This window comes from Clostridia bacterium (assembly GCA_017554615.1).
Lineage (GTDB): Bacteria > Bacillota > Clostridia > UMGS1840 > HGM11507 > SIG450.
The window spans coordinates 1-57,671 of sequence record JAFZHY010000018.1; the positions used below are offsets into that span (position 1 = coordinate 1).

At 32.0% G+C, this 57,671-nt stretch carries 53 protein-coding genes, 1 tRNA gene, 1 rRNA gene and 1 other RNA gene (1 of these 56 running past the window's edge); 14 read left to right on the forward strand and 42 right to left on the reverse strand.

The window, feature by feature from the left end; genetic code table 11:
• Positions 1–266, reverse strand: a 16S ribosomal RNA gene (locus IKZ35_04350); the annotation flags it as partial.
• Positions 267–572: 306 nt separating this feature from the next.
• Here IKZ35_04350 and dpsA point away from each other — a divergent pair.
• Both dpsA and IKZ35_04360 read left to right on the forward strand, forming a co-directional pair.
• Positions 573–1,457 (forward strand): dipicolinate synthase subunit DpsA, encoded by an 885-nt coding sequence (gene dpsA / locus IKZ35_04355; protein MBR4893194.1) that lies wholly within the window; start codon positions 573–575, stop codon positions 1,455–1,457.
• Positions 1,445–2,023, forward strand: a complete 579-nt coding sequence (locus IKZ35_04360; GenBank protein ID MBR4893195.1) for a dipicolinate synthase subunit B — start codon at positions 1,445–1,447, stop codon at positions 2,021–2,023. The genes dpsA and IKZ35_04360 overlap by 13 nt, the downstream gene beginning before the upstream one ends.
• A gap of 51 nt (positions 2,024–2,074) precedes the next feature.
• On the opposite strand, the gene IKZ35_04365 is transcribed toward IKZ35_04360, so the two are convergent.
• The 4 genes from IKZ35_04365 to IKZ35_04380 are packed head-to-tail and all read right to left on the reverse strand — an operon-like array spanning position 2,075 to position 6,145.
• Complete coding sequence (locus tag IKZ35_04365) at positions 2,075–3,886, reverse strand: polysaccharide biosynthesis protein (GenBank protein MBR4893196.1); 1,812 nt, start codon at positions 3,884–3,886, stop codon at positions 2,075–2,077.
• Positions 3,887–3,927: 41 nt separating this feature from the next.
• Positions 3,928–4,629 carry a hypothetical protein gene (locus tag IKZ35_04370; protein ID MBR4893197.1) on the reverse strand — a complete coding sequence of 234 codons (702 nt, stop codon included), beginning with the start codon at positions 4,627–4,629 and terminating at the stop codon, positions 3,928–3,930.
• A 21-nt stretch (positions 4,630–4,650) separates the two neighbouring features.
• Entirely contained in the window at positions 4,651–5,433 is a 783-nt protein-coding gene (locus IKZ35_04375; protein ID MBR4893198.1) for a CpsD/CapB family tyrosine-protein kinase, read from the reverse strand.
• A 1-nt stretch (position 5,434) separates the two neighbouring features.
• Positions 5,435–6,145 carry a hypothetical protein gene (locus tag IKZ35_04380; GenBank protein ID MBR4893199.1) on the reverse strand — a complete coding sequence of 237 codons (711 nt, stop codon included), beginning with the start codon at positions 6,143–6,145 and terminating at the stop codon, positions 5,435–5,437.
• A 216-nt stretch (positions 6,146–6,361) separates the two neighbouring features.
• Between IKZ35_04380 and IKZ35_04385 the strand changes: the two genes are divergently transcribed.
• The 4 genes from IKZ35_04385 (at position 6,362) to rnpB (ending at position 7,778) form a co-directional block, all read left to right on the forward strand.
• Positions 6,362–6,658 carry a 30S ribosomal protein S6 gene (locus IKZ35_04385; protein ID MBR4893200.1) on the forward strand — a complete coding sequence of 99 codons (297 nt, stop codon included), beginning with the start codon at positions 6,362–6,364 and terminating at the stop codon, positions 6,656–6,658.
• Positions 6,659–6,687: 29 nt separating this feature from the next.
• The gene (locus tag IKZ35_04390; protein MBR4893201.1) at positions 6,688–7,110 is read left to right on the forward strand and encodes a single-stranded DNA-binding protein; all 423 of its coding nucleotides are present in this window, start codon (positions 6,688–6,690) and stop codon (positions 7,108–7,110) included.
• A 34-nt stretch (positions 7,111–7,144) separates the two neighbouring features.
• Entirely contained in the window at positions 7,145–7,387 is a 243-nt protein-coding gene (locus IKZ35_04395; GenBank protein MBR4893202.1) for a 30S ribosomal protein S18, read from the forward strand.
• A 51-nt stretch (positions 7,388–7,438) separates the two neighbouring features.
• An RNA gene (gene rnpB / locus IKZ35_04400) (RNase P RNA component class A) lies at positions 7,439–7,778 on the forward strand.
• A gap of 49 nt (positions 7,779–7,827) precedes the next feature.
• On the opposite strand, the gene rpoZ is transcribed toward rnpB, so the two are convergent.
• The 17 genes from rpoZ to IKZ35_04485 all read right to left on the reverse strand — a co-directional run bounded on the left by rpoZ (position 7,828) and on the right by IKZ35_04485 (position 24,682).
• Positions 7,828–8,031 (reverse strand): DNA-directed RNA polymerase subunit omega, encoded by a 204-nt coding sequence (gene rpoZ, locus IKZ35_04405; protein MBR4893203.1) that lies wholly within the window; start codon positions 8,029–8,031, stop codon positions 7,828–7,830.
• Complete coding sequence (gene gmk, locus IKZ35_04410; GenBank protein ID MBR4893204.1) at positions 8,028–8,621, reverse strand: guanylate kinase; 594 nt, start codon at positions 8,619–8,621, stop codon at positions 8,028–8,030. The genes rpoZ and gmk overlap by 4 nt, the downstream gene beginning before the upstream one ends.
• Complete coding sequence (locus tag IKZ35_04415; protein MBR4893205.1) at positions 8,611–8,874, reverse strand: DUF370 domain-containing protein; 264 nt, start codon at positions 8,872–8,874, stop codon at positions 8,611–8,613. The genes gmk and IKZ35_04415 overlap by 11 nt, the downstream gene beginning before the upstream one ends.
• A gap of 9 nt (positions 8,875–8,883) precedes the next feature.
• Entirely contained in the window at positions 8,884–9,756 is an 873-nt protein-coding gene (locus IKZ35_04420) for a YicC family protein (protein MBR4893206.1), read from the reverse strand.
• Between the two features lie 48 nt (positions 9,757–9,804).
• The gene (locus IKZ35_04425) at positions 9,805–10,263 is read right to left on the reverse strand and encodes a DUF1273 family protein (GenBank protein ID MBR4893207.1); all 459 of its coding nucleotides are present in this window, start codon (positions 10,261–10,263) and stop codon (positions 9,805–9,807) included.
• 7 nt (positions 10,264–10,270) lie between these two features.
• Positions 10,271–11,479, reverse strand: a complete 1,209-nt coding sequence (locus IKZ35_04430; GenBank protein MBR4893208.1) for a nucleotidyltransferase family protein — start codon at positions 11,477–11,479, stop codon at positions 10,271–10,273.
• A 1-nt stretch (position 11,480) separates the two neighbouring features.
• A complete protein-coding gene (locus IKZ35_04435) occupies positions 11,481–12,560 on the reverse strand; it encodes a polysaccharide pyruvyl transferase family protein (GenBank protein MBR4893209.1) in 1,080 nt (359 codons plus the stop codon).
• Positions 12,561–12,571: 11 nt separating this feature from the next.
• The gene (locus tag IKZ35_04440; protein ID MBR4893210.1) at positions 12,572–13,789 is read right to left on the reverse strand and encodes an O-antigen ligase family protein; all 1,218 of its coding nucleotides are present in this window, start codon (positions 13,787–13,789) and stop codon (positions 12,572–12,574) included.
• Positions 13,790–13,857: 68 nt separating this feature from the next.
• Positions 13,858–14,385 (reverse strand): GerMN domain-containing protein, encoded by a 528-nt coding sequence (locus tag IKZ35_04445; protein ID MBR4893211.1) that lies wholly within the window; start codon positions 14,383–14,385, stop codon positions 13,858–13,860.
• 277 nt (positions 14,386–14,662) lie between these two features.
• On the reverse strand, positions 14,663–15,559 hold the full coding sequence (gene prmA / locus IKZ35_04450; GenBank protein MBR4893212.1) for a 50S ribosomal protein L11 methyltransferase: 897 nt from the start codon (positions 15,557–15,559) through the stop codon (positions 14,663–14,665).
• Entirely contained in the window at positions 15,559–16,698 is a 1,140-nt protein-coding gene (gene dnaJ / locus IKZ35_04455) for a molecular chaperone DnaJ (protein ID MBR4893213.1), read from the reverse strand. Before dnaJ ends, prmA begins: the two co-directional genes overlap by 1 nt.
• Positions 16,699–16,748: 50 nt before the next feature.
• On the reverse strand, positions 16,749–18,578 hold the full coding sequence (gene dnaK, locus IKZ35_04460) for a molecular chaperone DnaK (GenBank protein MBR4893214.1): 1,830 nt from the start codon (positions 18,576–18,578) through the stop codon (positions 16,749–16,751).
• A gap of 12 nt (positions 18,579–18,590) precedes the next feature.
• Entirely contained in the window at positions 18,591–19,094 is a 504-nt protein-coding gene (gene grpE, locus IKZ35_04465) for a nucleotide exchange factor GrpE (GenBank protein MBR4893215.1), read from the reverse strand.
• The gene (gene hrcA, locus IKZ35_04470) at positions 19,087–20,133 is read right to left on the reverse strand and encodes a heat-inducible transcription repressor HrcA (protein ID MBR4893216.1); all 1,047 of its coding nucleotides are present in this window, start codon (positions 20,131–20,133) and stop codon (positions 19,087–19,089) included. Before hrcA ends, grpE begins: the two co-directional genes overlap by 8 nt.
• Positions 20,134–20,265: 132 nt before the next feature.
• Positions 20,266–22,854 carry a TetM/TetW/TetO/TetS family tetracycline resistance ribosomal protection protein gene (locus tag IKZ35_04475; protein ID MBR4893217.1) on the reverse strand — a complete coding sequence of 863 codons (2,589 nt, stop codon included), beginning with the start codon at positions 22,852–22,854 and terminating at the stop codon, positions 20,266–20,268.
• 14 nt (positions 22,855–22,868) lie between these two features.
• Positions 22,869–23,792: a Coenzyme F420 hydrogenase/dehydrogenase, beta subunit C-terminal domain gene (locus IKZ35_04480; protein ID MBR4893218.1), complete on the reverse strand. Its 924-nt coding sequence runs from the start codon at positions 23,790–23,792 to the stop codon at positions 22,869–22,871.
• Positions 23,793–23,812: 20 nt separating this feature from the next.
• Positions 23,813–24,682, reverse strand: coding sequence for an EamA family transporter (locus tag IKZ35_04485; GenBank protein ID MBR4893219.1), 870 nt, complete (start codon positions 24,680–24,682; stop codon positions 23,813–23,815).
• 158 nt (positions 24,683–24,840) lie between these two features.
• Between IKZ35_04485 and IKZ35_04490 the strand changes: the two genes are divergently transcribed.
• Positions 24,841–24,914 (forward strand) — tRNA-Gln (locus IKZ35_04490).
• A 937-nt stretch (positions 24,915–25,851) separates the two neighbouring features.
• Positions 25,852–26,715 carry a class II fructose-1,6-bisphosphate aldolase gene (gene fba, locus IKZ35_04495; GenBank protein ID MBR4893220.1) on the forward strand — a complete coding sequence of 288 codons (864 nt, stop codon included), beginning with the start codon at positions 25,852–25,854 and terminating at the stop codon, positions 26,713–26,715.
• Between the two features lie 124 nt (positions 26,716–26,839).
• Here the strand turns inward: fba and sigG are convergent, their stop codons facing one another.
• On the reverse strand, positions 26,840–27,610 hold the full coding sequence (sigG, locus tag IKZ35_04500) for an RNA polymerase sporulation sigma factor SigG (GenBank protein MBR4893221.1): 771 nt from the start codon (positions 27,608–27,610) through the stop codon (positions 26,840–26,842).
• 132 nt (positions 27,611–27,742) lie between these two features.
• Positions 27,743–28,852, reverse strand: coding sequence for a sn-glycerol-3-phosphate ABC transporter ATP-binding protein UgpC (gene ugpC / locus IKZ35_04505; GenBank protein MBR4893222.1), 1,110 nt, complete (start codon positions 28,850–28,852; stop codon positions 27,743–27,745).
• Between the two features lie 259 nt (positions 28,853–29,111).
• Between ugpC and rlmD the strand changes: the two genes are divergently transcribed.
• The 3 genes from rlmD to IKZ35_04520 all read left to right on the forward strand — a co-directional run bounded on the left by rlmD (position 29,112) and on the right by IKZ35_04520 (position 31,591).
• Positions 29,112–30,464: a 23S rRNA (uracil(1939)-C(5))-methyltransferase RlmD gene (gene rlmD / locus IKZ35_04510; GenBank protein ID MBR4893223.1), complete on the forward strand. Its 1,353-nt coding sequence runs from the start codon at positions 29,112–29,114 to the stop codon at positions 30,462–30,464.
• Between the two features lie 190 nt (positions 30,465–30,654).
• The gene (locus tag IKZ35_04515; protein MBR4893224.1) at positions 30,655–31,014 is read left to right on the forward strand and encodes a four helix bundle protein; all 360 of its coding nucleotides are present in this window, start codon (positions 30,655–30,657) and stop codon (positions 31,012–31,014) included.
• Between the two features lie 4 nt (positions 31,015–31,018).
• On the forward strand, positions 31,019–31,591 hold the full coding sequence (locus IKZ35_04520) for an HNH endonuclease (protein MBR4893225.1): 573 nt from the start codon (positions 31,019–31,021) through the stop codon (positions 31,589–31,591).
• 163 nt (positions 31,592–31,754) lie between these two features.
• Here IKZ35_04520 and IKZ35_04525 read toward each other — a convergent pair whose 3' ends face one another.
• The 3 genes from IKZ35_04525 to IKZ35_04535 are packed head-to-tail and all read right to left on the reverse strand — an operon-like array spanning position 31,755 to position 35,689.
• On the reverse strand, positions 31,755–33,179 hold the full coding sequence (locus tag IKZ35_04525; protein MBR4893226.1) for a Zn-dependent hydrolase: 1,425 nt from the start codon (positions 33,177–33,179) through the stop codon (positions 31,755–31,757).
• 4 nt (positions 33,180–33,183) lie between these two features.
• Positions 33,184–34,557: a sodium-dependent transporter gene (locus IKZ35_04530; GenBank protein ID MBR4893227.1), complete on the reverse strand. Its 1,374-nt coding sequence runs from the start codon at positions 34,555–34,557 to the stop codon at positions 33,184–33,186.
• Positions 34,558–34,573: 16 nt separating this feature from the next.
• Entirely contained in the window at positions 34,574–35,689 is a 1,116-nt protein-coding gene (locus IKZ35_04535; protein ID MBR4893228.1) for an iron-containing alcohol dehydrogenase, read from the reverse strand.
• A 61-nt stretch (positions 35,690–35,750) separates the two neighbouring features.
• On the opposite strand from IKZ35_04535, the gene IKZ35_04540 reads away from it, so the two are divergent.
• On the forward strand, positions 35,751–36,188 hold the full coding sequence (locus IKZ35_04540; GenBank protein MBR4893229.1) for a GNAT family N-acetyltransferase: 438 nt from the start codon (positions 35,751–35,753) through the stop codon (positions 36,186–36,188).
• A gap of 10 nt (positions 36,189–36,198) precedes the next feature.
• Positions 36,199–36,792 (forward strand): DUF2953 domain-containing protein, encoded by a 594-nt coding sequence (locus IKZ35_04545; GenBank protein MBR4893230.1) that lies wholly within the window; start codon positions 36,199–36,201, stop codon positions 36,790–36,792.
• Positions 36,793–36,868: 76 nt separating this feature from the next.
• On the opposite strand, the gene IKZ35_04550 is transcribed toward IKZ35_04545, so the two are convergent.
• From IKZ35_04550 to IKZ35_04620, 15 genes are read right to left on the reverse strand one after another with little or no spacing between them, the layout of a single operon-like run.
• Positions 36,869–37,675: a hypothetical protein gene (locus tag IKZ35_04550; protein ID MBR4893231.1), complete on the reverse strand. Its 807-nt coding sequence runs from the start codon at positions 37,673–37,675 to the stop codon at positions 36,869–36,871.
• Entirely contained in the window at positions 37,672–38,103 is a 432-nt protein-coding gene (locus IKZ35_04555) for an RDD family protein (protein MBR4893232.1), read from the reverse strand. The genes IKZ35_04550 and IKZ35_04555 overlap by 4 nt, the downstream gene beginning before the upstream one ends.
• Positions 38,104–38,115: 12 nt before the next feature.
• Entirely contained in the window at positions 38,116–40,473 is a 2,358-nt protein-coding gene (locus tag IKZ35_04560) for an endonuclease MutS2 (protein MBR4893233.1), read from the reverse strand.
• Positions 40,474–40,482: 9 nt separating this feature from the next.
• A complete protein-coding gene (locus tag IKZ35_04565; protein ID MBR4893234.1) occupies positions 40,483–41,841 on the reverse strand; it encodes a PFL family protein in 1,359 nt (452 codons plus the stop codon).
• Positions 41,842–41,852: 11 nt separating this feature from the next.
• Positions 41,853–42,125: an ACT domain-containing protein gene (locus tag IKZ35_04570; GenBank protein ID MBR4893235.1), complete on the reverse strand. Its 273-nt coding sequence runs from the start codon at positions 42,123–42,125 to the stop codon at positions 41,853–41,855.
• A 13-nt stretch (positions 42,126–42,138) separates the two neighbouring features.
• On the reverse strand, positions 42,139–43,269 hold the full coding sequence (locus tag IKZ35_04575) for a class I SAM-dependent RNA methyltransferase (protein MBR4893236.1): 1,131 nt from the start codon (positions 43,267–43,269) through the stop codon (positions 42,139–42,141).
• The gene (locus tag IKZ35_04580; GenBank protein ID MBR4893237.1) at positions 43,256–45,127 is read right to left on the reverse strand and encodes a sulfatase-like hydrolase/transferase; all 1,872 of its coding nucleotides are present in this window, start codon (positions 45,125–45,127) and stop codon (positions 43,256–43,258) included. The genes IKZ35_04575 and IKZ35_04580 overlap by 14 nt, the downstream gene beginning before the upstream one ends.
• Positions 45,124–46,341 carry a 6-phosphofructokinase gene (locus tag IKZ35_04585; protein ID MBR4893238.1) on the reverse strand — a complete coding sequence of 406 codons (1,218 nt, stop codon included), beginning with the start codon at positions 46,339–46,341 and terminating at the stop codon, positions 45,124–45,126. The genes IKZ35_04580 and IKZ35_04585 overlap by 4 nt, the downstream gene beginning before the upstream one ends.
• A 1-nt stretch (position 46,342) precedes the next feature.
• Positions 46,343–47,509 carry an amidohydrolase gene (locus IKZ35_04590; GenBank protein MBR4893239.1) on the reverse strand — a complete coding sequence of 389 codons (1,167 nt, stop codon included), beginning with the start codon at positions 47,507–47,509 and terminating at the stop codon, positions 46,343–46,345.
• 48 nt (positions 47,510–47,557) lie between these two features.
• A complete protein-coding gene (locus IKZ35_04595) occupies positions 47,558–48,013 on the reverse strand; it encodes a hypothetical protein (GenBank protein MBR4893240.1) in 456 nt (151 codons plus the stop codon).
• A 17-nt stretch (positions 48,014–48,030) separates the two neighbouring features.
• Positions 48,031–51,534 (reverse strand): helicase-exonuclease AddAB subunit AddA, encoded by a 3,504-nt coding sequence (gene addA, locus IKZ35_04600; protein ID MBR4893241.1) that lies wholly within the window; start codon positions 51,532–51,534, stop codon positions 48,031–48,033.
• A 9-nt stretch (positions 51,535–51,543) separates the two neighbouring features.
• A complete protein-coding gene (locus IKZ35_04605; protein MBR4893242.1) occupies positions 51,544–54,867 on the reverse strand; it encodes a PD-(D/E)XK nuclease family protein in 3,324 nt (1,107 codons plus the stop codon).
• Between the two features lie 5 nt (positions 54,868–54,872).
• A complete protein-coding gene (locus IKZ35_04610) occupies positions 54,873–55,370 on the reverse strand; it encodes a hypothetical protein (protein ID MBR4893243.1) in 498 nt (165 codons plus the stop codon).
• Positions 55,361–55,954 (reverse strand): DnaJ domain-containing protein, encoded by a 594-nt coding sequence (locus IKZ35_04615; protein MBR4893244.1) that lies wholly within the window; start codon positions 55,952–55,954, stop codon positions 55,361–55,363. Before IKZ35_04615 ends, IKZ35_04610 begins: the two co-directional genes overlap by 10 nt.
• Position 55,955: 1 nt before the next feature.
• Positions 55,956–56,819 (reverse strand): hypothetical protein, encoded by an 864-nt coding sequence (locus tag IKZ35_04620; protein ID MBR4893245.1) that lies wholly within the window; start codon positions 56,817–56,819, stop codon positions 55,956–55,958.
• Positions 56,820–56,985: 166 nt separating this feature from the next.
• On the opposite strand from IKZ35_04620, the gene nagB reads away from it, so the two are divergent.
• A protein-coding gene (gene nagB, locus IKZ35_04625) for a glucosamine-6-phosphate deaminase (GenBank protein ID MBR4893246.1) crosses the window boundary here: on the forward strand, positions 56,986–57,671 show its 5' portion. The gene runs 37 nt beyond the window's last position; the window shows 686 of its 723 coding nt (coding positions 1–686); it begins with the start codon at positions 56,986–56,988; its stop codon lies beyond the right edge, outside the window.

A 57,671-nucleotide genomic window follows, 5' to 3' on the forward strand; every position in this document is an offset into this window, starting at 1 on the left:
AACTAGTTAATCGGACGCGAGCTCATCTTAAGGCACCTCAGTTTTGATATCTCTCTCATGCGGGAGAAATATGTTATGCGGTATTAGCACAGATTTCTCTGTGTTATCCCCCTCCTTAAGGCAGATTACTCACGCGTTACTCACCCGTCCGCCGCTTTCCACTTAATCATTCACCCGAAGGATCATTCTTAAGTTTCTCGCTCGACTTGCATGTGTTAGGCACGCCGCCAGCGTTCGTCCTGAGCCAGGATCAAACTCTTAATAAAAAATTTATTAATCGTTCAAATTAATTCTGACTTAGTTTTGCTAGCTTTTTCTTTGCTTGCATTTCCTTTATTACCTTGGTTCATTTTTAAACTCAGTTTAAAACTCATTTTTAAAAAATTTCAAGGACCATCATATTGTTTAATTTTCAAAGACCGATGCCAGATTTGTTCCAGCAACTTTCTTAATATACCATACTATTTTTTATATGTCAAGCAAATTTTTAAAATTTTTTTATATTTTTTTAAATCACAAGAAATACTTAAAAATCATAAATTATAATAGATTATCTGCGGAGGTGCTTTATTATGAACAGGAAGATTCTTATACTTGGAGGAGACTTAAGACAACTTACTGTTGCAAAGGAATTTAAAAATGATGGATTTGATGTTTCCTTTTACGGATTTGATAACTCTACCGAGTCTATTCCTTATTATATATACAGTGATTTAGAAAAAGGAATTTTGGAAAATGATATACTCATAATGGGCATACCCTTATCCAGAGATAACCTGTATTTAAATGCACCTTTTTCCAAGAAAAATATAAAATTATCTGAAATAACAGAATATTCTGATTCTAAAAAACTTCTTTTTGGGGGTATTTTAAATTCTTCATTCAAAAGCGAATTAAAAGCGAAAAACATTTTAAGTTTTGATTACGGATTAAGGGAGGAACTTAGTGTATACAATGTTATTCCAACAGTTGAAGGGGCAATCTCCATTGCGATAAATGAAACTCCTTTTACTCTGCACGGGTCAAACATACTTATTTGCGGGTTTGGAAGAATAGGAAAAATACTTGCAAAAAGTTTATCTTCTCTTGGAGTTAACGTTACGGTAAGCGCCAGAAAATTAGAAGATTTATCATGGATTGATTGCTATGGATATAAAAAAATTAAGACAAAGAATATTTATGATAATATAAACAAATTTGATATTATATTTAACACCATACCATCTTTGGTAATTGATGAGGAATGTTTAAAGAGAGTTAAGAAAAATTCAGTTATAATAGATCTTGCATCGGGAAGCGGAGGCATAGATTTCAAATATGCAAAACTTCTTGACATAAAAGTTATACGCGCTCTTTCTTTACCTGGGAAAATTGCACCCCAGACCGCAGGAATAATAATCAAAAATACAATCAGTAATATCTTAACTGAGTTGGGGGTTAAAATATGGGGAATGTGAATGTGGGCTTTGCCCTCACCGGTTCCTATTGCACATTTAATAAAGTTATACCCCAAATTGAAAAAATCAAAAATATGGGGTATAATGTTATACCTATTGTATCAGATAATGTATTTAAGACAGATACAAGATTCACTGATGCAAAAACTCTTATTGAAAAATTAGAAGATATATGTAAAAACAAGGTTATTTCAACCATTAAAGATGCTGAGCCGATTGGTCCTAAAAATCTTATTGATGCGCTTATTATTGCACCTTGCACCGGCAATACATTGGCAAAGTTATCAAACGGTATTACCGATACATCTGTTACAATGGCAACTAAGGCAACATTAAGGAATTTAAAGCCTATTATAATAGCAGTATCGACAAATGACGGACTTGGAAATTCGCTTAAGAATATAGGATTTCTTTTAAATTATAAGGGAATATTCTTTGTTCCTTTCAATCAGGATGCGCCTTTTGATAAGCCACGCTCATTAGTTGCAAATATGGATGAAATAGATAAAACTCTTCTTTTTGCAATAGAGGGAAAACAGATTCAGCCTATTATATACGAAAAATGACCATTCAAAAATATTAAAAAAGTTCAGGAACTTTCCTGAACTTTTTATGTATTAACAATTTGTTTCTTCTTTAAATGATGGAACGAGGTTTTTTAATTTATCTCTTATGCTGGAAGAATCTTCTTCATTTGCATATTTCAAAAGCACATCAATATCTTCTTTTAATTTTTCAAAGTCGATATTATTAGGTTTTGCAACAAAGATTTTTTTATTCTTGGTTGAAGACAGACCTTCTTCATCCATAAGCAGTTCCTCATATAATTTTTCGCCCGGTCTTAGACCCGTAACAACGATATCTATATCTCTGCCCACAGTCAAACCGGATAGTTTTATCATTTTTTCTGCCAAATCATATATTTTTACCGGCTCACCCATATCAAGCACAAATATTTCTCCGCCATTAGCAAAGACTCCTGCTTCCATAACAAGTTGAGCGGCTTCAGGAATAGTCATAAAATACCTTGTAATATCCTTATGTGTAATAGTAACCGGGCCACCGTTTGTTATTTGTTTTTTAAACAGAGGAACAACCGACCCGTTACTTCCCAACACATTACCAAATCTTACTGCAACAAATTTGGTATTACTTATTTTATTTATTCCCTGAATAATCATTTCGCACACACGCTTGGTAGCACCCATAATATTAGTAGGGTTAACTGCTTTGTCTGTTGATATTAAAATAAACTTTTTAACATTGTGTTTATCAGATACAAGACATGCATTAAGAGTTCCTACAATATTATTCTTTACTGCTTCGCAGGATGAATCTTCCATAAGTGGAACGTGTTTATGCGCTGCTGCATGAAATACAACTTCGGGTTTTATTTTTTCAAATATCTTATCTAATCTGTTTTTATCTCTTACACTTGCAATTAAAACTTCAATATCAAGTTCAGGTGCAATGTCTTTTAATTCATTCTGAATATCGTACGCATTGTTTTCATAGATATCAACGATGACAAGTTTTTTCGGTTTGAACGCTGCAATTTGTCTGCAGAGTTCTGAGCCGATAGACCCACCTCCGCCTGTTACTAAAATTACCTTATCGCTTAAATCTTCGGATATATCATCAATATCAAGTTCGATAACATCACGAGGAAGTAAGTCTTCTATCTGAATATCTCTTGCATCTTTGTTAACTTTAACATCGCCTGAAATTCCCATTGTTTTAGGAAGAATTTTAATTTTACAAGAGGTGTTTGCGCAAATATTAAGAATTTCATATTTATCTTTTTCAGAGATGGACGGAATAGCAAGAAGAATTTCTTTAACATTTTTTTCTTCACAAATGTCCAGGATATCATCTCTTGTACCAATTATCTTGATACCGTATACCAATGACCCGCTTTTTCTTAAATTGTCATCTACAAGCCCGACTATGTTATAGTTAGAATATTTATCTCTTCTTATACCTCTTATAGCCAATGCTGCAGAGTCCCCTGCTCCAATAATAAGTAAATTTGTTTTCACATTATTGGTTTGTGCAAAATACTCTTCTAAGAAAGCATAAACAACCTTTATTCCTACTCGGTATCCAAGACACATAATAATAGACACTATTCCGGATGCAATAACATATTTATAAGGCAAGAAATAGTTGCCAAAAAATCCTGTTGCAAGGCCAACTATTGCAACTGCTCCTATACTCGCTAAGAAACCTGAGAAATATTCCTTCGTTCCTGTATAAACCCAAAGCGAGGAGTAAAAATCTATTACATTAAGAGCAATTACAATTGCAACTCCTGTTACTATAACAGAATATGTTGCCTGAGGAGTTTTTAAAAAACTTATAAAATCATTTCTTATTAACATTACAACAAGAAAATATGCAATAGCAACCATGCAAAAGTCTATAAACATTAAAAATAATTTTCGTAAATTTCTTCTCATGGGTAAAATACCTACTTACTCAATATTTTTTCCGAATTTTCTTCTATTTTCTTAATCAACTGTTCTCCGTATTTTTTCTCTATGTATTTATATGCTTTATCCATATTTGGACTTCTCTTTTTTAAGTTATGACAATCTGTGCCTAAAAGATCAATTCTTTTTTCCTTAATCATTTTACGCATAGTCTTTTTCATTCTTCTGTCTATAAAACTTTCTGCATTAACCTGTATATACATATCAAGATCAAAGAAAGGCTCAATCATAGAAAAATCATCTCTGACTCCCACATATCTTTCAACATGAGCAAGAATTATATCTATTTTATATTCCATAGATATTCTGTAAAGTTCATTATATATCCAGCCATTTAAAAAGACAAACGGAAGTTCAATTAAAACTGCATCTGTATTTTCTATACACAGTTTTCTTATATCTAATGCAATAACCTCTTTGCAAAATGCTACTTCCGCACCTAAAACAATCTTCGGAACATCAAGACCGTTTTCTTCAACATATGCCATTAACTCTTTGAAACATTTGTCTCTTCTTTTAAGAAAACTTTCCAAGGATTCCATAGAGGCATTAAAATGTGGCGTCGCAACAATGGTATCTACACCTTGAGTTTTAGACAATAAAAGCATTTTTGCCGCAACTTCTACATCTTGTGCCCCGTCATCCATGTCGGGGAGGATGTGAGTGTGAAAATCAACCATATTAACACCTTTCTACTATTATCAATAATAGTAACTGCTATACTGATAGTAGTTTTTGTATTTATAGTTTCCGTATCCTACTTTTGATGTAAATGAATATGACGATAAGTCAACATCATTTAAGATAAATCCTAAAACTTTAGCATTTGCAAATTCCATTGAACTTATTGCTTTATAAACCATATCCTGAGTAGTAAATTTATGACGAACAACAAACAGAATTCCGTCTACAAATTTTGCTATTGCAGAAGTATCTGCAACTACATTAACAGGAGGGGTATCAAGGAATATATAATCATATTTCTCGGACATTTCATCAAGAAGTTTTGACATATTTTCACTTGATAAAAGTTCAATCGGGTTAGGAGGAGTATGCCCTGCTGTTATAAAGTCGATATTTAAATCTTTATTTCTTTTAAGGCAGTCTTCCAAACTGTCAAACCCACCTAAAACATTTGATAAACCTTTTTTATTATCTACACCAAGATATCTGTGAAGTTTTGGTTTTCTTAAGTCACAGTCGATTATAAGAACTTTTGTATTCGCCATAGCAAAAGTGATCGCTGTGTTTACGGATGTTAAAGATTTACCTTCACCAGGAATTGAAGAGGTAACAATTATTCTTTTACATCCTTTGTTTGAATTCAGTGAAAAGATAACATTAGTTCTTGTTGTTTTATACGCTTCTTTAATATTAAATTTGGTATCGTCGTTAATGATATTTGCCATATCATCTTCATATGAAAGAGGTTTTTTCTTACTGAAGAATCCACCTAATTTTACTTTCTTATTTGATGCACTCATTTTACTTACCTCCTTTTGTTAAAGATGATTCTAAATCAGGGATAACCCCAAGTATTGGTAAATCAAATTTAGAAACTAAATCGTCTTCTGTTTTGATTCTTGTATCAAACAGTTCTATTATAAATATAATAAGAACGCCTAAAATCATACCAAGTAACACACCTATAATTGTGTTAAGAGTTTTGTTAGGGCTTGAAGGAGTAACAGGAGTAGATGCTTCATCAATTATTGCAACAGAACCTCCGCTTCCTATATCATTAACTGCTCTTTGAGCATTTGTTAAAATAAGTTCACAGATAAGTCTTGCATCTGCCTTGTCGGTACACACAACTTCTACTTCCAGAACTTCAGTTTCGTTAAGTGATGAATATTGCACCATACCTTTTAACTGGCTTTCTGTATATGTTGTTCCGCTTTCTAAGGCAACCTGTTTTAAAAAGGTATTGGTTTTAAAAATTTCTGTGTATGTATTAAGTAGTCTTGCAGAAGCATTTAGTGTATTGATACTTTCTGCCGGTCTTTCTCCGTCCGGATTTGCAGATGGATTTGAACTGCTTACTAAAAGCTTACCTGTTGATGTATACATCTCTGGTATTAAAAACTCGGTAACTGCTAAAAATATACCGCCAAGTAAAATCGTAGTAACAACGAGAATCCACCAACGCTTCATCACCATTGATACAACGCTCATTAAATTAATCTGATCATTCATGTTTAATCCTCCGTAACATAAAATACGCATTATACTGCATATAACAGTATATCACACATAAATAAATATTGCAACCATAAAAGAAATATTTTTTATTTCAAAAAGTTCTTGACTTTTTTTTACACTTAATATATAATTTAATGGCTGTATTATGGAATACAGGTTCCTTGCCCTTTGGAGTTAAGAGGGCCAAATGTCCAGAAGGAGGTGTAAGAAATGGTTGAAATTAAAAACAAGTATGAAACTATATTCATTGTTAACCCTACAATTGAAGAAGAAAAAATCAATGAATTAGTTGAAAAATTCAAAAACTTAATTTCTGCTAATGGTGAACTTACAAATGTTGATATTTGGGGTAAAAAAAGATTAGCGTATGAAATTAACGATTTGACAGAAGGATACTATGTGTTTATGGAATTCACATCTGTTCCTTCATTCCCACAAGAACTTGAAAGAATTTACAAAATCACAGACGGTATCATTCGTGATATAGTTGTTAAGCAGGAAGACTAATATTTTAAAAAATTAGCGAGGTATTTATTATGTTTAACAAAGTAATTTTAATGGGTCGCCTAACAAGAGATCCTGAGCAGTCAACTTCACCAAGCGGTGTTGTGGTTACTCGTTTCACTCTTGCTGTTGACAGAAGATTTCAAAGGCAGGGGGAAGAAAGACAGACAGACTTTTTAAACATTGTTACTTTTAACAGAACTGCTGAGTTTGTTAAAAAATATTTTGTTAAAGGTCAGTTGGCTCTTGTATCAGGCTCAATTCAAACAAGATCATGGGACGGTCAGGATGGGCAGAAGCGTTATGCTACTGACATTATTGCCGAAGAAGTTAATTTTGTAGGAAGTAAGAAAGACAATCCTCAGGGCGGAAGCGTAAATGACTTTAGTGAAGAAGCAAAACCTTCTAATAATGAATTTATGCCACTTGATGATGACGATTCTCTTCCGTTTTAATCGAAAAAATATCAATAAATAGGAGGTGCGCCAGATGGCTGAAATGGAAAAATCATTCAAACCAAGAAGAATGAAAAGAAAAGTTTGTAATTTCTGTGTTGAAAAAGCAACTTCAATTGACTATAAAGATGTTCCAAAACTAAGAAAGTATCTTTCTGAAAGATCTAAAATTCTTCCAAGAAGAATTACAGGTACTTGTGCTAAACATCAAAGACAGTTGACAACTGCTATTAAAAAGGCAAGACATATTGCTCTTGTTCCTTTCACAACAGACTAATAAATACAAAAATAGCAGAGGATGTTATCCCCTGCTATTTAAATTTAAATAAGAGAAAATTGGGTAGTTGCGCTCATATTTTTTTGAGTGAGGAAAGTCCGGGCTTCGCAGGGCAGGATGCCGGATAACGTCCGGTGGAGGCGACTCTAAGGAAAGTGCAACAGAAAATTACCGCCTGTATTTTACAGGTAAGGATGAAAAAGTGAGGTAAGAGCTCACTAAATATGCGGGAGACCGTGTATTTGTGTAAACCCCATCCGAAGCAACACTAACTGAAAAATTAAGTTTGCCCGACATTTTTCGAATTGTGGCTTGATGCCCGAAGCAATTCGGGTACCAGATAGATGACTACCTTAAATGACAGAACCCGGCTTACAGATTTTCTCTTTTATTAAGTTAAAAAATACAGGCGAAATGATTAAAATCATTTCGCCTGTTTTTTATACATCTTTTGTTTCTTTAGTAATACTTACTTTGCCTTCTGCAAACTCTTTAGTAGCCACTGAAACGGTTTTTTCATAATCAGACACAGTTAACGGATCACTTCCGTCTTTAATGTCTCTCGCTCTCTTGGTTACAGAAATAATAAGCCCGTATCTTGAACCTGCTTTGTTAACCAAATCCTGAAATTCTTTAAAAATCATCTTAATACCTCCATTTGTTCAATGACTCTTTCTTTTTTGCATTTTTCTGCTTTTATTATAGATAATACATCAGAAACTGCTTCTTCTATATTATCATTTACAACTATATAGTCATAATTTTTAGCAACCTTTACTTCTTCTTTTGCAGTTGCAATTCTTAAGTCTATTACCTCTTTTGTTTCTGTGCCTCTTCCTTTAAGCCTTTTTTCAAGTTCGTCAAAGGATGGTGGTGCAATAAAAATCATAACACACTCGGGCATATTTTTCTTAACCTGCATAGCGCCCTGAATTTCAATCTCCAATATTACATCTATTCCATCATTAAGTTTATCTTTAACAGGCTTTACGGGAGTTCCGTACGAGTTTTCGCAAAATCTTGCCCATTCTAAAAACTCATTATTTTTTATCATATCTTCAAATTCATTATGAGTTTTAAAATAGTAATTTATTCCTTCCACTTCCCCTTCTCTTTTACTTCTTGTAGTAGCGGAAACCGATAAAAATAAATTATTGTTCTTCATAATCTTACTGACAACTGTACCTTTGCCGACTCCTGAAGGTCCTGAAATAACATATAACTTACCTGTCATTTTTAAAAACCTCCTCGGAATTTTCGTCAAGACGGTTGGCTATTGTTTCAGGCTGAATTGAGGATAGAATTATATGGTCGCTATCTGTTACAATAACTGACCTTGTTCTTCTTCCATAACTTGCGTCTACTAAATTCCCCTTTTCTCTCGCTTCCTGAATTATTCTTTTTATCGGCGCAGAATCAGGGCTTACCACTGCAACAATTTTATCAGCAAGAACAACATTACCATAACCTATATTAATTAATTTCATACAAAACCCCTACTCTATGTTCTGAATCTGTTCTCTTATATTTTCTATTTCACTCTTTAATTCAACAACAACCTTTGAAGTTTCAAAGTCATTACATTTTGAGCCGATTGTGTTAACTTCCCTGTTCATTTCCTGAACTATAAAGTCTAACTTTTTACCGACTGCTTCGCCCCTTTCAAGCAAAGAATTAAATTCTTTGATATGGCTTGAAAGTCTTACAGTTTCTTCAGCAGTAGTTATTTTATCAGCATATATGGCTGCTTCCTGAATAACTCTTTGCTCATCAAAACTGCCTAAAATTTCTTTAAGTTTTGCATATAGTTTTTCTCTGTATTCACTAACTATCTGCGGTGCTCTTTCTTCAACTATTTTGCCTAATTTTTCTACTTTTGTAAGTCTTATCTGAAGGTCATCTCTTATTCTCTGACCTTCTCTTTCTCTCATTAAAATAAAATCATCAAGACATGCTCCTAAGACTTCCATTACGCTGTTTGCAACCTTTAATTCGTCCGCTTCCTTATATTCGAGTTCAAAGATGTCATTAAATCTTGACATAAGCCTTATGTCAATTTTATCATCTGTCCCAAGTTTGTTCTTTAAAGCAGTTAGTACTGATATGTAATTTTCGCACAAAGGCTCATTTAGTACTATCTCTTTTTCATCACTTCCCACAAGTTTTATGTATACAGATACTTCAATTTTACCCCTTGTGATTACTGATGAAACCTTTTCTCTTATTTTTTCTTCCAAAAATGCATAGTATTTAGGAAGTTTGATATTAAGGTCAAGATATCTGTGGTTTACAGACTTAATATCAATGTTTATATCATATTCATTGACAGACATTTTACATCTGCCAAATCCTGTCATACTTCTTACCATAATCTTCTCCTTTTATTGTTATATTTTATCAGTTTTAAATTAGTTTTGTCAAGTAATATTGATAAGGCGTTTACCTGTTTTTTTAGCATATTCTACTGTATAATATGTGCCTCCGTAATTCCTTTTTAAATATGCTACCAAAAGGTCGCACCTCTCACATAGCGCTCTGTTTCTTTGATGCATACAAAAGTTATTATACTCTTCGGATATATACTCCAAACTATCACAGTTATCAATAATATAACGGTAAATTTTTTTATTGTAGTTATTCCATTTTAAATCCTGATTTTTGCACGGAAGGATAAGGTTTAGTTTTATATCATATTCTTTTTTAAGTTCAATTACTGTAATTGCACTTAAAAAATCAAAACCTATTGCTCCACCGTTATAAAACTCTAAATATCCATCTTCTATAAGTTCTATAATTAATTTTTTTAGTTTTTCTTTAACTTCATAAGTATTTTCTATTATTCTGTGCCCTGTAAAAGAGCATACTTTTTTATTCATTATACCTCTAAATCATATCTAATTCTTTGAAAAAATCAAGGCGTTCATTATTATTTTCGCCTGCCAAAATTTCCTTTTTCGGCTTAATTGAATCTATCATCCTGTGAACCCATGCAATAGGCATAAGAAGAATGTTTTTTTCAACATAAGGATAGTTTATACTCATAAACTTCCTGTTTGGAAATAATCTTGCAAGTTTTCTTTTATTGTAGTATTCAGAAATATCTTTATTCTTTATACTTTTATATCTTTCGGCTAAATATAAATCATAAAAACCTTTCCTGTCTGAATCTTTACCGAATACTCCCCCGCACTCCATATCAAAAAGAATTTTTTCAAGGAGTTTTTCATCAATTAAAGAAGTATCTACTAAATCTTTCGGAAAATCAAAATATCTTTTTCCAATTTCTATTATATATGAAAACACAGTATCAAACTTAAGGTTTTTAAGATGTGTGTTCACTCTGTCAAAGTCAATTTTTGAAAAATTATTTTCTATATATAAAAGTGTATCTGCAAGTTGCCTTACTCCTACACCTTCTGAAATAAAGTGTTTTAGAAAATGCATAAGTAAAAACAGTGCATTATCGGTATATCCTAATGTTTTAAGTTCACATTTATCAAAACCTAAAAAAGTTACATGATCTTCATCATATTTAATTTCATTATTAAAGGTAACATCTTCTGTCTTTACTCCGTACATTCTGTTATGAATCTCAATAAGCCCTGAGGTGGGATGTTCACATCTTATCTGGTGTGATTCATACAGTTGTTCTTCTATAATAAATCCTTCTTCTTTTAGTATTTCAAGACACCTGTCAGTTTCTTCTTTATCTATTAAAATATCGGTATCAGATGAAATTCTTGCTAAAGGGGTGTTATAATATAAAGAAACACTTTCCCCTTTTAATATACAGCAGTTTATACCGTTATCCTCTAATTTTTTTATAATGTTATGCACAAAAACAAGTCTTTTGGAATTAAGTGTGCATTTTATTAAAAACTCATTATTAAGTTTATTAAAGATATCAGCCTCTATAATAGTTTTATCTTTATCATATAATTTTTTTAAAGACAAAAAGACTGTATCCCATATCCCTTGTTTTTTGGATATGATATACACGTCTTTAATATTTATATCAGATTTAATTTCAGGTTCTTTGCCTCTTATTGCACAATTATAAAGATAAATTGTATCAAGAAAATTTTTAGTCATTTTACTTTCCTAAACCCTTTATAAGAAAATCTATTGATTCTCTTCTCTTTTCGTTAAGTAATTGTTCTATCTTTTCATAGTCTATTTTTTCATTTATACTAAGTTCTTTATTTTCTTTCATTTCTCTTTCTGTAAGAGATAGAGAAGATGCTAAAGTTGTAAGCCTTGAATTATGATTATTCGGACTTACCGACAAATCATAAAAGAACTCTTTGTTTAAAACAATAGATAGCGCCATTCCGTGGAATGATGATGTTAATACATATTTAGCGTTATTTAAAAGTGTAAGAAATTCTATACAGGATGGATTCTTTAAATTCAAAACTCCCTTTTTATTCATAAAATTCATATGAGCCCATATCACAGGATACCCTGTTTTTTCAGACAGTTCCAATGCTTTTTTATAAATATTAGGAGTATTTGCAACTGTATATACAAATATGTAATCACCGTTTTTATTATGATTAACAAATTTATAATAATCTTCTTTTTTAAGAAGAAGAGTCGGGTCAAGCACTAATTCTGAGTTATGCCCTAATTCCTTAAGAGATTCCAAGCCCTCTTCTTCACGCACGGATATAGCATTAAATGTTGTTAAATTTTCTTTAAATATGTGAGTATAATTTTTAGGAATAGTTTTATAACCTAAACTTGCTGCATATGATAATTTTATCTTATCTTCTTTTGCAAAATTTAATATGTAATTTTCGTCGGCACCGTTTAAATTAAAGTTCCAGACCTGATCACTGCCCGTTATAAATGCATCAAATTCTTTATTTGCATCAGTAATATTATCTTTATTATAAACTCTACTAATTTTAAGATTCTCTTTTGTAAATTTATCAAATTCTTTCTGAGATTTTTTTTGAGTATGTACCAAGAGACCCCATTTTATAAATTCTTTTATACTTCTTAACTCATATATTTTTTTAATTTTGTATGCTTTTTCTATATTCTCGCATTTATAGTCTATTATTTCGCATTTATAGCCTAAGTCAGAAACAACTTTATTTAAGGCATATGACTGAAGCACTGCCCCGCAATTTCTTGTACTGTGATAAGTTATAATACCAACTCTCATAAAAAGACTCCTTAGCCATTTTTATTTTGCATATATGATTTAATACAGGCAATAAAGAATGCATTTAAAAGCATAAAAGATATACCATATAGTGGATTACCGGCAAAATTATATGTTAAAAATACAACCTGCATATATATACATGTTAAGAATGTTGTTTTTTCCTTTATTGTAACAGCTTTTTCATTTTTCTCAGCATCTTGTATTTGTTTGAAAACTTTACAACTCTTTACAAGTGATGAAATAAGAATAACAACATAAGTTATTAAACCAAATATTCCTGCTTCTGCAAGAATCTGAAGATATGAATTATGAGTTGATATTCCATAATATACAGGAAGAACTGCTAAGCCACAGCCAAAAATCGGATTTTCTTTCCATAATAATAAAGTTTCTCTCCATAATTCCATTCGTCCGTTGGTAATATCCCCTGATTCTAAAAGCTCATTCATCTTTTCTATAACATTAAGCATCGCAGAATTTGACCTGAAGATATAATAGGCTACCGTAACCACTATAATTGACAAAATAATATTCTTAGTTGTTTTTTTAGTTCCTTTATTATAAACAAAAAATACAAATATTGTGGCAATCAGATTGGAAAGAATATAACTTCTTTTAACAGTAAGAAGTATGGCAAATATGCCCAACATAACAAAAAATAAATTTCTTCCTTTCTTCTCTCCCGTCATAAGACCGCAAATCGAGTACCCTAAGAAAATGGATATAAAATATGCCGCAAACCCTGTCTGCCCTGCAATGCCCGAATATGCACCAGCCTCGAAAAGGCCCATATATTTATCAACTGCATCCCCTGTATACAAGGTATTTACAATCGCTTTTATCTGGTCAGGAATAAACAAAGAAAGAATAACAGCCATAGTATGAATAAAAGCAAAGAAATAAAAAATCTTTGACATCTTCATATGCCAACCGTATACACTTTCAAAAACAAGTTTTGCCGCAAATGTAACAAGTACAACCAGCATAAATTTATAACTTTCAGTCTGATATACCGAAACCAATGCTGATATCCACATAAATATAACGAAAACAAGCCATGCTCTGTTATCCTTATCCATAGTCATAACCGAACTGAAAATATATAAACTTATAGGAACTATGGATACACCAAGTAAAACATAACCATTACCTATTAAAAAATAGAAAAAGCCTGTTATTGCAAAAAGCAAAATGGAAAGATCTATTAAAAATATATTTTTTTTCATTTTTATTCCTCAAATAATATTTAATAATCTATGTAACACGATTTTTAAATATTTATATCTTTCTTGTTTTATTTAGTATAGGATAAATCTTCTTCGTAAAGGCCTGACATATCAAGTTCTCCGAAACTTTCTATCTTACTGCCGTTTACCATAAAAGAAACTTTATTTATCTCTTCAAACTGACAAAGCGTATTTACAACCGAATATACACATAAAAGTTCTCTTAACGAACCACCTGTGTTATATTCTGTAAAAGACTCAGAAAAATCAACTGTGCATATATCGTTATTAAGTGTAACACTGTTAATAACCGTTCTTTTATCAATTGTCGAATGAAGATTTGTATAAGACGGTCCTTCGATAAGTTTTTCTAAAACCTTTTTGTATTTATTTTCAGATTCTTTTAATATAATTTCGGTATCTGTTTTTTGAAGTTTTATCCCTGAAGAGTCAAGATAATAAACTAAAGCAGTTATCTTAGTTGTATTTTCATATGGCTTTTCATACGGTTTATTTGTAATTTCTGATATAATAAATATTCCTGCAATTAAAATTATAATAACTGCTAAGACTAATGCTATGACTTTTTTATTCATATAATCACCTTTTTTATAAAACATATAATCACATTTTATCAATTTTATTTTATAACATATCACAAATATTGTCAACTAAATTTACGCATATAGACTATCTTTTTACATATGCTAACGAGGGTGATTTTATGGAAAAAAACAAATTGTGGAAAGAATTTGAAAAAACAGGAAATATTAAAGATTATTTAAAGTATAAACAGGCTTAGTACAGAGTAGTAGTACTACACTAAATCAGGCATACTGTTTTTTACAGTATGCCTGATTTAAATTTACTTTTTTAAGATAAAACCATTGCGCTCCATCCGCCCTGGGAATTTATAAGGTCAATATTAAAACCGTTTTCTTTAGCAAAATTTAAAACTTCTTCTTCTCTTTCTTTTATTATTCCAGATATTATAAACTTACCCTTTTCGTTTAAATATTCTTTTATATGAGGGATAAGTTCTTTTATTATATCTGCAACGATATTTGCAATAATAAGGTCGTATTTACCTGATATATTTTTAAGCAAATCACCCTCAAAAACATTAATAACATCACTTTTATCATTAATCATAACATTTTCTTTAGCGATTTTAACTGCAAGAGGGTCAATGTCTATGGCTGTTATATCATCTGCACCGTAAAGAGAGGCTGCAATAGAAAGGATGCCTGACCCTGTTCCAATATCAAGAACTTTTTTTGTGTCTTTTGAAACTATATCTTTAATAAAGGTTACACACATCTTTGTTGTTTCATGAGTGCCAGTGCCAAATGCCATACCACTGTCTAAAATTATTACCTTTTCATCTTCTTTTTTCTCATAATCTTCCCATGCGGGAACAATTACAAGGTCATCTGTTATATTAAATGTCTGATAATATTTTTTCCAGCCATTTTCCCAGTCTTCTGCTTTTAACTTCTTACTTGTTATATCAAAGCCCTGTTCTTTCCCCTTAATTAAAATTTCTTCTGCTTCCAAATCATCTTCTACATAAACTTTAACAAAGGCTTTTTTCATATCCTTATTTAAAATTTCTTCGTCGATATAGTCCCATCTTACTTCGCTCTGATGTTCTATTATATCATTAGGGTCTTCAATACTTTGAGATAAAATACCAAGGTTACAGAAGAAGATATTTGCTTCTTCTATTTTTTCAGGCTCTGTTGTTATGCATATTTCGTTCCAGTACATCAGTTAAACAACTCCTTTATGCTGTCAAAGAATTTTTTTCTTTTTGAATGATTCTGAGGCTCAAAAGTTTCCTGAAAGTCTTTTAATATTTCCTTTTGCTTTTGGCTTAATTTTTTTGGAACTTCCACGCTTACAGTAACATACTGGTTACCTTTACCGTTTCCTCTTAAGTTAGGAATACCTTTGCCTTTTAAAATAAAACGGTCATCATTCTGAGTTCCTTCAGGAATAGTCATTTCTACTTTTCCGTGAATAGTAGGAACGATTATTTTACCACCTAACGCTGCTTCGGAAAATGTTATAGGAATCTCAACAAAAACATCATAGTCTTCCCTTACAAAAACAGGATGTTTCTTTATAGCAACTGTTATATATAAATCTCCTGACGGACCACCAAATTTTCCTGCTTCCCCTTCGCCTCTTAAAGATATTCTCTGACCGTGGTCAATACCAGCAGGAATATTAACTTTAATAGTTCTTGATTTTCTTACATTGCCTGAGCCTCTGCACTCGGAACAAGGGTTTTCTACTATTTTACCTCTTCCATTGCAACGCGAACATGTACGCATATTTACAAACTGACCCAGCACAGTTCTTTGGACAACTCTTTCCTGACCAGAACCGTTACATACAGGGCAGGTTTTAACATCATCTTTTGTTTTACCGCCTGTGCCATCGCATTTTTCACATTTTTCGTTTCTTGAAATTGTTACTTCTTTTTCTACGCCGAATGCTGCTTCAAGAAAATCAATTTCAATAACTTTTTCCACATGTCTTCCTCTTTGAGGGCCAGTTCTCTGAGTAGTTCCACCACCGAAACCACCAAAGCCTGAGAACATATTTTCAAATATATCCGAAAAGCCTCCGAAGCCTGAAAAACCACCATCAAATCCCCCGAACCCTCCGTTAGGGTCAAAAGCACTATGACCGTATGTATCATACTTGCTTCTTTTATCAGGGTCGGATAACACTTCGTATGCTTCGTTAACTTCAACAAACTTATCCTGAGCCTCTTTATTATCAGGGTTAACATCAGGATGATATTTTTTTGCCATCTGACGATATGCTTTTTTTATTTCTTCAGGTGTTGCCCCTTTTGAAATGCCAAGCACCTCATAGTAATCTCTTTTTTCTGCCATATATACACCACCACAAATTGCAGGCTCTTAATTTGAGCCTGCAACTTAAATTATTTATTTTCGTCTTCGTCTACCACTTTATAGTCTGCTTCATATGCACCGTTATCTGCTGTATTTCCTTCCTGTGCGCCCATATCCTGATTAGGTGCAGCCTGCTGATAAAGTTTCTGAGCAAACTCGTAGATTTTCTGGTTAAGTTCTTCTGTGCCTTTTTTAATAAGTTCTGTATCTGTGCCTTTTAATGCTTCTTTTAGAGCATCAATTTTTTCAGTGATTGCTTTTTTGTCGTCTTCTGTTAATTTATCTCCTGCTTCGTTTATTGTTTTTTCTGTCTGATAAATTAAAGAGTCAGCATTGTTTCTTGCTTCGATTTCTTCTTTTTTCTGTTTATCTTCATTTGCGAATGCTTCTGCTTCCTTAACTGCCTTGTCAATTTCTTCATCGCTTAAGTTTGTGCTTGAAGTAATTGTAATTTTCTGTTCATTACCTGTGCCTAAGTCTTTTGCGGAAACATTAACAATACCATTGGCATCAATATCAAATGTTACTTCTATCTGAGGAACTCCTCTTGGTGCAGGAGGAATATCTGTTAACTGGAATCTTCCTAATGTTTTGTTACCTGCAGCCATTTCTCTTTCCCCTTGAAGAATATGAATATCAACACTTGTCTGGGAATCTGCAGCAGTTGAGAACACCTGACTTTTCTTTGTAGGAATAGTAGAGTTTCTTTCAATAAGTTTTGTGCAAACTCCGCCTAATGTTTCAATACCAAGTGAAAGTGGTGTAACATCAAGTAAAAGTAAATCTTTTACATCACCTGCTAAAACTCCACCCTGAATTGCTGCACCGATAGCAACACATTCGTCAGGGTTTATGCCTTTAAATGGCTCTTTACCTGTGAATTTTTTAACTGCTTCCTGAACTGCAGGAATTCTTGTTGAACCACCAACTAAAAGCACTTTATCAATTTCTGATGCGCTAAGACCTGCATCCTGTAATGCCTGACGGGTAGGAATCATAGTTTTTTCAACAAGGTCTGATGTTAATTCATCAAATTTTGCTCTTGTTAAAGTGATGTCCATATGTTTAGGGCCGGTAGCATCTGCTGTAATAAACGGTAAGTTTATGTTTGCAGTTGTAACCCCCGATAAGTCAATTTTCGCTTTTTCTGCTGCTTCTTTAAGTCTTTGAAGAGCCATTTTATCCTGTCTTAAATCTATTCCGTTTTCCTTTTTGAATTCTTCTGCAAGGAAGTCGATTATTTTCTGGTCAAAATCGTCTCCTCCAAGACGGTTGTTACCACTTGTTGCAAGTACTTTAAATACTCCGTCTCCGATTTCTAAGATAGATACGTCGAATGTACCTCCACCCAAGTCATAAACCATAATTTTCTGCTCGTTATCTTTGTCAAGCCCGTAAGCAAGAGCAGCAGCAGTAGGTTCGTTAATAATTCTTAATACTTCAAGCCCTGCTATTTTACCTGCGTCTTTTGTAGCCTGTCTTTGAGAATCACTAAAATATGCAGGAACAGTTATAACTGCCTGAGAAACTTTTTCTCCAAGATAACTTTCTGCATCCGCTTTTAATTTCTGTAAAATCATAGCAGAAATTTCCTGTGGAGAATATTCTTTATCGTCTATTTTAACCTTTTTATCAGACCCCATATCTCTTTTAATTGAGATAATTGTTTTATCAGGGTTTGTAATTGCCTGTCTTTTAGCAACAGGGCCTACCAATCTTTCGTTTTCTTTTGCGAAAGCAACAACTGATGCTGTTGTTCTTGCGCCTTCAGCGTTAGGAATAACGGTTGCTTCTCCGCCTTCCATAACTGCTACACATGAATTTGTTGTACCTAAATCAATACCTATAACTTTTGCCATTTTAATTTCCTCCTAATTAGCAACTTTTACCATACTGTAACGTATTATTTTGTCATTTAATCTGTATCCTGTCTGGAATACTTCTACAATTTCTTTTTCTTTATAATTTTCATCATCAATATGCATTACTGCATTATGACAGTTAGGGTCAAATGTCTGCCCCAGCGCCTCAATCTCAACAACATTTAAATCATTAAGAACCTTTTCAAACTGCTTTATAGTAAGTTCTACTCCTGTTTTTAACGCTTCGTCTTTCGTTTCGTGAGTTAACGCTAATTTAAGTGTATCAAACACGGGAAGCATTTTAGATATAAGTTCGCAAAGGGTATATTCATATAATTCCCCTTTTTCCTTCTGAGTTCTTTTTTTGTAATTATCAAACTCTGCAAGAATTCTTATATATTTATCCTTAAAATCTTCTTCCTCTTTTGATTCTTCATTTTCAACCGTAGTTTCTACTTCTTCTTTTACTTCTTCTTCGTTTTTAATTTTTTCCTTTTGTTCCAATCTATTCATCTCCTTCCTCTTTATCAGGATTAAACCCCTCGTTAAGAGAATTTCTTATATATTCTAAAGACGAAATTGCTTTTCCATAGTCCATTCTTGTCGGACCGATAATTCCTATTGCCCCGTACACAGAGTCGGTAATCTTATATGTCGAAAGCACCATACTAAGACCTTTGGTTTCATCGATATTACTTTCATCACCGATAACAACATTTAAAATATCGTCTTTAATATTTGATACAAGAATATTTTTCATTTTTGATTTGTCATGTACAAGTTCAAGAAAATCTTTTGCCTTTTTAATATCCTTAAATTCAGGAAGGGCAAGCATATTTGTTTCTCCGCTTAAATAAATGTCATTTTCATTTATTTCGCTGATAGTTGAATATACAAATTCAAGTATTTCTACAACTGCTCTGTGGTCGCCCCTTAATTTTAAAGTAAGTTCTTCAAAACTTGTCTGGCTGATTTCTTCAATAGTATGCCCTGCTATATACTCATTGAGTTGCTCTTTAAGTCCGCTTATAAAATCAAGGTCTACTTCCATCTTAAGATGAATATGCTTACTTTTTACCACATTTGTATCTGTAACAAGAATAAGCATTATATTTGACTTATCAAGCATTATAAACTCAATATTTTTGATATAACCTTTAGTGTAGTCAGGAGTAAGGGCTACTGCTGTTAAATTAGTGTGGCTTGATGCTATATCAAGAACCTTTTTTATGTAAAAATCAAGGTCTCTCATCTTCTGTTGCATCTGAAGTTTTAAATTACCTATTTCCTGCATTTGCACAAGGTAAGTCTGGATAAGGTTATCAACATATGTTCTGTACCCTAAATCAGACGGAACTCTTCCTGAAGATGTATGAGTTTTAACAAGATAGCCTAAATCTTCAAGGTCAGCAAGTTCATTCCTTATTGTTGCAGATGATAAAGATATATCGTGATTTTTTGCAATATGCCTTGAACCGATAGGCTCGGCAGAATTGATATAATCTTCTATTACTGCTTTTAAAATCTTTTTCTTTCTGTCTGTTAAACTCACTTGCCTCCCCCTTTCTTACTTTTCCATTGTTAGCACTCCTCTTTAGTGAGTGCTAACAAATAATAATCTACCATTATTTTATTCGTTTGTCAATAGATTTATTCCTTTTTTTAACAAAAAAACTTACAGTTATTATTCTGTAAGTTTTTCGTTAAATAAATTTATTTTGAAAAAGTCGCTTTTCTTTACATCAAGGTTATAATCGTCTATTAATTTTCTTACCCTTTCTTCTACTATTTCAATATCTTCCCTTAGAGTTCTTGCACTCATACGAAGTGCACCGCTTCCGAAAATTATCATCTGCTCCAAGGCATCTGATGTGGCAACGCTCACTTTATAGTTTTTTGAAAGTTCGTGGGCAGTTTTTTCAATATATGAGTCGGCAGTCTGAGCCTCTTTTGTATATACAATATTTATACCGTTTATTTTTTCTTTTTCTCCGGGGTTACCCTTAACCTTATACGCATCAAAAACAACTATTATTTCAATATTTTTAAATGTTTTATAAGTTACCAGTCTGTCTGTAAGAAGAGTTCTTGCACTCTCTAAACTGTCTTTTGCAACTTTTTTTAAATCATCCCATGCAAATATAATATTATATCCGTCAATTAAAAGATATTCTTTTTCATATTTTTTCTCTTTAAGTTTAACATCTTTTACTGTTACAGCATCTTTTTTTGTATACATAGCGTCATGAGGTAACTTTACTTTAACTTTTCCGTATGTGTTTTCAAATATTTTTAAAAGTTCCTCATCGGTTGAAAAAAACTTTTCTCTTTTTTCCTTTTTCTCTTCTTTTATCTCAGGTTTTAAGATACTTTCAAGATGCATATAATTTGTAACATCCGTCCATTTAACATTAAAACCTGCTCCGTGAGAACAAAAAATAGAATCGGCAGTATTTTCTATATCCGAATCAGCATCATACGCTATATCTTCTATAACTTTTTCCTGGTCTTTACACGGTTTATAGTTTGAAAATTTAGTGTTAAGTTTTCCCATTCCGCGGGTAAAGGAAATAAGTTCATATTTATAATCACTTATTTTCTTAGCAGGGCATTCCCCTGATATTTTAGTTATATTCCCCTTTGAATAAGGAGCGTCAAATTCTGCGCCCATATAATTTAAGTCGGTCATAACTTTGCCGATATTTTCCGAAGGCACTTCGATAGTAAAAGTGCAATATGGCTCAAGCACCACACTCTTTGCACTTCTTAACCCATGACGGACTGCCCTGTATGTTGCCTGACGAAAATCTCCGCCCTCGGTATGTTTTAGATGGGCTTTTCCTGATTTTAATGTTATTTTTATATCTGTAACAGGAGAGCCTGTTAAAACTCCTAAATGTGTTTTTTCCATTAGGTGATTAAGAATAAGGCGTTGCCAGTTTTTATTGAGGCTGTCTTCATCAGCATCCGTTTCAAACTGCATTCCACTTCCTACAGGCAATGGCTCTAAAAGAAGATGAACTTCTGCATAATGGCGAAGCGGCTCATAATGCCCTACTCCCTCAACCGTATTTAAAATAGTTTCTTTATATATAATGCCACCCTGCGAAAAAGTTACATCAACACCATATCTTTTAAATATCAGTTCCTTTAACACTTCAAGCTGAACTTCTCCCATAACGCTTAAGCGAATTTCTTTAAGCCTTTCGTTCCATGAAATATTAAGTTTTGTTTCTTCTTCCTCTAATTTTTTTAAATCTCTTAAAAATGATGTAACTTCAGTTTCTTTAGGATAGTTAACCTTATAACTGAATATCGGCTCGGCAGTAAGAGTTTCTGCATTTTCCAAAAAACCAAGACCCTGCCCTGCATATGTTGTTTTTGGGCCGACTAAAGCGCAAACCATTCCTTTGGACAAAGTATCGCATGTTTCATACTTATCCCCTGAATATATCCTTATTTCGTTTATTTTTTCTTTGTTTATTATAGATTTTACGCCCAAACTCCCGCCTGTTACCTTTATAAATGTAAGACGGTTTCCCTTTTCATCTTCGGATATTTTAAACACCCTTGCCCCAAATTCTTTATATAAAAAAGGCTCACAGGTTAAATCACAGAATGAATGTAAAAATTCTTCCACTCCGATATGTTTAAGTGCTGCTCCCATATAGCAGGGAAATATTTTTCTTCTTTTTATAAGTTCTTTTATATTATCTTTTAAAATTTTTCCTGTTTTAAAATATTCGCTCATCGCCTTTTCATCACATAAGGCTATATTTTCGTAAAATTCGTCTGTACCATATAATGAAAAGTCAACAAAATTACCTTTAAATTCATCTTTTAAGTCGTTTAATGTATTCTCATAAGAAAAGCCATTAAGGTCAGACTTATTTACAAATATAAAAACAGGGATGTTTTTTTCACAAAGTAAGTTCCAGAGCGTTATAGTATGGCTTTGAACCGAGTCAGTTCCGCTTACCACCAAAACTGCATAATCAAATACGCTTACCGTTCTTTCAGTTTCTGCGAAAAAGTCCATATGCCCAGGAGTGTCAAGAAGGGTTATTTCAGTTTCGTCTATCTTTAATACTGCGTGTTTTGAAAATATGGTGATGCCTCTTTTTCTTTCCTGCTCATCAGTGTCAAGAAAACTGTCGCCATTATCAACTCTGCCCATTTTTCTTATTTTACCTGATGCGTATAAAAGCCCCTCGGACAGAGTGGTTTTTCCTGCATCAACATGGGCTAATATTCCCGCAGTTATTCTCTTCATTCTTTCCCTCCTTTTTATATTTTAAGTATTCTTGCTAACCTTAATAAAAAACTATTCCGTCTCTTTACTGCTTTTAAAAGACCGTGTTTTTCAAAGTCTTTTTTAAACTTATTCATTTGTTTAACCCTGTAAGAATCAGTAGAGTATAGCGGAAGATTTGTTTCTTCGCTTACATCATCAAAAAGGTTAAGATAAGGGATACTCTTTAAAAAGTCTTCTCCTTTTTTTGTATAAACATACGCATAGGATGTGCCATAATAATTAAAACCGGGGTCTGTAATTTTTATTCCCCAATAGTTACTTATGGTCATATCCGATTTATGATTATCCCCTTTATATTTACAATAGTAGCATTTTTCATCCTTTAAAAAGTCAAACGCTACTCCTAAATCTGTTTTTGCAAGTTCTTCTATGTATTCACTGTTATCCTCAAAAACTACCTTTATACACACAGGATACCAACTTGGGTTTTTATACGGTGTTATAATATTTTTAACTTTTTGGTTGTATTTTTCTTCCAGATGTTCTACATAACTTTTAAACCCGCAAGGCAACGTCGGGCCATTGCATTTTAAATCACAAGTTATAAGATTATCGGTTGGAAGTTTTAAATTATTTATCTTTTTTATAATATAATATACATCACAAGGAAGACCGATAAAAATAACTTTTTTCCCACACTTAATATCCTCTGTTAAAGATGATACTATACTCTCATCCAATGCTGCTTTTACATATTTTGAAGTTATAAGTTTATTTAACTTATCTCTGTCAGTAACCCTTATATAACTCGCGCCTTTAAAATCATCAGTATAAGACGCACCGTAACACACCCCACCTTTATCTAAAACCTTAGTATACATAGCATAGGCAAAGCCTCCCGATGCTGTTTTTTTTAACATTTTTTCATCTTGTATCTGTCCATAATAACATTTCATAATAAAACTCCTAAAATATTTTATTTATGTCTGCTAAGTAAAAATGCTGCTAAAAGAATAAGGATAATACCCAAAAAAGAATAACCGTTAAGCGATTCTTTAAGAAAGATAATGCTCATTAGCGTTGCAGCCATTGGCTCTATAACTCCAAGAGAAGAAACTAACCCTGCATCTGTTTCTTTTAAACCTAATGTATATAATATGTATGGGAAGACACAGGTTACAATCCCCATTCCTATACATAATAAACTTAACGAATAAGGCGATTTATTTATTATGGGAATAACGCCTAAGGGGTTTGAACTAAAAAGGCCGATTAAGGTTGCAAAAAGAAAGCAATAAAAAGTTGCAGTTAAAGGATGAAATTTATTCTTCATCTGAATTTTAGTTGTAATATTATAAGCACTAAAAGCAATTCCAGAAGATAAACCGATTAAAATACCTGAAAGGTTAAACTTAAGATTCCCTATTATCCCTGACACCAATACGCAACCTGTTATCATTAAAAAAAGAGAGATGCCTTTTATTTTTGTAAACTTTTCTGAAAGAAAAGTTACCGAATAAATCATTACAAATATCGGTGCAGTATACATTAGAACAACTGCTGTGGAAACTGATGTAAGTTGCATGGATAAAAAATAGCAACCTGCGGTAAGATAAAAAGAGACACCACTTAAAAAATATAAAAAGGCTTGTTTAAAATCAATTTTAAATAATTCTTTTTCTTTTATAAAAATGTAAATTCCCATACAAAGAAAAAACACAAAACTTCTTATAAAAGTCATCTGAAAAGATGAAATGCCAAAGGGGGATATGTAATGAACAAATACGCCAGATGTTCCCCAGAATATACATGCTAATATTATATAAATAAACGACTGTTTTTTCATCAGGATTCTCCTTAATTTAAAACTTATAAAATTATATATTATTTTCTTACTTTAGTCAAGAAATCAGTTTTTTAATATAAATTATGAGATAATTTCTTTTAAAAAAGTATTGACAATTTATAATTTAAGTAATATAATACATAAGGTCAGAGAAATGTTGCGGGATGGTGTAAAGGTAGCACCGATGACTCTGACTCATCTTGTGAGGGTTCGAATCCTTCTCCCGCAGCCATAAAAAAAGCACCGACTTTTGTCGGTGTTTTTTTTATTGTTATGTGAGGATTCGAACCCGAACTGAGGGAACCGAGTGCGACCGCTGCCTTAATGGCAGATGCAGGGAGCACGCAAGGGTTGTGCTGTAACACAGTGAAAACAAGCTCACTTTATGTGTGCGAAGTTTGAACTGATGTTACGAACGGCTCGAAGAGGAATCCTTCTCCCGCAGCCAGAAAAAGCGGCTTGTTTCGACAAGTCGCTTTTTCAATGAAATTTGCCTGCGGCAAGTGAAATAACTTCGCAATGAAATACACTCCGTGTATGAAATATGCCTTACGGCATATGAAAAGGGCAAATTTTATTTCACATTTTTCTGTAAGAAAAATATTTCATAATCCGCTAGGATTATTTCACATCAACGAAGTTGATATTTCATTAAAAACATCTGCATCTATTATGTATGTGAAAGCAACAAAAAAACACCTGCATCTTGCAAGTGTTTTTTCTATTATTAATTTAATTTTTGGGATTATATATATCTTAAACTTAAAAGTTATATTTATTTTTAAAACTCAAATTTATAACTTACACTACTCTTTAAATAAAGAGCAATAACTCAATCTACTTCATTGAGACTTTTATATCTTAATCTTCATCATTAAGATATTAAAACCAACTATTAAATTTTAATTTTCCTTTCTAAAGATACATACATATCCCCTTTTAAAAATGGCTCTTTTTCTTCAGGGTACATTGGTATCACCTCATTTAAAAATTAAAATCTTGTAAATTTATTTAATAGGGGGGTATCCCCTTTCACTTATACATTTCTACATTTTTTTAAAAAATCCTTTTTTTATTTTAAAAAATGTTTAAATTTTCTAAAAAAGATTGATTTTTCAGGGAAAAAAAGGTATACTTATAGTAGTAATTTATTTAGGAGGATTTAATTTATGTTAGTCTCAGCAAAAGAAATGATGAAAAAAGCCAAAGAAGGACATTATGCAGTTGGCCAGTTCAATATCAATAACCTTGAATGGACAAAAGCTATTCTTCTTACTGCAAAGGAACAGAAATCTCCTGTTATCCTTGGCGTTTCTGAAGGTGCAGGTAAATATATGGGCGGTTATAAAACTGTTGTCGGTATGGTAAAAGGTATGATGGAAGAACTTGATATCGATGTTCCTGTTGCTATCCACCTTGACCACGGATCATATGAAGGCGCTCTTAAAGCAATAGATGCAGGGTTTACTTCTGTTATGTTTGACGGTTCTCACTATGAAATAGATGAAAACATTGAAAAAACAAAAGAAATAATAAGCATTGCAAATTCAAAAGGTATTTCTGTTGAAGCTGAAGTTGGTTCTATCGGCGGAGAAGAAGACGGAGTTGTTGGTGCAGGTGAAGTTGCAGACCCTAACGAATGTAAATTAATCGCTGATTTAGGCGTAGATATTTTAGCTGCAGGTATCGGTAATATTCACGGTAAATACCCTGAAAACTGGCAGGGCTTAAACTTTGATGTTCTTGCAGAAATCGAAGAAAAAACTAACCCAATGCCATTAGTATTACACGGTGGTACAGGTATTCCTGAAGATATGATTAAAAAAGCAATATCTCTTGGCGTTTCAAAAATCAATGTTAACACAGAATGTCAGCTTTCTTTCGCTGCTGCTACAAGAAAATACATTGAAGAAGGCAAAGATTTAGCAGGAAAAGGCTTTGACCCAAGAAAATTATTAGCACCTGGTTTTGAAGCAATTAAAGTTACGGTTAAAGAAAAAATGGAACTTTTTGGTTCAATCAACAAAGCATAATTTAAAAGAAAATATTATTAAAAAGACGGTGTTTAAAATTAAACACCGTCTTTTTTAAGGAAATAGATAAAAATGTCTGGAATTATCAACTTTTTTCCTTCCAGGCATTTTTATCATTTCCTCGCTATATATGTTTTCTTAAATGGTCTATTGCACTCTTTTCTATTCTTGACACCTGTGCCTGAGAAATGTCAATTTCTTCTGCAACCTCCATTTGAGTTTTGCCCTGAAAAAATCTTAAATCAAGCACCTTTTTTTCTCTTTCTGAAAGTTTTGTAAGTGCTTCATTGAGTGCAATTTCTTCTATCCAGTTTTTATCTGAATTTTTAACATCTTTAATCTGGTCCATAACAAATACAGCATCGCCACTGTCATTATATATCGGTTCAAAAAGACTTATTGGCTCAACTATTGATTCCAAGGCGAAAACAATTTCTTCTTTTTTCATTTCCATTTCCTTTGCTATTTCATCAACGGTTGGCTCTTTTTGATTTTTATTAGTAAGCATTTCTTTAATGCTTAAGGCTCTGTATGCAGTATCTTTAAGACTTCTGCTTACTCTTACTGCATTATTATCTCTTAAATATCTTCTTACCTCTCCTATTATCATTGGAACTGCATAGGTAGAAAACTGAACATTCTGGCTCAAATCAAAATTATCTATGGCTTTTATAAGACCTATACAACCTACCTGAAACAAATCATCCATATACTCCCCTCGTTGAGAAAACCTTTGGATAACGCTTAAAACAAGTCTTAAATTACCATTTACAAACTCTTCTCTTGCTACTTCATCTCCTTCTTTGATTCTTAACATTAACTTCTGCTTTTCGTCTCTTTTTAAAACGGGCAGCTGCGAAGTGTTTACTCCGCAAATTTCAACCTTATGAAGCATATATATCCTCCCTGGGTTATTGATAATTTAATTATTACCAGAAGAGAATTTTTATATACTAAACTAAAATTGATTTAAAGAAAATGCCCGGATAAAATTATCCGGGCTTTTTGTAATTTAATATTATAAATATTAGTTAATTATAACTTTTTCAGTTTCTTTGTCGAATAGGTGAATTTTGTTAAGGTCAAGAGCAACTTTGATAACCTGAGTAGGTTGAGCTGTACTTCTTGGGTTAACTCTTGCTGTAAATTTCTTGCCTTCAAAATCAAGATATAAGTATCTTTCAGAACCCATAAATTCAGCAACTTCAACTAACATATCAATACAACTTTCAGGAGATGCATTGATGAAAGCATCTTCGTCGTGAAGATTTTCAGGTCTGATACCTAATACAACTTCTTTATTAACATATTCGTCAATATTCTGAGGGATTTTACCTTCAGGAATTTTAATTGAATATGTACCGAATGTTACATAGTAACCGTCTGCTTTCTTTTCAAGTATAGAATCGATGAAGTTCATCTGAGGGCTTCCTATAAATCCTGCAACGAATAGATTGCAAGGTGTATCATATAGGTTCTGAGGTGTGTCAACCTGCTGAACAATACCGTCTTTCATAACAACGATTCTTGTACCCATTGTCATCGCTTCTGTCTGGTCATGAGTAACGTAGATAAATGTTGTATTAAGTTTCTGGTGAAGTTTAGAGATTTCAGTTCTCATCTGAACTCTAAGTTTAGCGTCAAGGTTTGATAGAGGTTCGTCCATAAGGAATACCTGAGGTTCACGAACGATAGCACGACCTAACGCAACTCTCTGTCTCTGACCGCCTGATAAAGCCTTTGGTTTTCTCTGTAATAAATGTTCTATATCAAGAATTTTAGCAGCTTCATCAACTCTTGCTTTAATCTCAGCTTTAGGCATTTTCTTTAATTTTAAGCTGAATGCCATATTATCAAATACTGACATATGAGGATAAAGAGCATAACTCTGGAAAACCATTGCTATATCTCTGTCTTTAGGAGCAACTGTGTTAACTAATCTGTCGCCGATATAAACTTCCCCGTCAGAAATTTCTTCAAGACCTGCAATCATTCTTAAAGTAGTAGATTTACCACAACCTGAAGGACCAACAAGAATTATAAATTCTTTATCTTCAATTTCAAGATTAAATTTTGAAACGGCTGTAACACCGTCTGTATACTTTTTAGTAACGTCTCTTAATGATAAACTTGCCATTTTAAATTCCTCCAATTAAATATATTTTCAATATTATATTACCATATCAACCATCCGATTTCTATTGAATTATTCTACAAAGATTTTTCAGATAAATTATATATTTTGACTATAAAATAAGAACTTTTATTTTTTTATTGTTATTTGTAACAATCATACACTTATTTTTTTGTATATTTAGCACAAATATTGGTTTTTGAGCATTGAAAAAAACAAAGGTCTATGTTATTATAAATATATAAACTTACGGAGAATAAATATGAATAAAAACGATTTAATTACTTTAACCATTACTTCAATAACTTCTGAGGGGCACGGTGTCAGTAAAACTGACGGTTTTGTGTTCTTTGTTCCTTTTGCGCTTCTTAATGAAAAGGTTAAATGCAAAGTTTTAAAAGTTAAAAAAAATATTGTTTACTGTAAACTTATTGAAGTATTAGACCCATCCCCTTTTAGAAAAAAATCAGATTGCCCTCATTTTACAAAATGCGGAAGTTGTACTCTTGATAATGCAGATTATAAATTGCAACTTGAAATGAAACTTTTAAAGGTAAACGATGCGATTAAAAGAATCGGCAAGATTGATTATAATGTTACAAAGATTATTCCCTCTCCTGAAATTTATAATTACAGAAACAAGGCACTTATCCCTGTTTCTTATGATAAAGAGGGCAATTTAGTTTGCGGGTTTTTCCGTTCAAGAACTCATGATGTTATAAATATGAGCGACTGCTTAATTCAGGACAAAGATGCATTTTTGGTGGCTAAAAAAGTTTATGAATGGATGATGGAATATAACATTCCTGCATATAACGAAGAAACCCATACAGGAATTGTCAGACATATATACTTTAGAAAAGGTATTCATACAAAAGAGATTATGGCAGGAATTGTAAGTTATAAAAAAGAAATTCCTTATCTTGACAAATTAAAGGAAAGTCTTCTTACAATGGAGGGCATGGCAAGTATTATTATAAATATCAACCCTTTTAACACAAATGTTATTTTAGGAGATGAAGTAATATGCCTTTATAATGAGCCATATATTAAGGATAAAATTTTAGAACATACATTTAAAATAGGAAGCAAATCATTCTTCCAGGTAAACCCTTATAATGTGGGGAATTTATATAAAAAAGGCATCGAACTGCTTGAAATAAATAAAGAAGATATAGTGTTTGACATTTATTGCGGAATTGGAACAATAGGGCTTTTATGTGCAGAAAACGCAAAAGAAGTAATCGGCGTTGAAGTAGTAAATGAAGCAATAGAATATGCAAAAGAAAATGCAAAGATAAATAATATAGATAATGCCACATTCTATACAGGAAAGGCAGAAGACAAAATAAAAGAACTTATTTTAAGCGAAAATAAGCCTACAAAAGTAATTCTTGACCCTCCAAGAGCAGGTTGCGATGAAAGTCTCATAAACGAAATAATTAACTTGTCTCCCCAAAAGATATGTTATATATCCTGCGATGTTGCAACCCTTGCAAGGGACTTAAAGATTTTTACAGACAGTAATAAATATAAGGTTGAAGAAATTATTGCATGTGATATGTTTCCGGCAACAAGCCATGTTGAGTGCGTTGTGCTACTATGTCGCACATAGCACTCCATCGATATAAATCTCTTGCGAGATTTTCGATATGTTCTATTAGAACTCGATATGCCTGACGGCTCGATATGTTGCCTTACGGCAACGAGATTTATATCATATCGAAAGCGAGCATAGCGAGTTTATATCGAATTTCACGAAGTGAAATATATCGAACACGCAAGTGTATATCGACAAAGGAGAATTGTTTATGGAACAAAACAAAAAATTACTCAGAGAAGAAACTATCAATTTTGTAATAGAAATTTCAGACATTTGCGACAATATTAAAGGGTGCTCAGTCTATGTAAATCAACTGTTAAGATGTTCTTCATCTATTGGTGCAAATCTTCACGAAGCAAAATATGCTCAAAGTAAAGCTGATTTTATAAATAAATTGGAAATTGCATTAAAGGAAAGCTTTGAAACTGAATATTGGTTAGAATTATTACATCGTAAGAATAAGATTGATGAAATTACATATAAAAATCTAACAAATACATGTGGAACAATAAGAAGAAAACTCATTGCATCTGTAACTACTGCTAAAAGCAAAAAGGAATAGTATCATGAAAAGAGAAAAAGGTATAATTATTTCAAACATAGTTGATATGCTTATAGACAATAATATTGGTTTGGCAAAATCAATAATCACAAGTGAATATCCACATAAAATTTACGATATAGAAAAACGCACATACACATTAACTCAAAAAATGGAGCAGTTTATAAGAGATGGCTTCATTGACAGATATACAGGTCAAAAACTTTTAAATCCAGGAATACTTAAGGTATTGTCAGTATATTTTCCTAATGAGTTCCCTTTTCACCCTCATTGGAAAATGACAGAAACACATATAGCATATTGGGAATTAATCCCAACAATTGACCATGTATATCCTATTGCAAAAGGTGGACATGATGATAAAAGCAATTGGGTTACAACTTCTATGAAAAACAACTCAATTAAAAGCAATTATACAATAGATGAAATTCATTGGACTTTATATCCACAAGGTAATATAAAAGAATGGGATGGATTATCAAAATCTTTTATAAAATTAGTTGATAACAACAAAGAGCTTTTAAAAGATAATTATATAAAGGCTTGGTACAATATTTCAAAAAAGCTATTACAATAATACTGTCGCAGACATCACACAACACATATAGAGACTGTCGCACTGTTAGTGCGAACAGATTCAGTGATATAAATTCTTAAAAGAATTTGCGATATATCTTCGATGCGATATGTCCCTTCGGGACACGATTTGGAATTTGTATTATACAACAAAAATATTTTATCTACACATCCCATATTAAAGGTGCGCCATGGCCGCCTATAACTATCCATTTTCCTTTATCAAGAAGAGGTTTTATTTCTCTTCTTATCTTATATGCCATATCAGGAATAGAATCGACTGCTGTTAAAAGATTAGGAGCAATTTTATTAAATTCTTCCTGCTCTTTTATGCAGTCTTTTATATTTATAAATATATCCCCTGTAAAAACAATTCTTTTATTTCGCTCAATAAAAACAGTTTCTCCCTTTACATGACCGCCCATACCTTCATAAACTTCAAAATCAAGGGTTTCTTTTTTAAGTCTTCCTATAAAAGATAATAATTTATCATCATTTTTTGTGCCTATTATATTGAAATTTTTACATTCAGGGTATTTATAATGAGATAAGATTTTGCTTATTTTAACATACGGTTTATGTGAATTAAGTTGCTCTCTGTATCCCTTTTTCCCTTTAGACACATTTAAAAGATTTATGGCTGTGTTTTCGCTAAGATAAACTTTATCAAACCAGTCTAAAAAACCTATATGGTCAACATCAGAATGAGTTAAAATAATCTCTTTATTAAAAGAATTAAAATTACTGATTTTACTCCTTAAAACTTTTAAAAGTTCTTCCTTATAACAGTTAAAACCCGAATCGACAAAAAGAAGAGTATCTTTTAAAACAAACACGCACACATTGCTTCCACAGGGAGGCTCAACCACAATTAAAGAAATGTCGTTACAAAGATTAAAGTCTGACACTCTCGGCTTATAATTATCCCCTTTATTTCTTATTATATGTTCACCAAATTTTAATATATAGTCAAAGGTTTTATAAGGTGGCAGGTTTTTCTCATCAAGAATCTGCATAATGTGATTAGAGTTTATCAAAAGTTCGTTTTTTTCTTCTTCTAAAAGCCCCATATCTTCTGCAATTTTATTTACAAAACTTATATAAAAAACGGTATTGTCAAGATTTATATTACTTTTTTCAAAGTCTATAATTTTTACTCGGCATAATTTTTGTGCATCTTCTAAAAAATTATTTAAGTTTTCTTCTTTTTCTATAAGAAGCCCCATTTTAAATATTAAAAAATCACTTTCATTTTCCTTGGAACTTATATAGGAAATATTGAATTTATATTTATCTATAAGACGAAGAACCGGGAGCAATGCCCCCGGTTTGTTTAAAATATTAAATTCTAATAAAACTACTTTTCCCTTTTTAAAATCATTAAGAATATACCCTGCCTTAATAAGTTCGCTCTTCGCAATATTTAAGGCATCTTCTTCCCCATTAACTTCTATAAAAAGCATATGGGCATCTATTGCCTTATTATAACTTACTCTTAAAATATTGATTTTAAGACGGGCAAAAATTTCTGTTGCCCTCATAAAAGCGCCGATTTTATCAGGCATTGTTGTAGCAAAGGTTTTTTTCATAATACTATCCTAAAAATTTACTTACATACCCCTGAACAAACAGGAATAATACTACTATTGGTAAAATATATGTTACATATATTCTTAACCATTTAGGGAATTTTATACCTTTACCTGTATTAACCTCTTTTATAAAGTTATCCCATCCCCATCCGTATTTAGTTACACAGAAGAAGAGGTATACCAAAGAACCGATTGGTAATAAATTATTACTTACAATAAAATCTTCAAGGTCCATAATATTTGACCCTGCGCCTAAAGGTGTTATACCGCTTAAAACATTAAATCCTAACACGCACGGAATGGATAATATAATTACAAGGAAAATATTTATTATAACTGCTTTCTTTCTTGAGAAATTCCATAAATCCATCGCAAAGGAAATTATATTTTCAAACACTGCAATAACGGTAGATAACGCTGCAAATGACATAAACGCAAAGAATAATGTTCCCCATATTCTTCCCCCTGCCATATTATTAAATATATTAGGAAGTGTAATAAACACTAAACTTGGGCCACTGTCTGCATTTACTCCAAAAGCAAAACATGCAGGGAAAATAATAAGGCCTGATAAAAGTGCAACACTTGTATCAAGTGCTAAAATATTTAAAGATTCGCCCATAAGTGCACGGTCTTTATCTATATAACTTCCGAATATTGCCATTGAGCCTATACCTATACTTAAGGTAAAAAATGCTTGTCCCATTGCGGCAGAGATAACTTCAAAAGCACCTGCTTCAAACATTTTTTTAAAATCAGGCATTAAATAGAATTTTAAGCCATCTTTCGCACCAGGAAGTGTTACTGCTCTTACAACCAATATAAGAAGTATTACAAAAAGGCTTGACATCATAACTTTTGTAATTTTTTCAACACCTTTTTGAAGACCTAAGGCACAAATTCCAAAACCTAATAATACTGAAATAACCATCCAGATTGTTAAAGTTACAGGGTCTGAAACCATACCTGAAAATGCATCTGCAACCTGTGTAGGACTAAGACCTACAAAATCGCCTTTTAACATTTTTACAAAGTAGTAAAACATCCAGCCACACACAGTTGTATAAAACATCATAAGAAGATAGTTTCCAACCATTGCAAAATATCCGAATATATGCCATTTTGTACCTTTTGGCTCTAACTTTTTAAAGGATGTTGCAACACTTGCACCACTTGCACGACCAACAGAAAATTCCATTGCCATAATAGGAAGACCGAAAATTACAAGGAAGAACAGATAAAGTATAACAAATGCTGCTCCTCCATACTGCCCTGTTATAAACGGAAATCTCCATACATTTCCAAGACCTATGGCACATCCTGCAGAAATTAAGATGAACCCTAATCTTGATGATAATTTTTCTCTCTGATTCATTTTTTAAAACCCCTTTTTATATATCTAAACATTTTTCAAACATTTTAAGTTCTATATTATAGTCAACATCAAACGGACAAACCTGAGCATTTTTTGCCATTATTGTTGTTTTAGTCCATTCTTTTACTTCGTCTATATTAAACTTTTCGTATGAAGGAAGAATTGATTTTATATATAAATTAAATTCCTCTACTAAGTTAAAGCCTAATGCGTTTAAAACATTTTTTATTTTACAAGGTAAAACCTCGTTTGTTTTTATCATATACTCAGGAAGAATTATTCCGTTTGCTCTTCCGTGAGGTATATTCTTAAAATAGGTTAAAGGATAACCCATTGAGTGAATTACAGTTGTTCCCGTATGGGCAATAAGTGCCCCTGCAACTGTTGAGGCGTATAATAACTCTGTTGCACTTTCTATATTAAAATCGCCTTTTATAAATCTATTTTTATGTTTACCCATTATTTTTAGTCCGTAAAGGGCGACCTCGTCAGTATTCTTAGTTGCTCTTTTATTGGTATACCCTTCTATAAGGTGGCAAAGAGCATCCACATAAGTATTTCTTGCAATCTGAAGAGGAAGATTTAATGTATATTTTCCGTCTATAAAAGCCTTTTTATAAAAAACTCTGTCCGATGCAAAACTTTTTTTATTCTTTATACTGTTTAGCGTTAAAATAGAATACTGAGTTACTTCCGAGCCTGTCCCTGCTGTTGTTGGAATTGCTACCATAGGAAGAGGATCATTTTCAAATTTATCTAAAAATATATCGTTAATGGTAAAGGAAGAATTCTCTTTTGGCTCATTTTTAGCATAAACTGCAATGGCTTTTGCAGCATCTAAAGGAGAGCCACCACCGATAGCAATAATAAAATCTACGCCCTCAACTTTTGCAATATTGCCGCCATATACTGTTTCTTCAATAGTAGGGTTATTTGTTACCTTATTGTATGTAATATAAGGAATGTTTTTTTCTTCCAATATTTTTATAACATCTTTTAAGGCACCTGATTTTTCGCCAGATGTTTTCCCTGTTACAATCATTGCTTTTTTGCCTAAAATTATTTCGCATTTATTATTCTCTAAGATATTTTCGCCTATAAAAATCTTTGTGGGAACTAAATTTTTTATCATTGTTATTTCTCCCTTATTGTTTTTTATTTTAATGTATGTTAAAATAATATACGGTGATATTATGATAAGACAAATTACAAAACAGGATAAAGACGAAGTTATTAAACTTATGAAAAAGTTTTATAATTCTGATGCAGTTTTGCACCCTGTTTGTGAACTTAATTTTTCAAACACTGTTGATGAAGCAATAAATGAAAGCCCGTATGTTAAAATATTTGTTAAAGAAATTGATAACGAAATTACAGGTTATTGCCAGGTTTCTTTATCATATTCCAACGAAGTGGGCGGAATATGTGTTTATATTGAAGAACTTATGGTAAAAGATAAGTTCCAAAACCTCGGGATTGGAAAAGAGTTTTTAAAATTTGTTTTCTCACATTTTACTGATGCCAAAAGATTTCGCTTAGAGGTTACAAAAAACAACAAAAGGGCTATTTCACTATATGAAAAAACAGGTTTTAAAAACCTTGACTATATCCAGATGATAATTGATAAATAAGGAGTATACCGTGAATATTTTATTAACTTTGCTTTTTATTATTTTAAGCATCATTTGTTTTTTAATTATTCTTTTATCTTTTCCTGCAACCATTTATTTAGAACTTAAAAAAAATTCAAACTTTAAATACAGGGTAAAATATCTTTTTATAGATACAGATAAATTTATAAATAAAAAGAAGAACAAGAAACAAAAAGAAAAAGACTTTAAAGATAAAAGCGCAAAAAAAGATGACACACCCCTTAAAGATAAAATCTCATTTTACTGTAACATTATAAAAAAAGGGTTATATGAAATAAAATTTATTTTATCTTTTTTAAAGATAAAAAACTTAAACTTAAAAATAATCTGCTCATCTTCCGATGCGGCTTTTACTGCCATAACTTTCGGCGCTGTTTGCTCGGCTGTATATCCTTTACTTGGTTTTATTGAAAGTTTAACCAAAGTTAAAAAAGGTGCTTTTAACCTTGATATAAGAAGTGATTATAACAGTAAAGAATCTGACTACTCTTTTAATTCTACATTCAGTCTGCCTCTTATATTTGCCATAATCGGCGGTTTAAGATTTTTTATATTCTATAAAAAGCAAACTTCAAAAAAATAATCTATAATCTTAGTCGGTGTAATACACCGACTTTCTTATTATTGACTTTTTGCGTTCCAGACTTTTTTAAGATCTCCTACTCTAAGTACTCTTTTTCTCTTAGGTATTTTTCATCACCTGTCAGTTCATATAAAACATCCAGACAGTACATAGCACTTTTATTATTAAGATTTTTACTAAGTTCATAGGATAAATCATAAATCATTGAAAGCACTTCATTATCAAGAGAAAAGTAAAAACCGTCTTTTTTAAGAGTTTCTATAATTTCTTCGGTTACAGGGGTATTTAAAATTTCTGCCTTATTAAGAATATTCTGTATTCCGTCTTTTGCAATTTTTGTTTCTAAAATACTTTCACTTACATAAAAAAGAGCAAGTGAAGTTTTATAATCTTCTTTTAAAAGATAATATTCGCCTAAATATGCATAATACTTACTGTAAGATATTTTATCAAGGATATAACTTCTTACTGCTTTTAATACAATGCCAAGTTTATTTTCATCCTTTGTTTGTACAAAAAGACGGGCAAGTTCATAAAATATGTTAGGGTCAACAGGGTTCCAGTAAAGAGCATTTTTAAGTGCTTCTTCGCACTCTTCAAATCTTTCATAGGCTAAATCTATATGCCCTTTGGTTAAATACAGAGTTCTAAAATCTACTCCGCTTCTTTTTATATATTTTTGAGAAGATAATTTCATATCATATAAATAAAACTGGATAGGAGAATCAAAGCAAAAAAATCTTTCCGCTTCATTTTCCACAAACATTCCTTTTGTTTTAATAAGTACTTCTTCTATTATCTCATATGCGGCGTCATAATCGTCTTCTTTTATATACTCGCCTATTTCTTCTATCTCATCGTTTATCATTTCAAGGTCTATCATTTTAAACTCCTTTTTGAAACATCTACTTTAACTTCTTCTATTTCGGTTTTTAAAAAAAAGTCATAAAACATTTTATTATCAGGTAAAAATAAACAAAGTGCTACAAGTGGGAATGCAAAATACAAAATAAGAACTTTTATAATCGGTCTTAATATTTTTGCTATAACTTTTTTCCCGTTATATTTTACTTTAATACCAAGCATTTTTTTACCTATTGATTGCCCTAAAACTTCGCACACTGCATAATAAAGGAATAAAAACACCAAAGTTATTGCAGTAAGATTCATATTTACTTCAAGGTATGAAATTTTAAAGGTTACATCCTTCATAGACTCTAATATAAAAGTATGATATATAGCATAAACAGGTAGTCCTATAAAGAACATATCTATTATCCCTGCATACATTCTTCTTATAACTTTTTTCATCTTTCCACCTCTTTATTTAAGTTCAACAATGGTTACTCCGTCTTCCCCTTCGCCAAAAAGACCTAAACGGAACGATTTTATATTAGGATGCTTTTTAAGCATTGCGTGAATTGCAGAACGAAGAACACCTGTTCCCTTTCCGTGAATGATTGATACTTTTTCAAGTTTTAACATAACTGCATCGTCGATATATTTTTCTGCATCCATAACTCCGTCAGCAACGGTTGCACCTCTTATATCAATTTCGCTTGTTATGGTTTTATTTTTAAGTTCTGCCTTTTTAAAGGTTGTATAGGTTGTTTCCTTCTTTACTTGAGACTCGTCTATACAAAGATTTGACACATTTGTTCTTATTTTTAAAATACCTGCCATAACAACAAGATTTCCGTCCTTATCAGGAAGTTCTACAACTGTTGCGCTCTGGTCAAGGTCGATTAGTTTAACGCTTGTACCTTTAAGAAGAGTTTTAGGGTTAACTGCTTTTACCTGTTTATTTTTTGAAGTTATAATTTTCGAATTTGCCTCTTTAATCTTTTTGGAAATTCTTTCGTTTGCTTTTGTGGTTTTCTTGTCAAACTCTCTCTGGCTTTCTTCTTTTCTTAAATTTCTTAATTCTTTTATTAAAGATGCCGCTTCTTCTTTTGCTTCTTCTAATATTTCTTTTGCCTCTCTGTTGGCATCATCTATAATTTTAATATATTTTTCTTCGCTTTTTTGTTTTTCATCTGTTAGTTTGCGCTTTAATTCTTCCGATTCAAGTTTGAATTTATTGGCAAGTTCCCTTTCTTTTTTAAGGGCAATTCTTGTTTTTTCAATTTCTGATAAAACATCTTCAAACTTAATATTTTCTTCATTAAGCTGCTCTTTTGCTTTATCTAAAATTTCATCAGGAAGACCTAATCTTTTAGAGATACTAAAGGCGTTACTTTTTCCAGGAGTTCCTATTATCAGTTTATAGGTAGGGCGAAGTGTTTCCACATCAAATTCGCAACTTGCGTTTATAACACCTTTAGTGGACAATGCATAAAGTTTAAGTTCGCTGTAATGGGTGGTAGCCATTATTTTAGCGCCTTTTTGTCTTAAACTTTCAATTATTCCTATTGCTAAAGATGCACCCTCTACCGGGTCTGTCCCTGCGCCTAACTCGTCAAATAATACAAGTGAGTTATATTCTATATTGTTTATAATATCAACTATATTTACCATATGGGAGGAAAAGGTTGATAAAGACTGCGCAATACTCTGCTCGTCTCCTATATCTGCAAATATATGAGAGAATAAGGAAATCTCACTTTTATCACCTGCAGGAATCATAAGACCTGATGCGCCCATTAAACATAAAAGCCCCACGGTTTTTAAAGATACAGTTTTACCGCCTGTGTTAGGCCCTGTAACTATTAAGGAATCATACTGACCGCCTAAGATTACATCAATGGGAACTACCTTTGTTTTATCAATTAAAGGATGACGCGCTTTTTTTAGGTTTATATAACCTCTTTCGTTTATAACGGGTTTTGTTCCTTTCATTGATACTGAAAGTTTTGCCTTAGAAAATATAAAGTCAAGGTCGCATACTATATTGTAGTTATTTAAAATCTGCTCTCTGTTTAACCCGCAATGGCTTGTTATATCAAACAAAATTCTCTCTATTTCTTTTTCTTCTTCCAAAAACATTTCCTTTAAGGAATTATTTATTTCAACAACCTGCATAGGCTCAACAAAAACAGTAGAGCCTGATGAAGAAGTATCGTGAACTATCCCCGCAATTTCCCCTTTATGCTCGATTTTAACAGGCAGAACAAATCTGTCCCCCCTCATAGTAACAACGGGGTCCTGAAGATATTTCTGATAGGTTGTGGAAGTTATATATTTATTTAAAACTTCTTTTATTTTATTATGAGTTACATTGATTTTCTTTCTTATAGCATAAAGTTTAATACTTGCATTATCTGCGATTTCATCTTCGGATATAATCTTAGTTGATATTTCTTCTTCCAAACCTCTTAAAACAACAAGACTGTCAAAATAGGAAGATAGTTCTCTGTCTTCTGACGCATAGTCTTTTAAAAGGCGTGTTGTTTTTAAGAGTTTTCCTATATCCAAAAGTTCTCTTGTATTAAACACTGCGCTTATATCAAGTCGTTTAATATGTGCCAAAACATCCTGTACTGAATAAAAAGGAGGGTTACCCCTCTTTAATATAAGAGAACACGCATCATTAACTTCATTTAAAGAAAAATTAAGTTCTTCTGCATCAGAAAAAGGCTCAATTAAAAGTGCCTTCTTTTTATTGGGCTCAATAACACATAATAAAGAGAGCATTTCTCTTATTTTATCAAATTCCAACTTAATATAACTTTTTTTACTCATATTTCTTCCTTAATTTTTTAAAGATTGAAGCGGTGCAGGAATTCTTCCGCCTCTTTTTATAAATTCTTCTGATGAATATGGGTTTACTCTCATAACAGGCCCATATCCCAAAAGACCACCAAAATTAACGCTATCCCCTACTTTTTTACCTATTGCAGGAATAACTCTTACTGCAGTTGTTTTAGAGTTTACCATACCTATTGCCGCTTCGTCTGCAATAATTGCCGATATAGTTTCTGCTGATGTATCGCCAGGAATAATTATCATATCAAGACCAACCGAACATACACAGGTCATGGCTTCTAATTTTTCTATTGATAAAGCACCTTTTGCAACTGCATCTATCATACCTGCATCTTCACTTACAGGGATAAATGCTCCCGATAAGCCTCCCACATGAGAACTTGCAAAAACTCCGCCTTTTTTAACAGCGTCGTTAAGCAGTGCAAGGGCTGCAGTTGTTCCGTGTGTTCCGCATTTTTCAAGGCCCATTTCTTCTAAAATATATGCAACACTATCTCCTACTGCCGGAGTTGGTGCTAAAGATAAGTCTACTATTCCAAAAGGCACATTAAGACGCTCGGATGCTTCTCTTGCAACCATCTGCCCCATTCTTGTTATTTTAAATGCAGTCTTTTTAATAGTATCGGCAACTGTTGCAAAATCTGCTCCTTTTACTTTTTCAAGAGCCGATTTAACAACCCCGGGGCCGCTAACGCCCACATTTATTACACATTCAGGCTCGCCTGCACCTAAAAAAGCACCTGCCATAAAAGGATTATCCTCAGGAGCATTACAGAACACAACAAGTTTTGATGCACCGATAGAATCGTTATCTTTAGTCCTTTCGGCAAGGTCTTTTATTACTACACCCATTTCTCTTACTGCATCCATATTTATTCCTGCTTTAGTTGTTCCTACATTTACTGAAGAACATACTTTTTTTGTTTCGGAAATGGCTTCGCCTATTGAGTTTATTAAAATTCTGTCTCCTTTGGTATAGCCTTTATGCACAAGGGCAGAAAATCCGCCTATAAAATCAACCCCTGTATCCTGTGCAACTTTATCAAGCATTTTAGCATAAGGAACATAAGTTGATGCATCAGACGAACCTGCAATAAGTGAGATAGGAGTTACGGATATACGCTTATTTATAATGGGAATTCCCATTTCTTTTGATATATTTTCCCCTGTTTTAACCAAATCTTTTGCAAGATACATTATTTTATCATATATTTTTGTTATGGACTTTTTATGGTCTTCACAGGCACAGTCAAGTAAGGAAATACCCATTGTTATTGTTCGTATATCAAGGTTTTCCTTTTCTATCATATTTAAAGTTTCGATTATCTCTTTATTTGAAATCATTTTTTATACCCCTAAATTCTATGCATTTCATTAAATATATCTTCTAAGCAGATAGTAATTTTTACTCCAAGTTCATTACCTAACTTTTCTAAATTTGATGACAGAGTATCAAAGTCGCATAAAGATTTTTCAATATCACTCATCATAACCATTGTGAAAATATCCCCCATAATTGTCTGAGAAATATCAAGGATATTGATATTATTATCCTTTAATACTCCACTTACGCTGTGGATAATTCCAACCTTATCTTTTCCTATAACTGTTATTACTGCTTTTTTCATATTTCTATCCTCTCTATAACCTGTCTGCTTTTGAAAAATACTGGTATAAATCGCATTTTAGCATACCGTTATATAACTTTCTTTTCTTGGTTGCTTTTTTGCCGATTAAAGTTTCAAACTTTTCATTAGGTGTTATAACAAACATATTCCATCCTAATAAGTTTTTATAAACTCTTCCTAAATCTTTTATTATTTTTTCGCTTTCTTTTAAAGTAAGAAGTCTTTCCCCGTAAGGAGGGTTGCAGACTATTGTGCCGCCTGTTTCTTCGCTTTTAAAGTCGGCAACAGGCAGTCTTTTAACAAATATTACATCGTTTACTCTTGCAAGTTTTGCATTGTTTATGGTTAAATCAACACAGTCATAATCTATGTCTGATGCTATAACTTTAAGATTTGTTTTTCTTATTTCGGACAGTGCTTCTTCTCTTGCATCCTTTAAATAATTTTTTGACATTTGTTTAAAGCCTTCAAATGCAAAATGACGGTTAAGACCCGGAGCAATGTTTTTTGCAATCATTGCTGCTTCAATAGGAATTGTGCCTGAACCGCAAAACGGATCGCAAAATACACCATTATAACTAAATCGGCTCATAGTAACAATGGCTGCGGCAATAGTTTCCTTTAAAGGCGCCATATTTGACCTTCTTCTGTAACCTCTTTTATGAAGACTGTCTCCCGAGGTATCTATCATTAAGGCTACCTTATCTTTTATAATAGAAAATTCTATTTTATATAAAGAGCCTGTTTCAGGAAACCAGTTTATTTTATAACTTTTAGTAAGCGACTCAACAATTCCCTTTTTAATAATCGCCTGACAGTCTCTTACGCTAAACAACTGTGATTTAACACAAAAACCGTTAACAGGGAACTCACTGTCTTTTAAAAGCCATTTTGACCAGTCTAAACTTTTGGTTTTTTCAAAGAGTTCATCAAAGGTTACGGCATCAAATTCTCCCACCTTGATAAATACTCTTTCTCCGCATCTTAGCCACAGATTTACCCTTGCAACTGCTTCAAAGTCTCCTAAAAAGGTAACTCTTCCGTCAATTACTTCTGTGGTTTCATATCCTAAATTTCGTATTTCTTTTGCAACCAATGCTTCTAAGCCGAACATTGTTGTTACAACTATTTCAAATCTCATCATCTTGTTTTTTATACTCCATAAGATTATAATACTGCATATTTTTTAATAGTTCGATATTTGTAAGAACTTCATTTGAGAGTTCTTCTGTAAAGCCCTCTTTTGTTAAATAGTAATAAGGAGAAAATACCTGGACATCCTTTTTTAATTCATTTAAAAATGCAAAATACGGAGTCATCTCCATATTACCGTATGCTAAAAGTTCGGTGGCTAAATAGTTTGAGGAAATTGCTCCTCTGTAACCAGTAAGAACTTTTCTTCCTGATTTTTTCTCTCTTTCTTTAAATTTTGTATTGGAGAATATAAGATACTGTGTTTTATGCTTATTATAATATGCTTCTTTATTTTCGCTTGTGATATCGTAGCCTATTAAATCATAATAGGAAAGTTCAGCATCTAAAAACGGCAGATGGTCGCCAAAGAATAACACAATAACAGGCCTGTCAAGTGTTTCTATATAGTCTTTTATTATTTTTAAGAAATTATCTGCATCTTTTAAGCCCTGAACATAATTATCAACCGTATAGTAGGCTGTATCGTCCATTCCTTCTACACGCTTTATGATATCTTCCTTTTCGGTGTCTTCGTTTATGTAAGGTCCGTGATTTTGTAAAGTTACCAAGAAATTAAAATAGCCTTTTTCGCCATTTTTTTCTATATGCTCCCTGTAATCATCAATAAGCATTTTTGCCGCTTCGGTATCGTTTGCATAAAAGTTTGTTTCTTCCATTTTATAATCAAGGTCTTCGCTGAATTTAGTACGGTTAAAGCCCATACATTTATAGGCAAACACCCTGTTATAAAACCAACTGTGCCCCGGGTGCATTCCCACTGTGTCAAAGCCGTATGAATTAAAATATTCGGCTAACGAATATACAGGCTTATCCACAAAGGTTTTATAAGGCACAAGAGAGTTTTTGTCAATTAAATAAATACTTGCACCGCTTAGTGCTTCAAACTCAGAATTAGATGTTTCCCCTGCAAACCCAGGGACAATAACATCTCCGTACATCCCCTCTTTTTTTAGTTGTGAATAAGTCTTAAGAGGGTCAATATTAAATTCTAAATTTTCGGCTTGTCTTATATCGAAAAATGCTTCGCTCATAATCATAAGCACATCGGGCGGAGAATTATCCTCCGCCCCTTTTGGTTTAAGAATTGTTTCAACACTCATTAAATCATAGTTTTCGGGCTTTTCATATTTCTTTCCTTTAGCCTTATTTACAAATGAATAGATAAAGCCATGACCGTTTACATTATCCACTTCGTTATAAAAGTTGGTAAATGTGGTCATTTTATCATATAAATAAGTGTCGGAATAAAAATACTCATATCCTAACATTGATAAGAAAATTGTAAGAAAAATTCCTGCAAACCTTGTTGTAAATTTTATCTTTTCATTCTTTATAAATTTAAAAATAAAAAATGAAAATACCATTATAAATAAAGTTGCAACTATTACCTTTAAGTCTGCCTTTATAGTATAATTTCCGATTATTCCTGTGGCCTCCTTGCCTAAAACAAGGTCAACTGCTTTAAGAGGAACTTGTAAGAAATATATTTTATAATGGTTAATTATAAGCAAAACTTGTGTTATAAGGGATACTAATATACAGCTTATATTAAGTTTCCCCGTCAGGAAGAACAAAAACGCCATAATAAGAAAATATAAAGACATATTAACTGATAAAATTATAGGCGAAAAAGCATCAAAAAAAGATGAGAAACTGCTGTATCCTACATGCATAAAGGCTTGTACACAACTTAAAACCAAGGATACTAGAAGTATTACTTCAAAACTTCTTTTTGACGAGAAAACCATTATTTCCTGTTTTTTAAAAAGTTCCCTTAAATATTTCATAGTGTTGAAATTACTCCGTCTTTATAGACAATGTCGCATTCGCCTTCTATTAAAGGTTTTGCGTATTTTATATATTCATCAGTAACGAAGAATCCGTCTTCTGTAATCATTGAAGCAGGCATAACTTTTTCAAAGTTTGCAACATCTTCTGTGTTAAATGCCTGATATTCTATTTCGTATTTATCACTGTCTTTTCTTACATAGCCTACCATAACGCCTGTTTTTCCGTCTAATGCAAATTTTACACCCTGGCTACCTGCGTTAAATGATTCTTCAATATCAGTTTTAGATGTTAAAATAGAGAAACTTCTCTGAATTGTACTAAATTCAATAGGTCTTATTTTCCATGAAGTTTTTTCTTTTAACAATGCTTCAATTGTTTTACATACTCCGCCAAGTTGAGCGTGATTAAACCCGTCTTCCTTACCGTCTGTTACGCTTACAGATTCGCAAACTAATTTTCCGTCTTTATCTTTAACACCTTCAGAAACTGCGATAACAACTTTATTCTTTTTATTCATTATTTCTTCAAGTTTTACGATAAGTTTATCTATATCAAATGCAACTTCAGGTAAACAAACAACGTCAACATAAGTTTCGCCGTCCATATTTGCAAGTGCTGCTGCAGCAGTTAACCATCCTGCATGTCTTCCCATTACTTCGATTACTGTAATTGCAGGGATATCATATGCAGTGTTATCTTTTGCAACCTGTTTTGTAGTGTTTGCAACGAATTTTGCAGCAGAACCGTAACCAGGTGTATGGTCGGTTAGTGCAAGGTCATTATCAATAGTTTTTGGAACACCGATAATTTTTACATCATAGTCAACTGTTTTAAAATATTTAGAAAGTTTGTTAACTGTATCCATTGAGTCATTTCCGCCGATATAGAAGAAATAACCTATATCATATTTTTTAAACATTTCGTATATTTTTTCGTATGTTTCCATATTGTTTTCCATATCAGGAAGTTTTTTTCTGCAAGAACCAAGGTATGCAGATGGTGTTTGTTTTAAAATTTTAATCTTTTCATCATCGCTAAAGAATGATAAATCGATAATATTGTCTTTTAAAACGCCTTCGATACCATGTTTTGCTCCGTAAACCTTTCCAATTTTTTCAGATTTTAAGCCCTCGCTGATAACCCCTGCTAATGATGAGTTAATTGCAGCAGTAGGCCCCCCTGACTGTCCAACTAATAAATTTTTTCCCATTTTATATATCCTCCTTTATAATAAGACCATTTATAATCACCATTTTAGGTGAACTTAATATATCTAAAGGGTCAGACGAAAAGACAACAATGTCTGCATCGCATCCAACCTTTATTGACCCAACTTTATCGTCAATGCCAAGTGCTTTTGCCGGATTTATTGTTATAGCCTTTAAACTTTCCATATACGGAAGCCCTGCTTTGTAAGAAAGGGCGGCGCATATTGTTAAATGCTCTAAAGGAATAACATCATGGTCGGTTATAATTGAAACCGACACGCCTTTTTCATATAGTTCTTTTGGTGTAGAATATGTTTTGTTCTTAAGTTCAGGCTTTGACCTGCCTATAAGAGACGGACCTACAAGGCAAGGATAGTTATACTCGCCAAGTGCATCCTTTATTAAATGCCCCTCTGTGCAATGGTCAATAGTAAGAGATAGATTAAACTCTCTTGCAATTCTTATTGCACTGAATATATCGTCTGCTCTGTGAGCATGAGCCTTCATAGGCATTTCCCCTTTTAGAAGAGGAATAAGGCTTTCGCATTTTATATCAAAATCAGGTTTTTCATTTTCTTCAGGATCATTTTCATAATCTTCTAATTTACTAAGATATTCCTTAGCCTTTAAAAGTTGTTCCCTGATAAGAGCAACTGCTCCCATTCTTGTCATTGGTGTCTGCCCTTTCTGGTTGTATATCCCTTTTGGATTTTCGCCAAAGGCAAACTTCATTGCTGCGTTTTCTTTTACTATCATATCGTCAACGCAGTTACCGTAAGTTTTTAAAATAGCAAATGTGCCGCCAATAACATTAGCGCTCCCAGGGCCTGTTGCAACAGTTGTTACCCCTGCCATAAGCGCTTCCCTAAAGCACACATCCATTGGGTTTATAGCATCAATTCCTCGTATCTGAGGGGTAACAGGGTCGGTAGATTCGTTAACATCATCTCCCTCAAAGGTAAGACCGTCTTCTAAAATTCCCACATGGCAGTGCGCATCTATAAATCCGGGAAATACCATTTTGCCCTTAAGGTCTTTTACATCTTTATCAAGAGGACAATTTTTCATATCTCCCACATCTTTAATTTTTCCGTTTTCTATCACTATGTATCCTGAATCTATTACCTGGTCATTATCCATAGTATATATTTTTGCATTTGCAAGAATCATAATTCCTCCAAAGTTTTCTGCTTTTTATTATGTTAAAAAATTTAAAAATTACTCGTCAGTAGTTTTATCGTTTTCTGACTCAGTTGTATCATCGGTGTTTTCTTCATTATTTTCTTCTGTTTTTTCATCTTTAGAAGGCTTTGATGCTTCCTTTAATTCCTGCTCTAATTTTGAAACTTTAGAAGAAAGTTCCTGATTTTTAGAAGATAAACTTTCGTTTTCTGCTTTAAGAGTTTTATTCTGCTCAAGCATTCCGTTATACATTTCTTTATATCTTCCTTCTTTATCAGCCTCGCTTACATTATTCTGCTCAGCCTGAAGTTTCTCAGAATCACTCATTATCTGCTGATATTTCTCATAGTCCTCGGCAAACACAAGTTTGTTGGCATTTATTATTATAAGTGCTGACCCTACGAAAGATAAGAAAAATAAAGTGAGAGTTGTAAGCACATATATTGTCCAGAATTTTCTTTTTTTAGGATTAACCTGCGGTCTTCTTACCATAATATTTTCTTCCTTTCCTACATTTTTATTTCTCTCATATTATTAACATCCCATACATAAGATTTTATTTGGCTTATATCTATTCCTAAAGATTTTGATAATGCAAGTTTATACATTTTAAGTTGAAATGCGTATTCTTCTTTTATCTTTTCAATGCCCCCTAAGGTATATTTATAGTCTATTAAATATATATCCCCTTTAGTATCTTCAAAATAGCAGTCTATTATTCCCTGAATAATCATCTTTCTGCCTTTAAAATCATTATTTTGGTCTTTATAAATTTCTTTTATATCTTCTCTTAATAAAAATTCCTTTTCTCTATGCACTTCTTTTGCACGAAGCATTTTTATTCCTATATACGAGTCAAAAAAGCCCTGAATTTTTTTAAGGTCAGAATGGGTAAGTTTATCTTTTATATATTCATTATCCTCTATAAAATCTAAAATTACTTTCATTTTATTATCGCTGTTTTTAAGAAGATTTAAATTTATATTTTCAAATATGTAATGAATGAGTATTCCTCTTTCTTTAGCAGTAATTTTATTTTCGCCACGAAAATCAGGAACATAAATCTCATCTGTCATCCCTGCCTCAAAAACATCCTCTTCTTTAGCCATAATTTTTCTTGCTTCGGTTACGGATATTTTTTCAGGGATATTAAGAAACTCGTTTAAATATTTATACTCATATTTATCTGTAAACTCTTCTTTTTGCTCATTTGATAACTCTTCTTTTATAAGTTTTATTTCTCCCTTATCTACGCCTTTTATATCAGGAATGTCATCATAGACATAAATTTTAATTTTGCCTGAGGCTATATTAAAGAGTTCATCGTCGCAAATATCACTGTCAACCTCATTATTTTTATGTTTTAAAAGAGGCGGTAATATCATATCAAGATAACTTCCTAAACCCTTAAAGTCGATATAGGATATACTGTCTTTATTTACAAGCCCTGTATTTAAATAACTTGTATACCATTCTTCTTTTGAACTTTTCTTAACGCAACCTGTTAAAATAAGTTTATATTTTGCACGGGTAAGTGCAACATATAAAATTCTTGATTCTTCTAATAGCAGTTCGCTTTTTTCTTCTTCGGTTATAATATTTTTATATATAGACGGATATTTATAGCCTATTTCATTATTAACCGAACTGTAACCTACCCCTAAGGATGAACTTAGTATAATATCTAAATTAAAGTCCATACGGTTAAACTTTTTATCAATTCCCTGTAGAATTACAACATTAAACTCCAGCCCTTTGGAACTGTGAATAGACATTACCTTTACTGTGTCCTGATTATCGCTTATTTTAGGGTTTAAAATTTTAGTGTTCTGCGATATTATCCTGTCAATATATGTAACAAACGAATAGATACCCTTATATTCATCATCTTCATAATCCCTCGCTATGTCAATAAGCCTTTCAAGATTTTCTTTACGCTTACTTCCATTTGGATATCTTGTCTGCATTTCCACATAAAATGTATCATCATATATCTTTTTTATCAAACTCTTTAAATCATATCTTTTTGAATAATCTCTTAAACTTTCGATATATGAGTGGGTATTTTTATCCTTTTCGTTTTCTGATGCTTTTAATAATTCGTAGAACGAAGCCTTTTTATCTATCACACGAAGTTTTAAAAGTTCATCATCTGTATATAAAAAGATGTTTCTTAATGCGCCGATATATGAAATATCGTCATACGGATTATCAATTATCTTAAGAAGTGATACAAAACTTTTTATTTCAACCGTATTAAAGAACTGGGTTTTATCCTCGTATGACACAGGTATACCATAAGCCGACAGTTCTTTTAAAAGGGCCAAAGTTTTTTCGTTAAAACTTCTTGTAAGAATTGTTATATCTTTATAGGATACTCTTTTGTTGTCTATTAAAAAGTCTTTATCAGAAACCATCTTTTTAATAGTTGATGCAATAACTGCCGCTTCCCTCTTAAATCCTTCTTCCTCGCCCAGACGCTCACTTATAGCAAGTTTTATCTCGGTTGAAAAATGATGTGAAGAATTTTTTGAAAAATCGCCGCCGCAGATAAGTTTTTCTTCCTTGTCATAGTCAATGCCTGAAATATCCTTACTCATTAAAAATGAGAAAATCATATTAACAGTATCGACAACATTAGGATGGCATCGATAATTTAAGTTAAGGTTTACAACTTCACCTGAATTGTTATCTCTGTATTCCTTTATTCTTGTTAAAAACAGATTTGGGTTAGCATTTCTGAACCTGTAAATGCTTTGTTTAATATCCCCTACCATAAAAAGATTATTATCTTTTTTAAGCAGAGTAAAAATTTTTTCCTGAACATCATTGGTATCCTGATATTCGTCAACTAAAATCTCATTAAAACTATCCCTTAAAGGAATAAACTCGTCTCTTAAACATCCATTGTCGCAAAGAAGTTCTATTGTTAAATGCTCCAAGTCATTAAAATCAAGATAGCCTGACTGGTACTTTTCCTGTTTGAATTTTTCGTCAAACAAAAGAACAACTTTAAACAACTTACTTATTATATCATAATCTTTTGTATTTTTCAAATTTATTTCTATAATTTTTTGAGAATATGTTTCATTTATTTTAATAATATGCTTTTTAACCTTATCTCTTACCTGTTTTATAAGTTCTAAGTAGATAGAATTTTTAACTGTCGGAAGCCTTTTAAACTCTATATTATTTACAAGTTCTAAGGTTTCTTTTAAATCATCACATTCAAGGACCCTTTTAAAATATAGGCTCTCTTCCTTAAAAAAGTCATAATAAACCTGCATATCGGGGTTATCTTTTACAAGCGATATAATAAAAGAATATTTTTCTATACAGGATAAAAAAGTATTATTTATAAATTTATTTAAACTTTTTGCATATATAGAATTATAAAAATCATCGTCCCCTGAAATTTTATAAAGGCTTTTTTTAACCCATTCTTTGTAATCAGGGATGCTTATTAAAAAGTTATATACTATTACTATTAAATCGATAAGTTTAGAGTCATTATTTATTGCACCGTAGGTTTCTGAAAGCATAATAAACTCTTCGTCAGAATTTTCATAATATTCTGAAATCATTTCGGATAAAATCTGATTTATCATTAACTGTTTTTCAGTTTCGTTTATAAGAGAAAACTTACTTGGTACATCTTCGGATAAAAGATGGGAATATTTTTTTATTAAATCAAGGCAGAACGAATGAACGGTTGATATATTTGCTCTATCAACCAACAGTAACTGTCTTTTTAAGTTGGAATTGTCCTTGTCTTTTTTTAGGCAATCACGAATTGCACTTTTAATCTTCTGCCTCATTCCTGATGCTGCAGCATTAGTAAAGGTTACAATTAAAAGTTTATCAATATCGACATTCTCTTTTACGATTTTTCTTATAATTCTTTCAACCAATACTTTTGTTTTGCCAGACCCTGCTGCTGCAGAAACCATTAAAGAAGAATCTTTGTGTTCTATTGCCTTCATCTGATTTTCGTTAAACTTAATTTCGCCCATCAGTTCTCCTTATTTAGGGAAGATTTCATCCCTTGACATTTTTTTAATATTAACAACATTGTTATTTTCACTGTCAAACATACACACACCGTTATACGGACAATAATCGCAGGATGTGTGATTATCATGATGTATAGGACGGATAGGGAATTTCCCTTCAAATATCCTTTTTCCACCGTCTTCAATGTTATCTCTTACTTTACTCATAAGAATTTCAAATTCTTTTATGGAAAGTGAGTTTTTATCTTTTGGAATTCCTAAGTTGTCTACTTCAAGGTCTACTATATCCGACTTATTGTTTTCTAAAAATTCACTGTCCATAGCAAGAGCGTTATCAGTTGTGTTAAGATAAAAACCTTTCATGGTAAGTTTCTTTCTTATTCTTGCTTCAATATCTTCTGCTTCTTCGGGAGAAGAAATTGATATCATAGGCGATTTTAAAGAAAGATATAACATTCCTCCAGGTTTTATACGCTCAATTTTTTCTTTGCCGATTACGGTCATAAGATAAATTGCAAGTTGCATTTTTATTCCGTATATAACCTCATAAAAACTAAGGGTATGCTCAGAAGATTTATAGTCTACAATTCTTATATATTCATCTGAGTCCTTTTCAAATTTATCTACACGGTCGATAACTCCGTTTAAAACTATTTTTCTACCTTCCCCTGCATCAAAGGTTATACCAGAAAGTTCACTGTCTTCCCTGCCGAAATCTACTTCAGAGCCAACGGTTTTAAAACTGCCTCTTATAAAATGTTCTCTTAAAAGATTTATTGTTTTATAAGCAGTTGCCCATAATTTTCTTTTAAACACTTCTCCTTTTACATCAAGGTTAAAAACTCCGTTATTTGCCTGTGATACCGCTTTTTCTAAAATTTCAGGCAAAGTTTTCTTTATATATAAATCGTCAACATCAGAAAACTGCTTATTATCTTTTACAAGTTTTTTAGAAAACTTTTCCAAAACAAGATGGATAACTGAGCCAAGATTTAAACTGTTTATTAAAAATTCTTCCTTTTCTTTTGCCTTTAAAATATATCTTAAAAAGTAAGAGTATGCACACGCATTGTACTTTTCCATATTAGTTGTACTTACTCTTAAAGTATCCCCTACAAGTTTTGATATATTTTTCTTATCCACTTTAACATTTCCAAAATCAGGGTTGTTAAGAGAATTAATAGTGTCTTCAATAAACTTAAGGTATTTTTCATCCTCACAAAGATAGGATACTGCCATATTATCCATATCCTTATCCACACTAAAGGAAGACAAAGTATCTTTTAAAAGATTTCTCTTTGTGTCATACACTATATTTTCATTCTTTATCTTAATATCAAACATTTCCAAAAGTTCGCATACCAGTTCGCTCTCTATTTCATCTGTTGCACTTTTGGAATAAGCAGAGTAAAAAATAGCAAGGCTTATTTCAGGCGATGTTATAATATCATAAACTTTAAGTTTATTTTCGGTTATTTTAAGTTCATAACTCATAGAAAGTTCAATACCGAAATCAGAAAGTAAAAGTCGCTCTTCTTCGCTGATTAGACCTTCGCCGAAATTAAGGGAAGGAATTTTTCCGTCATTTGCTCCTAAAATATATATGTACTTATATCCGTTATTAAAAAAGCCCATAGGTTCGGTTACAAAAACTGAGTCAAAAATAACAGGCACAGACCCGATATTTTTATTCTTTAAAGATGAAATAATTATATTTTTGTAATCGTTAAAAGGAACCTTAAGTTCAGAAAGAATAAGAGTTGTTCTTTCCATACTTTCTAAAATATAATTATAAACCTGAATAAGTTGTTTACCCTTTATAATATCCCCTTGCTCTTTATAATCGTTAGCATAAGATGTTAAGGTTTTATCTAAATCTATCTTTATAAAGAATTCATACAAAAGATATGAATACTCTTTTGAATTTTTTGCACCCTTTATTTTTTCCTTTAAATCTATAACCGGTTTTATTGCTTTTTCATATACTTCTTTTAATTCTTCTTCATTGTCAATTATAAAGTTATATGCCTTTTTTTCTTCTATTATTGCATCAAAAGGTTTAGACATAAGATGATATGCCCTTATACCTGTTCTTTTTATAAACTCTTCAAAGGCAAATATTTTAGTCTCTTCCCCTTTGAAAAAATAGCCCGATTTAAGATACCCCAATATAACATCCATACGGTTGCCTGAGAGTATTATATTAAAGATATTACCAAGAAGCGCTGCAACAGGCATATCATAAACCGATTTCTTCTCATTTGCATAATACGGAATACTAAATTTTTGCAAAGATTCGTGTACTAAACTTAAGTATTCCTTAATATCAGGCACAATAACTGCCATTTCATTAAGTTTAGCATCTTTTTGTTTTATATCCGATACAATTTTAGATGCTAAATTTTCGCACTCATATTTTGGATTTTTACATTTATAAATATTTACGCTTTCATTTTTATCTTTAAATTTAAGGGGCCTGTCCAAAAGGTCGTAATTATCTTTTATAAAGTTAATTTCTTTATTTTTTATCCCGTTAAATTCAAGAATTATTTTTTTAAGTTCAACTTTTTCTTCCTGAGCAATTTTTTCAAGTTTTCCTTCGGTAAGAATTAAGGTGTGGTTAATATCAGCGTTCGTTCCCTTTCTTTTCTTAAGATACGGTAAGGTTACAAAGATATTATTGCCTGTTTTTAAAAGCGATTTTATAACATAAATCTCTTCGCCTGTAAAACCTGTGAAAGAGTCTATATAAATATTATAATTACAGTAAAGATTTTCTTCATTGTTTTTATTTGCCGAAGACACAAGTAAATCATCAAGGTCTAAATACACATCCTTGATTTTTTCACTGTATTTACTGTATATGTAACTTATATCTTTTAACTTATCTTTTAAGTTTTTATTTATATCTTCCCTTTTTGAAATTTCTTCTAATATGTCGCATTCAACAAGGTATTTTTTAAATTCAGAAATCTGTGCACTTAGTTTCTCGGCAAATTCAGGGCTGCTTAAAGAATTTTTAAAGGATGAAAGATTATCCTTATCTTGTAATAAAATTTTTTCTATTATAAGATTTTTCGTATCATTATCAAGAAGTTTTATACGGTTAAAGTTCTTATCGTCGCTTAAAATTTTTCTCGCAAGTTTTTTAAAACTTAAAATTTTAACATTAAAAAAAGATTCTTCCCCCAACTCATTTAATATAAGTTTCTCATAAAGAAAAAGAGTTTGTTCGGGAACAATTATTATACTGTTCTTATTTTTTTTGATTTCTTCTAATATAAAAGAAGTTTTTCCGGACTTTTTTTCGCCCAAGATAAGTGTTAAAGACATAAATTTTACCTTCTTAATTTATTTCTTACTGTGTTCATATAAAAAGAAAAAAACATACTGAGTGCATAATCATATACAAATAGTGCTATAACCAATATAACATAAACCACGCCAAAAGAAAATTTTTCATTTAAAGTAAGCATCATAAATGATTTTAGAATAGTTACCGATGCCACACTGATAAAAATAAAAAACAAAGTTTTAACAGTAAGTTCTTTTGACATTTTATTTATTCTTTCAATATAACTTTTTATAATCGGATAGTAGCCGAAAAAGGCTGTGTAATAAACAGCATTTATTTTACCAACAGGAAGCACGAAGGACAAAATCGCTACTGAAAAAAATGTAAGCAGGGAATATTTTGTTCCCCCTTCTATCTGCATTACTAATACAAAACATGAAGCAAGTGCTATAAAAAACAAAGTGTTAATACTTATAACACTGCCAAGCCATAAAGAAATTACCGATAATGCTGTACATATCCCTCCAAAAACTAACAACAACTTATCAAGTCCCCTCCCATACATTCACAACAAGAATCAAGACACCATAAGTTAAGGCAACAGTCAAGCGTATCGTGCGAGTTATATCCGCCTTTGTTGCTATAAGTTCTGTATGCATTCGCTCGTGCAACAAACTGATTGTAATAAGACCTATACTCCTGATTTGTAGGGTCCATTGACACTGCAGTTTGAATATAAGTGTATGCCCTGTCCTGCCACCCTCTTTTAAGTGCGCAAAGACCTTTTAGGAAAAACCATTCTGCATTTTTTAAAGAAGCACCGTCTAAAATTGCTTCGGCTTCTGCAATTTTCCCTTGGTTTATAAGTGCTCTTACATTTAAAAAACTACTGTTTGAACTGTTATTATAGGTTGAATTGCCACTGGATTTTGTGCCTGATTGGTGGTTTTTCTTTATTATTTCATATGCTTCGTTTATTTCTTTTAATTTTTCTTCGGCTAAATCTTTAAGAGGATTATCAATATATCTGTCCGGATGATATTTTTTGCAAAGATTTTTATGAGCCTGGTCAATAGTTTCTTTGCTGTCATCAGGCGATACTCCAAGCACTTTATACGGATCCATTTTATTTTTCTCCTTTCAGTACACGGTCTTTCGTTTTTCTAAGCCCTAAATATACTATGTTTTCTACCGTGTCTCTATTCTTTTTAAAATCTAATAATTCAAATGCTGATGCTATACTTTCCAAAGTTAATGTAACAATTAAATCATACTCTTTACTTACCTTTTCTTTAAAGGTTCTGCCATCCTCTCCATTATATGAATACCTTATAAGAAATGGGTTATAGTTTTTATTTTTTATATCCTTTTCTATATCATCAAGCGCATCTATAATATAAATATAACGCCCTAAATGATAGGAAAATTGCTCTAATGCTCTTTTTACAGAGTCTGAATACTCTAAAGAATAATGCATAAAAAGAGTTTTTAAAAGTTCGCCAAAATTATGGGCAACTTCGTCTATATCCCCTGACTTTTCCTTTTCTAACTTGCAAAGCGCGTCAAGATAAAACTTTATTTTTTCATATTCGTAAGGGTATTTTTTCTTAGCCTTTTTTATATGACCGTAAAAAATTAAAAAAGACAGAAGACTTTTTAAATTCTTATTATCATTAACATCGTCTTTTAATTTAAAATATGTAGTTATAACACTCATATACGCGCTGTATAAAAGATACTTATCATTCTTTAAAACAAAAGTTTTATTAAAAGGATGAATAATGCATCTTTCTCTTTGAACTTCCATTTTTCCGTCTTTGAGAGAAGAAAGGATAAGCGCTAAAAAAGCAAAGTCATAGTTAAGGGTAAGCCTTGTTTTTAATGAAAACTCTCTGCCTAATGTTTTACATAAACCACAGTAGAAAGAGCAATATTTATTATAATCTTTTACCTTAAGTTCGTCTTTATAAATATTAACATATCCGAACACATACTCACCCTCATCATAAGTTTTCTTTATTATACTACATTCAGAATAAAAATAAAAGAAATTTTGTGTAAATTTTTTATAAATTATAATTGACTTTTAAGAGAAATAAGTATAAAATTTTTAATATATATAATGATAACTTTAAAAAAGAGGAGAGAATTTAAAAATGAAATTTATTGTTTGTAAAAATTATGACGAAGTATCAAAAGAAGCAGCAAAAATTATGATTGATGTTGTTAAAAACAACCCTAAAGCAACATTAGGTCTTGCAACAGGTTCTTCACCAATCGGTATGTATAACTGTATGGCAGAAGCATACAGAAACGGAGAAGTAAGTTTTAAAGATTGTAAAAGTTTTAACCTTGACGAATATTATAAAATCTCAAAAGATAACGACCAGAGTTATTTCTACTTTATGAATGAAAATCTGTTCTCTAAAATCGACATTGATTTAAAGAACACAGATATTCCAAACGGCGAAGCAGATGATTACGAAAAAGAATGTGAAAGATACGATAAAAAAATCGAAGAAAACGGTGGAATTGATGTTCAGGTTTTAGGAATAGGCAATAACGGTCATATCGGTTTTAACGAACCTGAAGAATGGTTATATTCAAAAACTCATAAAACAGGTTTAACTCAGTCTACAATCGAAGCAAATAAGAGATTTTTTGCATCTATTGACGATGTTCCTACAAGCGCTCTTACAATGGGTATGGCAACTATCTTAAAAGCAAGAAAAATTGTTATGGTTATTTCAGGCAAAGCAAAAGCAGAAGTTACCAAAATATTAAAAGAAGGCAGAATTTCAACTTCCTGCCCTGCAAGTATTCTTCACTGCCACAATGATGT

Excerpts from the sequence above, each read along its gene's own strand:
- dpsA (MBR4893194.1), top strand. The coding sequence starts at position 573 with ATGAACAGGAAGATTCTTATACTTGGAGGAGACTTAAGACAACTTACT.
- IKZ35_04360 (MBR4893195.1), top strand. The coding sequence starts at position 1,445 with ATGGGGAATGTGAATGTGGGCTTTGCCCTCACCGGTTCCTATTGCACA.
- IKZ35_04365 (MBR4893196.1), bottom strand. The coding sequence starts at position 3,886 with ATGTTTATAGACTTTTGCATGGTTGCTATTGCATATTTTCTTGTTGTA.
- IKZ35_04370 (MBR4893197.1), bottom strand. The coding sequence starts at position 4,629 with ATGGTTGATTTTCACACTCACATCCTCCCCGACATGGATGACGGGGCA.
- IKZ35_04375 (MBR4893198.1), bottom strand. The coding sequence starts at position 5,433 with ATGAGTGCATCAAATAAGAAAGTAAAATTAGGTGGATTCTTCAGTAAG.
- IKZ35_04380 (MBR4893199.1), bottom strand. The coding sequence starts at position 6,145 with ATGAATGATCAGATTAATTTAATGAGCGTTGTATCAATGGTGATGAAG.
- IKZ35_04385 (MBR4893200.1), top strand. The coding sequence starts at position 6,362 with ATGGTTGAAATTAAAAACAAGTATGAAACTATATTCATTGTTAACCCT.
- IKZ35_04390 (MBR4893201.1), top strand. The coding sequence starts at position 6,688 with ATGTTTAACAAAGTAATTTTAATGGGTCGCCTAACAAGAGATCCTGAG.
- IKZ35_04395 (MBR4893202.1), top strand. The coding sequence starts at position 7,145 with ATGGCTGAAATGGAAAAATCATTCAAACCAAGAAGAATGAAAAGAAAA.
- rpoZ (MBR4893203.1), bottom strand. The coding sequence starts at position 8,031 with ATGATTTTTAAAGAATTTCAGGATTTGGTTAACAAAGCAGGTTCAAGA.
- gmk (MBR4893204.1), bottom strand. The coding sequence starts at position 8,621 with ATGACAGGTAAGTTATATGTTATTTCAGGACCTTCAGGAGTCGGCAAA.
- IKZ35_04415 (MBR4893205.1), bottom strand. The coding sequence starts at position 8,874 with ATGAAATTAATTAATATAGGTTATGGTAATGTTGTTCTTGCTGATAAA.
- IKZ35_04420 (MBR4893206.1), bottom strand. The coding sequence starts at position 9,756 with ATGGTAAGAAGTATGACAGGATTTGGCAGATGTAAAATGTCTGTCAAT.
- IKZ35_04425 (MBR4893207.1), bottom strand. The coding sequence starts at position 10,263 with ATGAATAAAAAAGTATGCTCTTTTACAGGGCACAGAATAATAGAAAAT.
- IKZ35_04430 (MBR4893208.1), bottom strand. The coding sequence starts at position 11,479 with ATGACTAAAAATTTTCTTGATACAATTTATCTTTATAATTGTGCAATA.
- IKZ35_04435 (MBR4893209.1), bottom strand. The coding sequence starts at position 12,560 with ATGAGAGTTGGTATTATAACTTATCACAGTACAAGAAATTGCGGGGCA.
- IKZ35_04440 (MBR4893210.1), bottom strand. The coding sequence starts at position 13,789 with ATGAAAAAAAATATATTTTTAATAGATCTTTCCATTTTGCTTTTTGCA.
- IKZ35_04445 (MBR4893211.1), bottom strand. The coding sequence starts at position 14,385 with ATGAATAAAAAAGTCATAGCATTAGTCTTAGCAGTTATTATAATTTTA.
- prmA (MBR4893212.1), bottom strand. The coding sequence starts at position 15,559 with ATGTACTGGAACGAAATATGCATAACAACAGAGCCTGAAAAAATAGAA.
- dnaJ (MBR4893213.1), bottom strand. The coding sequence starts at position 16,698 with ATGGCAGAAAAAAGAGATTACTATGAGGTGCTTGGCATTTCAAAAGGG.
- dnaK (MBR4893214.1), bottom strand. The coding sequence starts at position 18,578 with ATGGCAAAAGTTATAGGTATTGATTTAGGTACAACAAATTCATGTGTA.
- grpE (MBR4893215.1), bottom strand. The coding sequence starts at position 19,094 with ATGAATAGATTGGAACAAAAGGAAAAAATTAAAAACGAAGAAGAAGTA.
- IKZ35_04475 (MBR4893217.1), bottom strand. The coding sequence starts at position 22,854 with ATGAAGAGAATAACTGCGGGAATATTAGCCCATGTTGATGCAGGAAAA.
- IKZ35_04480 (MBR4893218.1), bottom strand. The coding sequence starts at position 23,792 with ATGAAATGTTATTATGGACAGATACAAGATGAAAAAATGTTAAAAAAA.
- IKZ35_04485 (MBR4893219.1), bottom strand. The coding sequence starts at position 24,682 with ATGAAAAAACAGTCGTTTATTTATATAATATTAGCATGTATATTCTGG.
- fba (MBR4893220.1), top strand. The coding sequence starts at position 25,852 with ATGTTAGTCTCAGCAAAAGAAATGATGAAAAAAGCCAAAGAAGGACAT.
- sigG (MBR4893221.1), bottom strand. The coding sequence starts at position 27,610 with ATGCTTCATAAGGTTGAAATTTGCGGAGTAAACACTTCGCAGCTGCCC.
- ugpC (MBR4893222.1), bottom strand. The coding sequence starts at position 28,852 with ATGGCAAGTTTATCATTAAGAGACGTTACTAAAAAGTATACAGACGGT.
- rlmD (MBR4893223.1), top strand. The coding sequence starts at position 29,112 with ATGAATAAAAACGATTTAATTACTTTAACCATTACTTCAATAACTTCT.
- IKZ35_04520 (MBR4893225.1), top strand. The coding sequence starts at position 31,019 with ATGAAAAGAGAAAAAGGTATAATTATTTCAAACATAGTTGATATGCTT.
- IKZ35_04525 (MBR4893226.1), bottom strand. The coding sequence starts at position 33,179 with ATGAAAAAAACCTTTGCTACAACAATGCCTGATAAAATCGGCGCTTTT.
- IKZ35_04530 (MBR4893227.1), bottom strand. The coding sequence starts at position 34,557 with ATGAATCAGAGAGAAAAATTATCATCAAGATTAGGGTTCATCTTAATT.
- IKZ35_04535 (MBR4893228.1), bottom strand. The coding sequence starts at position 35,689 with ATGATAAAAAATTTAGTTCCCACAAAGATTTTTATAGGCGAAAATATC.
- IKZ35_04540 (MBR4893229.1), top strand. The coding sequence starts at position 35,751 with ATGATAAGACAAATTACAAAACAGGATAAAGACGAAGTTATTAAACTT.
- IKZ35_04550 (MBR4893231.1), bottom strand. The coding sequence starts at position 37,675 with ATGATAGACCTTGAAATGATAAACGATGAGATAGAAGAAATAGGCGAG.
- IKZ35_04555 (MBR4893232.1), bottom strand. The coding sequence starts at position 38,103 with ATGAAAAAAGTTATAAGAAGAATGTATGCAGGGATAATAGATATGTTC.
- IKZ35_04560 (MBR4893233.1), bottom strand. The coding sequence starts at position 40,473 with ATGAGTAAAAAAAGTTATATTAAGTTGGAATTTGATAAAATAAGAGAA.
- IKZ35_04565 (MBR4893234.1), bottom strand. The coding sequence starts at position 41,841 with ATGATTTCAAATAAAGAGATAATCGAAACTTTAAATATGATAGAAAAG.
- IKZ35_04570 (MBR4893235.1), bottom strand. The coding sequence starts at position 42,125 with ATGAAAAAAGCAGTAATAACAGTTATAGGAAAAGATAAGGTTGGAATT.
- IKZ35_04575 (MBR4893236.1), bottom strand. The coding sequence starts at position 43,269 with ATGATGAGATTTGAAATAGTTGTAACAACAATGTTCGGCTTAGAAGCA.
- IKZ35_04580 (MBR4893237.1), bottom strand. The coding sequence starts at position 45,127 with ATGAAATATTTAAGGGAACTTTTTAAAAAACAGGAAATAATGGTTTTC.
- IKZ35_04585 (MBR4893238.1), bottom strand. The coding sequence starts at position 46,341 with ATGGGAAAAAATTTATTAGTTGGACAGTCAGGGGGGCCTACTGCTGCA.
- IKZ35_04590 (MBR4893239.1), bottom strand. The coding sequence starts at position 47,509 with ATGATTCTTGCAAATGCAAAAATATATACTATGGATAATGACCAGGTA.
- IKZ35_04595 (MBR4893240.1), bottom strand. The coding sequence starts at position 48,013 with ATGGTAAGAAGACCGCAGGTTAATCCTAAAAAAAGAAAATTCTGGACA.
- addA (MBR4893241.1), bottom strand. The coding sequence starts at position 51,534 with ATGGGCGAAATTAAGTTTAACGAAAATCAGATGAAGGCAATAGAACAC.
- IKZ35_04605 (MBR4893242.1), bottom strand. The coding sequence starts at position 54,867 with ATGTCTTTAACACTTATCTTGGGCGAAAAAAAGTCCGGAAAAACTTCT.
- IKZ35_04615 (MBR4893244.1), bottom strand. The coding sequence starts at position 55,954 with ATGGATCCGTATAAAGTGCTTGGAGTATCGCCTGATGACAGCAAAGAA.